The sequence below is a fragment of the Methylocucumis oryzae genome, from assembly GCF_000963695.1.
Taxonomy (GTDB): Bacteria; Pseudomonadota; Gammaproteobacteria; order Methylococcales; family Methylomonadaceae; genus Methylovulum; species Methylovulum oryzae.
This window is the reverse complement of sequence record NZ_LAJX01000004.1, coordinates 1-41,623: the sequence shown is the minus strand read 5'-3', so window position 1 is coordinate 41,623 and position 41,623 is coordinate 1. Positions and strand designations below refer to the sequence as shown.

Here is a 41,623-nt window from a genome sequence, read left to right as displayed (position 1 = left end):
TGTCACGGTCGACATTTTGACCGGTGTCTATGAAACAGGGAAGAAATGTGCCTCTGATTTTATCGAAAATAGTCGTATCGTGTTTGATGATTTTCTACCCCGTTGGAATTACCGTGCTTTACCTCAAGACAGGTGATTTCGGGAAGTTATTTTGGGCGGAATCCTAATTGATGCGGCTGACGCTATGTTATGTCCACGCTTGTTGTAAATTGACGATGCTACGGTCGTTTCTTTCAGCGCCTTACCATCGGCGCGGGAATATGCCACCATTTGCACAGCATTGGCCGCATCGCCCCGGAATATTGCCACATCACCCGGCGCTGTAATGATGTTTTCACCGCCAAGCAAAATTAACTTTGTGCCATGTTTTAGCGTTAACACCCCACTAAATCTTACGGTACGCTCAAAACCGTCGCTCAGCGTGATTAAATTGATTTGTGTCGTTCCGGTTATCTCGACAAAGTTACCGGTGGCTGTGTTTAAATTTACAGTTGAAGCGGATGCAACCGGGTCGCCATGCGCTTCATTTTGCGCACCGGTAAACGTGTTGCTGCCTAGTCCTGCATAGGCATACGGTAAATCATCCCAAGCGGTAATGCCGTCACCCACTTTCATCTTGTCGCCGTAATCCGGCACAATTTCGTAACCGACCTCACCCGGTTCTAATATTGGGTTAGCTGAGTGCCAATTTGCGGCGGTATCACGTCGCTGTAAAATCTGTGCGTCATAAGTTGCCATATTTACGCATGTCCTAAATCAAAAGTGTCATTAAAGTCACTATCCGCATCGCTTGGGCTAATCTCAACAACAGGTGGTGGCGGTGTTGCGTCATGCGCGTCTAAAATCATATTGTCAGGCGGTGACGCAGCGACAAAAGCAACTATCCGTGCGGGTAAAAGCGATAAGGCTAGTTTTTGTAAAACGGTTACATCCGGCGTATCTGATACCGGGATACGGATAAAAATACGGCTTGTTAAAAACGCATTAGAAGTGTCAGGGTTTTCAGTTGTGGTAAAAATATTGGCCGGGTAGCTAATCGCCGTGGCTTTAGGATGCCAATATTGCTCAATTGCGTAGTTGTTGCGGTATAACACGCGCAATATCGCTTCAAACAATTGAAAGCCGCGTCCTTGATAATGCCGACCTCGGAATAACTTATGGATTATCCGCGCTTGTTTATCGCTGATAATCTCATTAAGCATAGAAAAACCCATAGCATCAATAGAGCGTCTTACTAATGCGATTGAACCTAATTCGGGTACGCCTGAAACATTGGCGTCAAAATAATCATCTGCAAGATAAGTGGTAAACAGGTCGATAAAAAAGTTGGCGCAGTTGTTGTTCATAAGCGTTTGCTACGCTACTATTTTTAAGTGGCAATAACTCTGTTAGTTTTGCGTTGGTAAAGCCTTTAGCCGTTGCCATTAGCCACCCCATCCCGGCAAAGCAATATTGGTTTGCGTCACTGTAACGGCAATACTGCTAGCGGTCACATAGCGCCATAATTCGGGCCGGAATGCGCCGGTTAATTCAACTACATCGACTTTTAAATAAGCATTGCCAACACTTAGCTCCGGTACTTTTTCTATTAATAATGAATAGGCTAAGCGCTGTACAGGTTTACTGGCATGATTGCCAGCATCACGATTAAAAGCTTTAAGCAATTCTTGTTTTATTTTTGCGGCAACTGCTTCAACGACATGCGCCGTTGATATTTTTGCTGTAACCGTTATGGTTATTTCGCTAGTGACTGGGGTGTAAAACGTGACTTTGTAGCTATTATCGGCGGCTAGTAGGGTTTGTTTTATCGCTGTTTGCTTATCGGTTAACGAGGTAATAACCGTAGGCAATACCGGCGTTTCAATGTCTGGTTGTGCAAGTATGGTTTCGCTACCGTCATAACATGCCACAAATAACGTGTTAATGTTGTCTAAGCTGCCAGCGCCTCTCGCAACTTCCTCTATAGCTTCATTCCATACCGCTATAAAATCTAATTCAGGGTATTTCCTACGAATTAAAAACTCAAATTCACCCAGGAAAACCGCCGAATCATCATAAACTGAGGGGTACCGGCAATACTCACGTAATGTTGATAAACTCATTGGGTTTTGCCCAGGTACGAGCAATTCATTCATTTTTAACTCAACAAGGGCCCAATCAATCTCGGAGTCTTCCTCTATTGGGGGATAGTCGAATGAAAACGGGCTGTTAATCTTTGGATTAACTTTACCTACCGTGCGTTGTATCTCGATAGTAATGACATCGCCCGCGCTAATCGCCCGACCAACCACATTTTTTTGCGCCAAACCTGACATAAGCCTGCCCACGGTCGTCAAATTCAACCGTGAATATTTTTGCCCCAGGCAAAAACATTGATGAGTTTATTGGCGTACTGATAAGGCGTGTCAGAATCGGCTAAAAATACAGTGAGTTTGCTTATATAAGCATTATCGTTAGCTTCCGGTATCGCAACCGCGTAGAAGTCCTCGCTACGCGTAGCGGTTTCGACTATGGTTTCGGTGTAATACTGCTTGGCTTGAATCGTGCCGGTACCGGGAACATAAGCAGACGATACTAAGGTGCTTGCATCAATGGTTGCGGGTTCGGTCACAACATAACGATTGCCGTTTGAATCTAATAACGCCATGCCCGCTTGAATTTGTACCGGCACTAAGTTTTCATTGGTTACGGTTAATTGTACGGTAGCAGGTTTCGCTTCGTTGCTAATGCCGCGTATAGCCGCATCCGCTAAAACTGTCGCATCTCTGGATTTTACAAACGGCTCAGCCATCGCGACATCGATTTGCTGCGATAACATAGACAGCATCGTTGCCATAGCATCCGTGATTTGCTTGGTGCGCGGGTCGTCAACTTTCCACAATGGCGCTATATCTGGATAGTCGCCGATTGATTGACCTATTTTGTCGAGAAAGTCTTGTTTAGTTAGCATTGAGCTGGAATGTTTGGCCTGATATTTCTAGGATTAATTGCGTTTTATCTATATCGATTTCAATCATATAAACGTTAATCGCGTTCCTTGGTAAAACGCCAAGAACCGGCACGTCTTTAATCAATTTCTTGATAAAACTGTTCGCCTTTTCTGCATTATAGGGGTCTGGAATAAGCATATTGGCGTTGTTTCCAAAGTCAGACCCTAACCGGCTATTTGCTGGTGTCGCTAGCCAGTAATCAACCATTTCTGCTACGTCATCGGTGGTTATCACATGAATCCCTTGGGAGCGATGCCACCTGTTACAATGTGGGCAATATTTCTATCTGACACGTCTTGACCAACATCACCCGCATTAGTGATAACTGTTTGATTGGTTGAGCTATCATTAGAAGCTAGAGGAATAGTGACTGTCGGCGCTTCCGGTATTTTTGCAGGCATTAGTGGTGTTGGCGCATTAACTTTGGGGATTGCCGATACGCTGATAGTTTGTGGCGTGGTGTTCAGGATATTAGTGAGCGCTTGTTGTTGCGCTAAGGCGTTTTCTACGGTGGGCGCTAAGCGAGTGTTAGTGAGCGTTGTTTGTGCCGTGGATGTTGCATTATTAGCAACAGCACTATTAGTTACATTGGTTTTAGTAGGACTACTTGACCCTGTTGTCGTGGTGTTTTTCACCACTTGCACATAACGCGCATCCAACGCTTTTCTATTCGTTTCAACGTAATCGGAGGCGGTTCGGCTGTTTGAGCCAAAATTAAGATTCATTCCCTTTTGGGTGCTAGCCGATAACTCAGCTTTAGACTTGCCCTGCATAGCGCCTTTTATTACTTCAGGAGCAGCGCCAGCACCTAATTGATGCATCATGTAAATATTCTCAGCCGTTATCGGCAAGCCTTTGCTCTTTAATACCGCAATATTTTCTTGCGCTAACTTCATGCCGCCTTCGATGTTTTGGTCAACATCAAACCGGTTTTTTATTCCAACATGCGAAGCAGTTTGACCGGTAAATTGATAAATGCCCAATGCCCCAGTTGAGCTAATGGCGTTCGCATTGCCGCCACTTTCCATTGCGGCTATTTTTTGCATCATTACCGGGTCTAAATTGTGCTTTTTAGCTTGTGCCGCTATTTTATCCTGCACCTCTACCGGCATTCCGCTCTTTAAATTTGCTGAGGTATTTGCGCCTGTTGTCTTTAACTCGCGAATCCGTGCGGCCTCTTCATCGGTATAGCTGCCATATTTAGTTAAAGCATCACCACCTTTCACCCCATCGAATAAGGCTTTATGGCGATAACCTTTAGGCATGACTTTCTCAAGCGCAGAACCAGCGGTTGAAGCGGCTACGTTATAAGCGCGTTCTGCTGCTTGTTTTGCGCCATCAATCTTTTCGCTTATCGATGTTTTAACCGATTCTGTAACCGTCTTAGCAAGCGTTACACCCTTTTCAATAGTTTTCTTAGTTATTTCAACTGCTTTTTTTGCCTGAGTTTTAATGTCAATATTAAATTTGTCTTTAATAAACCCGGCAACGCCGTCGAACATAGTTTCAATAACCGATAATGCGTCAGTCCATTTTGTTTTTAACCAACTAAATAATTCATTAGCGCTATCAATAGCCGGTGTAAATGAGTCTTTCACCCAATCCCATGCCGCTTGGCCTGATTCAACAACACTATTCCAAGTATCCTTAATATGTTGTGTTGTTTCTGGAAAGCTCTGCGCAAAATAATCAACTGCTTGCGCGAACTTTTCTTTTATAAACCCGGCTGAATTACTGAAGAATTCGCGCCCTTGCTCGGTAAATAACCCCCATGCCAAGGTTGCCGCTGAAGCAACGGCGAGTCCTATAGGCGAAAAAACTAAGGTTAATACTGAGCCAATTGCCGATAACAACATTGGCGCTAATCCTGCCAATGTGGAAATAATAGCGCCGCTTATCGTGGTCAGTAACGCTAGCATCATCGGCGTTAACCCACCTAAGAAAGCACCTAAAAAACCGTTTGAGTCTGATGATTCGGCTTGGGCTGTACGCTCTGAAATTTCTTTTAACAGCTTATTGGTTGTTTTTTGAAATACTCCATCTTCGCGGCGAAAAAGTCTAAAATCGGCAAAAAAAACGTTTTAAACGCTTTAGATTGCCTTGTTTCCTCGCGCGCCGATATGCCAGTATTTTCAATAAGCGGTTCCGCTACGTTCTGTTCAGCAATAATGACATCGCGCGTTATTTGTGGCGGTGGACGGCTATCAGTAGTGCGATTAATTTCTTCATTACCGCGTTGACTATTAACCTGTGGGCTGTTTTCGCTATTATTTATCGATACATCAGCCGATTGCCGGTCACTCGTTGTTGATTCAGCGCTAGACCGTTGTTGGTCTACTCTGTTTTCGGCAATGGTTTCACTTGTCGAAGTTCTTTCATTGGCGCTAGTGCGGCTATTATCACGGGTATTTGATGCCCTCTCGCTAGTGCGTGATGTTCTACGTCGTCTATTTAGAGTATTGCTAGCGCTATCGCTATCGCCATTACCGCCTGCATTCGCTTGTGCTTGTTCGCTCGCGTTGGTCGGCTCTGCCCTACGTTGCGGTTGATTAGCCGTTGGTGCAACAGGTTCGCTTGTATTTTCGCTAGCGCGTCTACGCGGAATTAATCCACCAATTTTACCAGCGACATTCCATGCCGCCCCGATAGTGTTAAAAATAGGCGATGCTAATTCATTTATTTCATTAGCGGCTCTAATCATTGGGCCAACATCTTGTAAATCGACACCATCACTACTACGTCCTGAAACCGCATCGATTAGCTTACCGATTAATCCTCGCTCTTCTTGCCGTTCGCTAGGGCTTCTACTTCCAGCGGTAAACCGTCCTCTATTATCGCGGCCACGATTACCCGATTCATTCCCGGCTTCCGCTGTGTTATCGCTACGGATAAACCGTCCACGCGAATCACGTTGACGACCATCGCTTGCTGGCTGCCCATTATTTATTTGAGTATTGCTATTCTGGTTAGATGATTCTGCGCTAGACCGGCTGTCTAAGCGATTATCTGTCCTATTATTAATGGTTTGCTGTGCGCTATTTGCAATCTCGCTAGGCAACACAGTATTCGTTATATGATTGTCTGTGTTTTGTGATAATTGGTTGTTGGTTGAATTATTCGCTGCTTCCGCCATAGCTTCGGCGGTATTATCACTACGAATAAACCGGCCTTGTGCGTCACGTTGGCGATTAATAACTCGTTGCGATTCGTCGCCGTTATTTATTGTCTGCGCATTATCGGTATTTATGATTTCAGCAAGATTGGTATTACCCGATATAAACCGCCCTAATGCGTCACGATTAAAATTGCGATTAACTGTGTTGTTGCCGACAGGATTAGGTAACTCAATATTAACCGATACATCAATCGTTGGATTTAGCTCAGCATTAGCCTGAATTTGTGGTTGAACGCTAATACTTGTGTCATTTGTAGCCGGTTCTGGCGTGTTTTGCTCTTGGCTATTAGCAACAGGATTAGCGCTTGCGGTTGATACTATGCCGGAAACCAAATCTTTGATTTCAGCAAGCTGGTCACTAATCTGTTCAAGGTAATTAACCCCTTCTTCATTAATCGCTGTTCTATCAGCAATTAAGAACCCTTCGGAATCATGTTCTAGCATATTAAACGCTCATAAAGGTATCGAGCTGGGAAAAGCTCATGGTCAACTCTTCAAGGCCGTCTTCTCGACGGGATAAGCTGGTATCAATATTGGCCGGTCTAAACATGCCAATATCTTGATAACCGTTGTAATTGGTTTCTTGTGTGATATAGGCGTGTAACAACTTAAATGTGATAGCATAATCAGCCGGTACGCCTACCGTGCCATCTTTATGCACACAAGCGGCGGCATGAGCTTTAAACCATTCTTTGATAAACCCTGTTTTATCGTCAAACGTTGTAAGGTTAATTTCCGTAGCGTCAGCCGAATTGACACTATCGATTTGTGCGCCGCCGATGCGCCGTTTCTCGCCGGTAATGGCTTGCGCCGAATAATTGGCTTCCGTGCAATACATGTTAAAGCGCCTGGACACATCGCCGTATAACGCGCTAGACACTTCAATCAAGAATAGATTTTTATGAGCAAAGTCGATGGAATTTAATTCGCCAATGATTTGTTTGGCTTGTAGTGGCGTAATACCACCAAACATGGGCGTTGCAGTATTTAAGTACCGCGCTTGGGCAAGAATGCCCGATAAGCCGGGAATCAAATCATTGAATAAGCCAGAACCTAACAAGCGCAAGCCAGCACTGCTAAATTGCCCATTCAACAAATCATTGGCAATGCCAAGGCCAGAATCAATTGAATTAAGCGTGTTAGCATCTAAATAGCCTTGCGTCGCTCTTGATAGTTGATTAGACGCCATCATGCCTAGCGCAGAACTTAATTGTGAACCGCCTAATGCCTCTGCAACACCCCCGCTGACCGCATCTAGTCCAGCATCAATTAGGCTACGACTAGATAAAAAATTAACTCCACCTAAGCTGCTTTGCTCAGATAACAAGTTTTGTGAGATGTCGTTAAACAAACTCATTACATCATCCCGGCATCCGCCATTGGCGGCGGTGCAGCGTTAACGATTTTGGCATAAAGCTTGGCGTCTTCTTCATCTAACATAAAGTGCTTAGAGAGCAAGTTTTCCATAATTTCTTCTGTTGCTCCCATATCTTTGAAAACCTGCATAGCTTGACCCATAACCAATACCGCATTAGCTTTGTCATTGTTGGTTCTTTGTCGTTCAGATTCCAACGCCGATATTGAGCCATAGAAGTTTACTTGATAGGGGCGATTACTTTTATCAAAGACGATTCCATATCGTTTTAAGCAATGGATGTCGATAACATGATGACAAAATTCAGCAGCACCAATTCGTATGCCGCGCGAATTCTCGGCTGCTTGCGACGATGTCCTGGCAAGACCAGAGTCACCCATCCAACCACTTACTTGGTCTAAAAAACCAAGGTTGGATAAATCTGTGCCGAACGCTCCGGCTAATAACCGTGCATGGACAAGTACATCATCAATATTTAAGGTTTGTTGGGCCGTGTTGCCCTGCGACAGATTAACCAATTGCTTTTCTGCATGCATTGGCAAAATTGAGATAATAGACTCGGTAATAGGCTTGCCTGTTCGCACCGATTCGGCAACGACTTCTTTGACTTTTTTGAACATCGCGACAACGGATGCTCCGAACTTGTCTTGCTGCTCTTTTGTCATCCCTTCCATTTGCAGGCCGACAATTCGATGGTCAAGCGATACGTTCATCCTTTGGGCAACTAAGCCAAGCAAGGTATTATTTAGCTTGTTGTACGCATCTTCAGCCGGATAAAGCAAAGACCCACCCGCTAATGACGGCATAAGCGGCAATTGCTCTATATCGTCTTGCGCTATCGCTATTTTTAATGATTTTTCGATAATCCCGTATTGCGGAATAAGTTGAATACGTGGCATCTTCAGCCGTGCGACTTGCGATATATCTAAACGCTCAAAACTCTTTTCGCCAATAAAGACGGCATACCCCGCCGTTATTCCGCCACGCTCGAACGGTTGAACAAGAGAAGGATGCAAGGTTTCATCGACATTGATGTGTTTAACGCCTTTTGAATTAGCGTATATCCGTCCATACGCATCACCGTATTGCGCACCGGTATACGCTGCGGAATAGATAACTTCATTTAGAATTGGGCCAACAGCTTTGGCAATGTCTTCGACAAGTTTGGATAGCTTTTGGTCTTTTTGTATTTCCGGTTTCTTTTCAATGAAAACAATGTCACCGGTTGTGTCGTGTCCGCCTAGCGCGGTGGTGGTAAGTAGCTTAATACTGGATGAGCAAATCGAATCTTGCCCCATATTAAGCCAATCTTGGTAGATTTGCTGTCTAGTTCTGACACCGCCTTTAACATTGCCTATAAGCGAGGCAATTGTCGTGCTTGCGCCATAAGTATAAGCATCCGATAACGATATATCAGAGGCTGGCTTTATATTTTCTGCTTCCCAGCTTTTCTTAGTCGCAGTACCAAACAAACCAAGAAAACCGCCTCGCTGTGTGCTGGGTAAGTTAGGTGTTTTTGCCATAGTTCGCCAAGAATAAATTAATGGCGTTAGGGTATGCTATGGCAATAAATGGATTTGTAATGTTTTCCTAATTGTGGATGCTTGTATTTAGAGCGTTAGGCAATAAATAGCGCTTAAATCTCACGACAGCCCACGATATTTGCCCTTGGGTAACGCCAAGCTCTTTTGCAACATCGACTTGTCTTTTGCCTTCTACTATCACTTGAGCAACATAGTTAAGTTCTCTATCGGTAAGAAAAGGCAATTTTTTACCATGCGACCAACGCCATTCTTTTGTAGTGTCATTATTTAAATCTATAAGTTCGTCCAATGTCATACAAATATTATCCTAATAGCTAGTTCAATCAGACAATCCGCATGTTGGCGGCTTTACATAACCAATCACAAGTGTGCGGAGGATTGCCGCTTAACACGGCGTTATTAACCCACCGCAATACGCAATTCCATAAATTCATCATTCAAAACGTATTCTGTAATATTACCGTCATTATCTTCTAGCAACACCTTGTTGACCGGCAACTCCATGCTGCTAATTCGTTCTTCCTGGAATGACCACGCAGCAACACAGGTTAACTCTGGTGTACCTAAGTTCGTTTTTTCAACCAAGGTCGCATCAATAAAATCATCAACACCTGGAATATTGTGTTGAATCATCAATTTCTTCAATGACCACCAATAAGGGCCAAAATATCGGTATGTTTTTGGTGTTTTAGCTAAAATCTTTCCCACATTCGTTACAAATTTTTTAACGAACGCTTCAGCGCTATCGTTGACATCAAGCGCTTCATTTAGCGCATTTTCGAGGTCTTGCTGGTTATAAAGTCTCATTTAAAATCTCGCATATTGGATGGAATCACCCTCTTCAATTTCAAAGCCTGAATCAGCTTTGACTTTGCTGATATGGTAATCTTTAGCTTCCCACGATTTGCCTAGACTGGTTACAACAAACCCAGCTACCGTATCACCTATTTTTACTTTGCCTTCAGGCACAATTAATTTCTCTGGCTTAGCTTTTTGTTCTGCAAGTTCGGCGACGGAATTTTCACCGGTAATAGTCGATAAAACCTTATTTATATCTTTGTCGGCTGTAATAAACCACCACGCGCCCATTAGACCCGCACCAATGTCTGTGCCGAATTGTGCGCCAAAATAGGTTTTCAAATCTTCTTTAGCTTTAAAGAGTAAACCGTTTTTGCCGTTGCTATCTTGCAAAAACAGCATCGTAAACGCGCTACGATGACTACGCCCTGCATAAACAGATTGTGCGTTATACTTTGCTGTAATCCCTATGCTTTTCAATTTATCAGCAATCGCCACCGGAATTTCTTTGTAATTCGGGTCACTTTTTACTTGTTCCTCTTCATCTTTACGCCGTTTTTCGGCAATAATTTCTAAGGCTTTAGATTTTCTATCATTTAAAAACTCATTAACCCATTGCTTAATGCTTTCTCGATTATCACCATTAATCGTGCTCTCTATGCGCTCTATAAGACCTATACGGTCGCTATAACTAATTGTACTAGCAAGGTCAATTTCGCTTTTATCGTACTCAACCGCTATCTTGCTGAATGCTAAAGCTGCTTGGCTTAATACCTCTTCTTGCGGGGTTAAATTAGCATACTGCTTTAACGATTCTTCCCATCCACTGCTACCGTACAAAGGAATAATTAGGTCACGGATTACTTCGTTAGTATTTTTACCAACATAATACTGCTTAGCAATAGCGCGTTTAATGTCCTCACTATTGGCATCAGGGAAAACAAAATTATCATCAATAGGATTATTTGAATTGTAGTTTTTTACAACACTATAGTCACCGTCGATAGACGAAATATAGTGATAGCCATAATACAATTTAATTTGCTTACGATATTTTGTAAACGTATCAACACCCAATTCAATGATGTCTTTTATTGATAGGTTTTTTGCCAACATAACGGCAACCTCCCAATCTTCCTTGGTCATCGCCACCGGTTGCAATTGGTAATTATGCAAATCGGCTAAATAAATCCTGATGTCATAGGTTAAATTTCTAGCTCTGACAATAAAAAACTTTTCTTGAATATTTAGTTCAGTGACTAACGCCAGGTCATTGATTTTGTTATCAACATACTTAAGCGTTTTGAATTCAAAGATTGCACCCGCTTTAATTATTTGCCCTTCGCGCGATATTAATACCGCATCCGTGTTATCAATGACGGATGCATCAAAAGGCAATTCCCCGGATGCGGCTTTTGCTCGCAAAAATACTGATTTTTGCTTAATGGTCGCCGTAGTGTTTTCTTCGATTTCTTTGTATTTTGCGTCTAAGGTCTCTAGTTTACGCTTAGAGGCGGCCAATTTGTTTTTAAGGCTGATTAATTTAGCTTTTGCATCGTCTGAGCCATCATTGTTAAACCCGGTTAATTTTGCTTCTTGCGCAGATATGTCTGCGGTTAATTGCAAAGCTTCGGCGTTTTTTCCATCCTGACAGTAAGCTTAATTTTTTTCTAGCCTCAACAAGCTGATTAAGGTTTATCACCATCGCTTTATCGGCTTTATCTTTTTTCTTAGCATCGCGCTTGGCTTTTGCTTCGTCCATCCTAGCACGGGCTTCCTCCGGGTTATCGGATAATAAAACCATCACATCTTCAGCCGATAAATGCCCGTCGCCTTTATTTTCAACGCTAGATTCAGTGCCTCTTAAAATATCGTTAATCCAGTTGCCTTTTTGGTTAATTAAATTTAACCGGAATAAATCAAAAGAGCCTTTGCCGATGTAATGGTAAATTTTAACCGTGTCTACCGTATTGCCCTGACGAACCCCACGGCCATTGCGTTGCTGCATTGACGCCGGAACCCAAGGGAAAGTAAGGTGGTGAATCGCCGTTGTGCCTTTTTGTAGATTAACGCCTACTTCGGCTTTTTTATTCGCTATGACAATCTTTATTTTGCCCGCGTTATAAGCGTCAGATATGCGTTGTAGTTTTTCCCCAGCCGCATCGGTCGCATTAATAACGCCAATGTTTTCCATTGTAATAGGCAAAAAATGTACAAGAATTCTGGCTAATTTTTGATGCTGAGTTTTCTCTTCGATGAATATGATTTGCTTGCCACCCGCTTCTAATTCGATAGTCAGGTTTTTAATTAATTCGGCATATTTAGGCGTAATCGGGTGCGCGACTTCTTTTTCTGGTATCCCAACTTTTTTGCATGGCAGAAAGCATGTCGTCTTCGCCCGCATCGGTCATTACAACAATGATTTTGCCATCACTTTCAGTTATTGAGTATTCAAACGGAACAGTTACAACTACATCTTTTTTCAAGGTCACTATCATATTCCTTGCGTTGTACCGTTGTTGGCATCATTGCCATCGCCTTATCTAATGCATCTTTGTGCGCATCAGTAAACACAAACGTTATTTGTTTGTGGTACATATCCAGGTCAGTTGTCGTTCTGTCCATATCACGAATAATGGAAAACAACGGCCTTGCAGTTTCTCTTATCTTTGGGTCTGGTGACGACGCTTGTTTAGCCTCTTCGCGCAATATTTGATAAATATCTTGTTGTTCTTCAGATAGTTCAACTGTGGCATTAACCTCATCGGCATCGGGTAATGGCAATTTAACATCTTCGGCATTTTTAATAATCGAGTATTTATGGAATAGCGACCGCAACCCATCAAGGTTTTGAAAGCCAACCATCGCGTCAACCGTGCCAACGTCGCCGGATACTTTCATTTTTTCGATACTTTCAACTCGCCCGAATACGCGGATAAAGTCATCCGGCGTAAATACGCCAAACTTTTCAAACTCTTCTGCCGGAATTAATAACGATAGCATGTTATAGATTTCCAGCGGACTGTTAGTTACGGGGGTCGCAGATAACAATACTGGCCCACGTCCGCCGTTTTCTTTGCGGATATACGCCATTTTTAGCGACATATCGATAGCTCTTTGTGAAGGCGCAGGCGTAGGTAAATACGCGATTCGAGAAGATTCTTTACCTGGGCTGAAGCTATTTTTAAAATTGTGCGCTTCATCGACGATAACCGAATCAAAGCCCATATCTTCAAAATACGGGTAGGCGTCTTGCTTCGCCGTGCCTTCATCACTGTATTTTTGGCTCAACCGGTCTTTTTCTTTCGCACCTTCATAGGTAAGCTTGTCTTCCATTAGCTTTTTAGCATCCGACTGGCTTAGTAATTCTTTAGCCATCATTTCATCGGCATATTGCTGCTTAGTCGCTTGTTTAACCGGAATCTTGCCAAACTGCGGTTGTGTCATAACGACTAAAGACAAATTAGACTGCGGTATTCGATGCATTTTCTCCCAAATAGTCTCGCGGTCGTCTTTAACCAGCACGTCTTGATAAAGGTCTTGCCCGTTTTTATCCTGTTTTGGATTGCCTTTTTCGTCTAACACACGTTCTTGAACGATATTGCCATCTTTGTCACGTTTGGGCGACATACCTACAAAGAGCATATTTGATGTATCTTTGTAAAATAGCTTGTGTTCGTGATACCAGTTGGCAAGTACGGCATCGGGTACCGTGATACACGTGCGTTTCGCTCTGCCCATTTGTTCGTTGTAGGCTTGTAGCGCTAATGCTCCGTAGGATTTTCCAAGTCCGACGTCCCACCCAAGAATCCCTTTGCCTTCTCTGGATAATCTCCTAATCCCTTCATTTTGGTAACTGTGCGGAATAATTTTCCCGCTAACATTTTTTAACCCAAGGTCGCTATTGCTGAAATTAAATTCAACATACCCATTAAATGTTTCGTTATAACGATTGGTTAAGTCTTCACCATCGGAATGGGATTGCATAAACGCGTTAAACTGCTCTTCTAACGCTTTAATGCCGTCCTTATATTCAGCTACTTTAGTGCCGCCCGCGATTGGCTTTTCATTAAGGTAGTTAACGATTTGCGGAACGATTCCGCCTGATACCCCAACTGCCTTCCATTCTCCACGCTCTTCGCTATAGGTAATCGTGCGTTTATAGCCATTGGCTTGTAAAAACTCCAAGACATAGGCTTTATCAAACCATTTTTGCCGCATAGCAAACGTAATATCTTCAGTCGGTGTTTTACGTCGCTTTGCGTCAATTCGCTCTATTTGTCGCTTGTAAGCGGCAATAATGCGCAGGTCTTTTTCATCCAGCATGGCATCACGCATATCGCGCATCTTTTGATAAATATCACCGGAACAATATTGCTCAAGCGGCCAGATAAAGCCATCGGGCGACACCGCCATACCAGGTATTTCAACAATATCGCCTAAATCCTCTAAGCGCTTATCGCCATCGTACATTTCCAAAATTGTACTAAGCTCAACGGGGTCTTGATTCTTCTCGAATAAGTAAGCAATGATTGAGGTTACATCGGCGCTATTGTACTCATCGGCTTCTTGCTTAAGAATTCCTGACTCAAGCATTGGTGAGAAATTACCTTTTTCATCAATTGAATTGATGAACATGCCTAGTCGTTTTGACTCTTTACCGGCTAACACTAAACCGGAAATATCTTTAGGGCTGCCGTATTTCACAACCTCATGAAGAATAATCTCTTTAAGCTCATCCAGTTCGCCCTGGTCATTACTACCACTATTAAGATAGCCTTCGATTTTTGCGCCAATGATTGCGCCACGGAATGCCCGCCATTGATGCTCAGGCGGTTGTAAATCTGAAAACCGTAACGCGTCTTTAACATAACCCGGAACAATATTAGGATATGCGGCTAACGTTGACTCAACCTGCGCCCAATTGAGCGACAAAATCCCCGCATCGGTAGACATCAAGCCTTCCAATGCTTCAATCGAGTCAGAGCCATATTGAGCTAAATCAATAATCGTTTTCTGGGTGTCATAGGTCACTTTTTTCCATTGACCGGCTTTAAGTTCGTAATCAAGGCCATTGATTGTTTTAATATCACCTTCAGAATAATTTCTGGTTATCGGCTCAGCTTCATCCAATAATACCCAATCAATGCGCGAATCAAACTTAACCGCTAATGACCGCTTAAGCGCCTCATCGGTCATGTTTTCGCCAGCAATAACTTTATCTGAATCACGGAATTTAGTGGGGTCTTTTGGCACGAATTCACCTTTAATGAATTTCTTGCCTTCGCCTTGCCAGTATCGACCTTCGATGAATTCATCCCACACGACATTAGTAGCTTTAAGCGTATCAAAAGGTTAAATCGTCAACTCGACTTAAGAATTCTGCACCGTGCTTACGCATCACCAACACATCGACTACAACATCCGTGCCTTGCTTGCCGAACGTTTTAGACGGTAACTTATGCCCACCTAAGAATTCGGCTTTTTTGCTAATCGCAATACGGAATTTTTCCCATGCCTTGCCTTTAGCTTGAATGATATTAACCGGCACGATAAGACAAATTAAACCGCCTGGTTTAACTTTATCGATAACGCGTTGAACAAAATAACGTTCAATTAGCTTTTCATTTTTATATTCCGGGTCATCATGCGCCGATGCGCCACGGGCATTCCCGAAGGGTACGTTGCCTATAACAGCATCAAAACTATTATCATCGGCATTGACCGCTAATAGCTCAAACGATGAATTGCTTACTTTGTCATTAGGATTTAACACCTGTGCGACAGTCGCGCTTGTTTCGTCGATTTCCGTACCAGTAGCAATAACACCTTGAGGCTTAGTTGCCAAAAACACACCTGCACCACTACTGGGTTCAAGCACGTTGCCGTTTTCAAAACCATTTATTTTAAGCGCATCCCATACACCTTGGGCAACATGCGTAGGTGTGTAGTATTCATGCTGCGAATTAATTGTTAAGCCGCCTTTGCCTGAGTATTGTTTAAGCAGGTTAATTTCATCCGACGTTAATGTCGCTGGGTCTTTACCTGCGCGTATCAGGTCGGTAATTGATTTAACTTGGGCGTTGATTTTCTCGCGAGTTTTAACTCCGCTGGCTTGTAATCCGTAATCGCTATTATCAACCTGAGTTGATATAACTTGCTCTTCTAATGGCGTTAAAGCCTCTTTTGCATCTCCAACAACCCCAAGCTTAATTAGTGCATCGGCCTTAGCCTTTTGCGCCGCTCGCTTTTCTGAAAATGATGGATTACCGGCAAGAATTGCATTTTGTGCGGAAATTATTTTTTGTAATTCTCGTTTTTCTTTGAATGAGAGCATGGATGCGTTCCATAGAATAAGGCGATGATGCTTGTATTCTATGGGTTAGGCTAGAGTGGTTTGCGCGGTTTTCCTTTATGTAAAAAAATATTTTCATGTAACTATTGCGCATTAGTTACAACCTGCTATTATTATCACAAGTCAAACGCAATCTTGGGGTAGTTAATATGAAAAAGCATAGTTATGACGGCTATACCGTTATGTATGTCTTTGTTCAAAACAACAGATTGGTTATGGCTAGTTGTGGTCATAACCACAAAACGATTAGTGCATGTAAAAATTGTACTAATCGTATAGACAGTGTGCAGTCTTAGCCCTTCGTTTATAGGACATTACAGCAAAACGTTTTGGGTAATAATTTAAAGCGAGCGATTCCCGCTCAGATTAACCGGAGAACTAACATGAACACTTTAAACGAGTTTCTTAATGCAGAAAAAAATGGCGATTTTAGCGTCTTAATAAACACAGAAAAAGGCGCTTTTACAGTATCTGAGATATGGTCTATGTTGCTACACCAACATAGAAAAACTCATGATAGAAAAACAAAAATGCCAGCACCGACAATTGGCGCATTCAATAAAGCAATTAGAAAGCTTAAGAAAAAAGAGTTAATAATTGCCGAACATGAAAAAAGTATTGCTGAAATAGTTAAAAATAACTTTAGTGATTCAAAAGTTATTTATGTAAGTAATTATGACGATTCATCTGACGGCCCTAGTGTTTTCGATACGTCTTACGACGGCAGTCATAAAATAAAAGTTGCTGACTTTACTTATGTAAACGTTAATTACAAGACTTTTCAAAAGATAGATGATTATTATTTTTTCCCAGTGCTGGATGCTTGTGATTACTACTTGGTATTTGATAAAAAAGGCTTTGATTATCTGCTTTGGTCTAATCTTAATCATGAGCAGCGGACAGCCAAGCAATTTATTGAATACATAGGGGAATCAATTGAATCACTTGCTTTAAAAACAAGGTATCAACTATCCGATTTTTTTGAAAAAATACTTTTAGGTGATTATGGGACGGTCACTTTCACGAATATTAGTGAAGACAATAATCATGCTGAAGCCGCTATCGAAACAAAGAATGGGATGTTCGTTTGCAAAGCCTATTTTTCAGGATTTGAGCGTAAAGATGTCATGAAAAGGATATTAGCATCATGAGCGAATTAACACTATTAGCCGTCGGTCAGCCATACCCAATCGACGTAAAACAACACCAAGCTGAAGGCGCTAGCGCTGAATTCTTGGTATCTGGCAACATTCCTAAGAATTTTGTTGCCAGACATAGATAGCAAAGAACTCAACGCGCTTAAATCAGGGATGATGATTGGCGGTATGCTATACGAAAAAGGGGCGATGCTGTTGATGTTTCAATTTTATGGCAGCAACGGTAAACCGTTATTGTCATTCGATTGCCCGTTTGATGTGAGGTTAATCCCTAAAGATAAACTGCAATTACATTCAATCGATAACGCTGAGCAGCGTCTAGCTATCGAGATTCATGTTGTTGATGAAAATAACACCGTGCGTGTTTTGCGTTATGTAACCATGCCACCTGATATGACGCTAGCGTTTTTATCATCGGTACAAGAGCAGCTTGTTGAGCTTAATAACGGACAATCGGTAATGGCAAACTGGATGAAGCATCCTATCGACCAATTAATTAAACAGGGGAAAACATGGACAATGGGAAGATAAAAAACCACGCGAAGTTATTTTTTATGTTTACTGCATTTGGAGAGCCAAAATGATTATTGAAGAAGTAAAAAATGGGGTTGTAAAATTTAATAATGGATATAGATGCTTTTCGCTGGATAAAGAAAACCTTGAAATAAGGATTAAAAACCTTAAGATGCGAGGCATTCAAACAGAAATAGAGTTTAAAGCTCTGGCTGAAATTAACCGTCAAGAAAAAGAGGCTATTGCCAATGAATAGCCACCCATCTCCAGGCGCTGCATTAGCCGCGTTGCGCCAACGAGTCGAAAAAATTTGTCCTGAGTGTGGGGTAAAATTCATGGGATACGCCAATACAGGCGTAACCGGGTGCAAAATCCATGCTGGTCTTATCAGACAACGGAATAGACGAGCAAAACTAAAAGAAGGTTAAGCCGCCATTTTTTCAGCTTCAGACAATAGCCGTGTCAGCACATCTGCCGCCTCATTCAACTTGGCATCCAGCTCATCCATTAAACCGGCTTCTTCAATTTGTGCGGCAATGTCATCAAGGTGTTGGCCATACTTTTGAATGTCGGTTTCGGTCATCAATTCGTCTAATTCGCGCTCGAACTGGGATTTTTTATCGTCGTTTACCGCCATATCGGATTCTCCTTGCTCGTCATTGCTATCATTACCACTTATCTCGCTTAAGGTTTTTGGCGTCCAATACAAATCTAACTCTACATCTGACGATGTAATCTCAGGTATGCTGATATAACCAAGTTCGCCACCGTAACCTAAATCGGCTAACCCGAATGCTTGGCTCTGTGGTTTGACGCCTTCTTTTTTGTCATCGGGTGCGCCCTTATCCTTTTCGGTAATATACCAATCCATGCTACCTTTAAAATAATGCAAGTATGCAACTGCATTATCGCCTTGTCCGTCAGTCTCATAACTGCTTGGCATGGTTTTTATAACGTTGGCAATTTCGACTAATTTATCTTTGAAATGCTGGCCTTCTTCGCCTTTAAGAGCTGATTTAATAACGCTTAGTTGCGATTTGCCAATAAAGGTTTTTATTAATGGCATAACTCTAGCAACTTCTTCATCAGTTGCTTTACCGCTCGCAATATCGATTACGTTGCTAAGGTTTTGCTCGATTTTCTTTAGTCTTTCCTGTTTTTCATCATCGGTTTCCATTTTCATCCATGGGTAATCGACTAAAACATCAGCCGGAATATCTTTACCAGCATCAATCGCCTGTTTAACCATGCTCTTATGAAACTCTTTAAAATCTGAAACATTAGGCTCTTGGCCTAAAAAAGCAAAATGACCACTCATTATTTCTACCCATTTTGCTTGTGTCACTTGCCATGCTTCGCCACCACTGTTTTCAAACTCATCTAATGGTGAAATAGGTGTGGATTGTTCAGGTAATTGATTAGCTAAATGCGGCATTACCGGCTCGATATAACCTAAAATATCTTTAACAGTTTTATCAATATCGGTCACAGATGGTTCAGATGTAGCTAAAACATCAATGCCCGTAGCACCTCTATAAAACGTCACCATGCCATTAAGCTCAATGCGCACACGGGCGATAATTTCTCCGTCTTTACCGATTTGAGCGCACAATGTATTAGGCTCAACAGCCGCACTATCAAATAATGCACCGTTAAACGCGCTAGCGCTATAGTCGCCCCAAGTTATCTGCCCACCATAAGCAATCACTTCGTTGTTAACGATAAACGCGGATTTTGCGAACTCTAGCTTGTCGTCATCAATTAACGCTTGACGATAACCGGGTGAACTTGTGCTTTCGTCTTCTTCAAAACCTAGCTTTTCAATGACAAACTGTTGAAATTTAGCGTCTCTTTGCTTAAGGTAGACTTCCTGCTCATCTTCATCTAAATAAAATTTATCTTGGTCGCGTGGGTCTGGAACGGGCGCGCCAATTTCTTGCGGTAATGGAATAATTGATTCATCACTACTTGTTTCTTGAACATCATTTGACTCAGGCGTCTTTACCGTTCCAGAATTTGTAACAACGGCATCTATCTGTGCGGCAATTTCGGCAGGTGTAGAGGCTAGATTGTCACCTATTTCGGCTTGGTAATCTGCACCTTCTTTTACTTCAACCCAAAATCCAACAACATTAGCCCCAGCTCCAACATTTTTAAAATTGAAAATTGCTGAAAACCCATTTTTTGTTAAGTTATACGTTTTATCTCTGCCAGACATCCACCCCAAATTAAGAAGAGCTTTCCATACGGCAGGAATTCTTTGTTGAAATAAGGAATCTAAAACATCCTGATAACGCAACTCCATGTTTGCAACACCTTTAATTTGCTTGTAGCCTTCGGGGGTTATAGGGTCTAAATCGTTATCATTTGCTTGGGCAGACTGACCGCTATTTTCTGGGTATTCAGCTCAGGTAATCCTTCGCGTCTAGCGTTTAGCCTTTTAAGTCTAGTATCAAAATCAACAGATGTATTATTTACCGCATTCCACCGTGCAATCCGCTTATTAATCAAATCAATTTGATTGCTAAGCCTACCCTCTAAATCTTCATCGTTTTTCATAATGCCACGCGCTAGCAGGGCGTTGATTTCATCGATTTTCGGCAATAACCGACCCGGTACATCGGCGGCTTTAAATTCATCCGCCGTATGGCCTGAAAGGTCATCAAGCGCATATCGAATTGAGTCAATTAAATCCCGTGCCTGTGATTTTGTTGCTTTTCTAATTTTATTGGGTTTAGGTTCAACAGTAGTTGGTGGAGTGTCTGAAATAGTGCTTTTTACATTTTCAACATATTCCATTACTTTTTTAAACCATTTGAATCTTTCAAATTTATTCTGTGCGTTATTGTAGTCAACAACATAAGATTTTTGCAGCTCGACTAACAATGCTTCAACACCTCTATCTCTGTTGTTTAAGTCAAAAACATAATTTAATGCTTTAAAAGCGGCGGCACCATGACAAATGTAATCAATTGCTGTCGCTTCTTCATTCGCTTGTATAGTATGCATCTCTCCAAACGCCTTAACGAATGCTAAAACACCCTTTGAGCCAGTGGCTATTTCAGCAAATTCATTGACTTTACCACTAACATAGCCTTTTATTTTTTCAAAAAACTCGCTTTGCTTGTTATGGAATTGTTTAGTTATTTCTGATGATGGTTCAATAGTAGAATGTTGTGCAGGCGTTGCTTTAACAGCAGTTTTCAACTGCTCAAGCTCGATTTTTGCATCATTAATCTGCCCTTCCAGCGATGTTATTTCATCCAATAACGCCGATTTTTGCGCCGCACGTTCAGCGACTTTCTTATTTACGCGCTGAAACGCAGGGCTATTTTTTTCAGCTAGCCGCATTAACCGGGCGGCCACTTGTTTCACGTCCAGGTCTTTGCCTTTCTCCGGTGCAACTACAATGGTCACGTCTTTTTTATTTATTAGCCATTTCCAGCTAATCATTTCATCGCTGGGATTAAGTTTCTTAGGCGTGGTATCAGGATTATGGAAAAACGCTGAAATAGTCTGCCCATCCGACAATGAAAAAACCATTGCCACGTTGACGGTACCATTTTTAGTAAACGGTTCAGTAAGCGTGGCGTCAGTGGTTTTTAGTACGCTACTTGTCGCATCTAAAACTCGCGTCATGGCTTCCATTTTGCGTTGCATAAACTGATACGGTGTCACCATCGCATCTAAACCTAATACCTGGTCAGCATCTTCGTAAATATCTTGCTGGTTTGCGGCATCAAAGATTAAACCATTATCGCCTTGGCGAATGGCATACAGCAATTTATCAAGGTCTACGTCATAAGGGTTTGCTGAGCTATCCCAATACACCGCTTTTAAATTAATAATATTAGTGCCTGGCGATTGAATAGACATTGATAAATCTCCGGTTTTTAACCACGTTTTAAACTGTGTAATTGATAACGCAACGATGCTATGCAAGCCATTCCAGCCGCGTTCATAACTATGCTTATATGCGCTAATAGCTGCGTCTTCATCGACAAACGCAAGCATGACTTTATGTTCGTCGAATTTGCCGTTAACAAATTGATTGATGATATAAACTTGGTCGGCTTCAGGATATGGGCCGATAAAACAATCAACCGCATCGCCGTCAGCGCCCTTTGTGCCGCAAATGTAACCGTAATGCGCCGCTAATAATGAACGCCATTCTACGCCGTTGCTATCCATGCCTACGCGGTATGTTCCGAACGGGTTTTCTATCGCTATTTGCAAGCCATGCAACCAGAACTTACCTTTTTTATAGTTACCGGCTTTTAGTTGCCCGATAAAAGGTTGCTTTGTTGTATTGTTGTACGCAGTTGCTGATGATTGTGCGGCGGTTTCGATTTTTATGACTGGATTCATGGCTGCACCGATTGCGCTATCTCAAACACTCGATAAATCTGTTGTTCACTCAGTTCTAATGTTGAACCCATTATAAGAATGCGTTGATTGTTGCTCCAGAATTCGTCATGGTCTTTCCAAAGAATTTGCATGAATATATCGCCAGAATTAGCGACAGCTTGTTCTACAGACTCTAGTAAAGATACTGCAAGCTGAAGCTCTTGGCTGTATAAAACCAGAGCTATTTTAAACTCGGATTTTTTTACTTTGATTATTTCTTTCTCTATAACGTCCATGTCATCGCCAGTTCTAACAATAGCTCTTGCGCCTTGAAAAAAAACTTGTTTTGGGTCTGGAATATTAATAACTTCTGAGCTAAGTATGTCGTAAATCATAGAATGGCTTCCACAAAATCTAAACAAGCCCACGTCAAGCTTAAAGCAAGATTCACAGAAATTCTTATTGTGCAGCTTGATGACCCTGTGTTTTCTAACGATGTCCCTACCGTACCAGTGCCTAAGTTGCCACTGTTCATAAATGCGGTTTGCGCGTTTTCTCCATTGTCAGACAACTCCCAGTTTACCGCGCTCGCAGCTATATTGTTTGCAATGGTGTGAGTAAGTAATAGTGTCGAATTAAGATATAGCCTTGGGTTTTTTGTCGATACTGCACCGTTTTCATATCTAAACCTTGCTCTTATCTCGACTGTCCTATTGCTAAAAAAACCCGAAGGCAATGCTACATTAGCTATATCAAATACATACTCACCGCTTGAGTTTGATATATTGCCGGTTATTGATTGTTCTACCGGCCAATAGCAAGTGAATTGGGACGTGCTTACAAAAGTAAATTTATACCATCCTGATAATATCCCCCCCGTTCCTGTCAGATAGATAAGCCTACCATTTAAAGCTGAGGTTAGCCTGTGATTAGCTAATGTTACAGTTATTGTTGTTCCAGTTTGACTATATGTCGCACCAGTCAGACTAGCTACAATATATCCCTCGCTTTTTGACATCAGAGGAATGCTTCCTACTTGTAGCCAGGTAGCTCCATCGTAATACCATAAACTTCCAGTAGTTCCGATGTCGGTAAATCGGTAAATACCTGCGCCAAAAGCGGCTAAAGCCGCCCTATTTGCCCAAATATCACTGGGTGGGTTGACCCGCAGTTTACTTAATACATCAATCACATTATGCCCTGACTAAAACACGATAGGCATTAGATGATGGTGCGCTATCAAACACAATAGTAACGCTGTTAACACTAGTTCTCTGCACCTCGACAAGCACGGTGTCGTAGTTTCCGCTATTACGATAAACATCAACAGTTACATCACGACTATTTAAATTGTGCGTAACGGTATAGCTAGTCGCCGAACCGTCTCCAATTGTTTGATTAAACTTCTTACTCGCGAAAATAGATGATGCTAACTTTAATGGCGTTAGCATTCGCGCATCATCTGTTCCGGCATCGGTTTCAGATTGTGTAGCTATTTCAGCAATACCTGAACTGCTTTCTGATGCAGCCCCCGCCGATGTACCAAACACAGTCCAAGCCAAGGATGTCGTATCTAGTGTTGCGTTAACTACGGTCTGACGGTAAGTAGTTCCAGCATTAGTACCTTCTTCAATAGTTACGACAGCCTGTTCTAGCTCATCAGCCGTCGAACAATCTAAGCTACGCGTCATCGCGACGGACGCGCCATTCCAGATATATATGCCGTTTTGAGAGGCGGTTGTCTGTTCCGATACCAACACCCTATCATTTGACGATAGCGTTATGCCGTCAATCGTTGCACCTGGTGATGATAAATTGATATTGCCTTGCGTTTTAACCCGACAAGAATCTTTCCAAGCAAGGCCTTCAACAGCGCTATCAACATAGGCTTTAGTCGCCGCATCTTGTGCAGATGTAGGGTTAGGTAAATTAATTATCTTGCGGATATTACCAAAATCTAAAGTTCTTTGTACATCTACCGCCATTGTTATACCCTCTTAGTTATGAGCAGATAGCCAAACCAGCCATCGGCGTATCAAAATAAATAGTGACTTGATTAATGCTGATATGCTGTACTTCTGCAATAATTTGCATGCCACCTAGATTAGTTACTTGGACATTAGGCCGCCGCCCTAGATTGTGATTAACAACCCATATATCTGATGATGTAGATTGTGTGTATAAAAACTGCCCACCGGAAGAGCCGTTTAAAGATGATAACCATTCCTGCTCAGTGCCTAAAAACCCATTATCAACCGCAATTTCATAAGCGCTTTTACCGGTATCCCCAAGTCTTAAAACATGCTTTTTAATGGGAGGCGCACCATCAATCTCAAGTCTATGCTTCATAGCCGTGTAATCGCCTCTTCAACTTTAAAAACAATTGTTTCAGTTAGCGTTTTTTCGCCGTTTTCTAGTTCTAAAATGTCTAAGTAGAGGGTTCCAGGCGGCCAGGATGTTGTGTCATTAGCCGATAACTCATATTCACCACTAATAGCATCAATAACAGCTACATCTAATATCGCAACGCGTCTACCTCGCTTGTCTCGCACATGCGAGTGCAATGCGATATTAGATATATCTCGTGGAGTATCATCATCATTTAATGCAAAGCCGCTCGCTTTAAACGAGCGGCCTTGCTTAATTTCAAAGTCAAAAGACATTGATTTTTAAACACCCATTCTCAATGTCGGTTGTGCCGGAGGTTTATTTAATACATGGTCAATTGCGTAACCTGACATAAACAAAGCTCCCAATATCAAAGGGTCGCTAATATCGGTTTTGCCATCACTAACCATTTGCATGACAACCACACCACTCGCACCGATACTCGCTAATGTGTACTTAATCGCACCGAAGAAATACTCTATCGGTGAGCAATTGAGTTGATTCTTATACGAGCTAACAAAATACTGAAAAATCGCGCCTACACCGCAAATGCCTAACATAAAAATCACGTTCACAATCTTAATAGGAATCTTGCTTGCTGTTACGTTTAAATCAGGTTCGGCAGCCATCGCCAAAGGCACACACGCCATTAATACGATTGCCATCAATAGACCAAAAATTAACATTACTGTATTTCTCATTGCTTTCTCACTTGGTTAGTTAAAAACTACGTTGTTACGCCTTTCAATTGCGCTATTTCTTGCTGCAAATCCGTTAATACTTCTTTCAACCCATCGCGCTTAGCGGTCAAGACTTCCAGCATTTTTGGCGCGGGTGTTTTAATTCCTTTGGGTATTTCGATTTGTAGCGCGGCTAATTTCTTTTGCCACTTTACTCGGCTCGCGTCGAGTATATTAACAATCTCAATAACCGCTTTTTCGTGATTGTCCTGATGTTTAATCGGTGTCAGTTTTTTATTAATTAACACCTGAAAAACATCGCCGGACTGCTTAATTCGCAAGGTCACTGTTTGCGAATCAGCAAAAACAAGATTCATTTCCCGGTAGTTAATACCGGATGTGCGCTTAGCTTTTGCATCAACATCAACTTGCGCAATCGGGCAATGATGTTTTTCAAACGACTTGCTAATTGTTCGCGTCGCCTTGTCTTTATCACTGGCAAGGTCTTCGTAATTAAACAATAAATTGCTTGCGGGTATTGTGTTTGACATTATTTATCCTTAATCCATCCGTGTTTTTTCATTTCTTCAGGATTTAGTAATTCAATATCAATCCCACTAGGTAATGGAATAATTGTTATTGGAGATATATTTCTAGGTTGTATAGCAGCCCTAAATGAATCCATTAAAGTGTCAAATTGTTGCCTATTCAGCAGTGATGCATTTCTAAGCACAATCATATCGCCGGGTTTTAATTGTGGAATAATTTCAGCAATAATTTTTTCGTTTGTTTCCATTAGTTTGGTTCTCCTGTGTTGCCTGCCCCGGTATCCACGCCACTATGGGTATGCGTTGCACCGACATTCTTACCTTCATGCGTTAATTCGCCGCCGCTAATCGCGACATCGCCATGCAGCTCAATGGTTGCAGCATTGAGCTTTAACACGTTATCAGCCGTTAATTCGATATTGGCATGATGAAACCTGCGCCAATCAACCTCATTGCCCGCCGATGGATTACGATACCCGGTAATAATTGGGTAACGTTGGTCGCCGCCAATAAAGGCAACCCAAACGGTATCGCCGTCTAAGATTTCTATCTCGGTATTTTTTTTGTCACCGATTGGGTATTCAATTTCAGCTACTGGTAACTCATCGCCGCCATCGGTAATGCCTGGGATGCTTACGCGCACCTGTCTAGTCGGGCCGTCATAACCTTTAACCACAGCCGGATAACGCCCTGGATAACTAAACATTCTCTAAACTCCCTAGCCATAGCTTGGTGTATTGGTCAGCCATGCCGTTATCCCCCGTTTCAACCACATGCGCGGCGGTAATAACTACTAATGGAGATGCTCCATCCACCTCAATCACATCACCACCCGCTATATTCATATTTAACGTGACTTTCGACTTTTTCTTATGCACCAAGCAACGGGTCATGTTCTGAAGTTGTTGCGCGTTTTTATTCGGGATAAATAAACGCGCTCTGGCTTTTGAGATATTGCCGGATACCACGTTGCCATTTTTATCAAGCGAATAAAAACTAGGCACTTCGTGACGCTCTAAAAAGCCGCTCTTCACATCATCCGAGGCATTGTTGGGGATTTTCAACATCGCTTTTTGCCGGAATAAATCTGCATAGCGAAAAAACTGCATTTTGCCGTTTTTCCAACGCACTTCGCCGCCTTCTTCTTGCAATACTCTAGCAATTTCAAAGCTAGGCGTACTACCAACAAAACACGAAAAAGCCGGAATGGTTATGTCAGAGTCAAAGCCTTTAAACGTCGCTCCGGCTGCTTTATAAATCGCCATTAAGCTAGTTTTAGTCTTGATAATTGCGCGTTCTCGCTTAAATGCGATAGATGCACAGTTATCAAGAAAGGCGATTAAGCTAACGCCGCCAAAATTTCTATCGCCTTGTGACACACGATTTTCAACCGGATTAATTTTGATGATGCGAAACGTGTCACCGCTTACCGTTAACACCTTACCTTCAACAAGCTGCGCCGCTAAAGCGTCATCGGTTCTGATTTGGGCTTCAAACGTGACCGGAACAGGCACTAAACCTGTTCTAATCACAGCGGAAATAATCAAATCGCCGCGTATTTGTTCGCCTTTTTCAGTTGCAATAATCACTAAAATGTCTCTATGTCTCGGTAAAACGCTTTATGGGCTAATTCGTTTTCTGCTTGCATAATTTCTTGCATGACTTCACTGGTAGACCGGCCAAACACATCAACCCCCATCATCCTAGACGCTTCTAACTGAACAGCGGTTTCGCGGTCAACATAAAGCAAAAACAACGGTCTAATAAGCGCCCATTCCGAATAGCTTAGTTCTGTCGAACTATCGATAGTCGTAGGCTCACTGGTAATCGCCGCATATCCAGCATAAAACAGCGTGGCCGTGACCGCTTGAGCCATCACCGTGTCGCTGTCTAACAGTAGCGTATCCGGCTTTTCTTCCGTAACGTAACGCCCTACTAATTCCGTTAATGTCATTAGCGGTAGTTATCCGAATTACCTTGCTCAACTTCGCCGAAGTAATGGAAAAACAACGTGCCACTAAACGTTAAAACCTGTGTTCTGTTTTCAAAATCCCTATCAGGATTTTCCATCGTGAAAAAACAGTCATAAATCGGCTTGTACCGCAAATGAGCTTGCGGAATACCCTCATACACTTTTGCGTCAAACGTGCCGCCGTTTTGCAAAAGCTGAAGCAACATATCATCAACAGAACCAGCAACAACCTCTTGAAGCGTTACTGCACCTTGGTGGTTAAGCTTTGCTTGTCCTGATTGCCATCTTGATGTACCCATGATAGTCGGCACTTCAATTTCACCTACCGGCGTCACGGTAGGCCAAGGGAATTGCTTGGTTAGCAAATACATCCCTTCAAAACCTTCGATGACCATTGAGCCATCGCTTGAAATTACTTTGTCGCCAAGCGCTTTAATTTCACTATGGCGTTTTTTTAAATATTGCTGCTCTGAAACAGTCATTGCCTCTGTCCTGGTTAATTAACATCGGCAATTACTTTATGCAGTTAAAACGGTCGCTTTTTCGCGTTTTCCTAATGTGTTATGTACGATAGCTGTTACGATTAAATCTTGGGTATGATTTTACCAGCCCGTAAATCAGCCAAACTTAATCCCCCCGTATATTGGCAATGAGCCATCTCTTTAAATTTTTTCCAGCGCCCAGCCCATTCCAGACCAAGTGATTCAGCAATCTCACCACAAATTTGAAATGTCTTTAAATCATTCCATTGAGCTTTGCCATCACGAACTGGAACAAAATCAAACGCGCAACGAAAATTATGAAAGGATTGTCCAGCTTTAGCATTAGTTATTATTTTTCCCGGCTTAGTGCGTCCTTGCGCATAAAGCGCTGTTTGCGACTCAAAATCACGATAGGTGCTTGTTATAATCACATCTATTTTATTATTCCTACATAGCTCTATGAATTTTCTACATTTTATTTCAACGAAAGGGTGTAATTGTTCTAGTTCACGGCTATTAATCATGGTTATACCTCTGCGTTTTATTTACTGTCGTTTTTCCGTCGCCCAATACCTTCAATTTCGGTTTTCAACTCCTCTATCGTTTCGTTTAGACGCATAATTTGCGATGTTAATGTCGAGTTTTCAGCTCTAAGCTTTAAATTCTCGGTATGTATTTCATTAACCCGCTTAATCGCTTCTTGATATTGCTCATCCACACGCTTTATTTCGTCTCGTAACATAGTGATAACGTCCTTGTTCGCTTCCGTAGAGGCAATCTGTGTGTCAGCTATTTTTGATTGCAAAAACAGCTTTTTAAATCCGATAAAAATCACTGGAATAGCGGTTACTACCGAACCCACAATTAACCCAATACCGTCTTTGCTTTCTAAGTCCATAGTCATCGCCTCATCTTTGCAACCATTTTCATAAAATTACCCAAGGTCTGAATCACTCGGTTTATTCGGTCAACCTGGGCAATCTGTATTGTTATTTCGTTCTCTTTTTGCTTTTTCCAGTTCTTAAAAGCGTCACCGGTAAGAAACTGGTCTATTGCGCTAACCGGCAACGTGTACGCCTCTGGTAACGAACAGTTGGCATACAGCACTGCGTTATCAATCGCGCTATGCAGTTGATGCTGCCAGTCCTTTAATGCTTGCGGGGATGATTGCAGATACGCGAAATCGGGCAGGCGGCAAGGTAGAACCGACCTCCCTTGGCATAACAACAATGCCCTTATTGTTTAACCCAAGACTAAACAAGTGGTCGAGTTGTACCCAACCGCTATAAAAGGCGGTTCTGAGTTGTCGGAAAATGCTTTGTGGATAATTGAGAAAAACGTTCATCCGATGCAGTAATTGCTCATCGTATGCGCCTTCGTTTTGATAGGGATTTAATATAGGTTGGTCAACAATAGACAGCATCGCCGCCATGCAGCCTAGCTCCCAATATTGCAGTTCGGTAACAACGTGGTTATTCGGTAGCTTAACTTCACCTTGTAGGCGTTCAATCGCTTCCGCCATGCCACCGGTTAAATAGCTTATTTGCCAATGGTCATCGCCAATAATGCCTAAATCGAATACTTTAAGCTGGCGTTCACCATCCAATTCGACATCAAAGGCGGCGTTTAAATAATCGGAATAATGCCCATTTTGACTTAGTTCAAAATCGGGATGCGGCGAAAGCGCGGAAAGGTATTGGCACAAGAGTAAATTTTGTTCCGGTACCGTCAGCTCTTGTACCGAATTAACGCCGTCGAGAGTAACAACGTAGGAAAGGAATTCGCGTATTGACCGCCATGTAGACTCTGGCGGCAAACTTGATAAAGCAAGCGACTGACCGACTGTCAGCTCACTATAAGACGCTTTAAGCCTGCGCGTCCTGACTTCTTGAAATTGCGGGAGCATAATCTAGCCTGTTTAATGTACTGTTGGCTAGATTATGGTGGTTCGTGGGAATGGAGTTGTCGGGTTTTCCTAATTTATTTTAGGTTGAGACGCCGAATTACTGGCTTAGGGTTGCTTGCTAATATCCATACTTGCACCACACATCAGGATTCTCATTTAACCCTCTAGGCTGTTCAATAATACCCAGCATTTCGTTAAACTCTTCTTCATCAAGATAAAATCTTAAGACTTTTGCAAAAGCTTCTTTAAATTCATCATTCCGTTCTGCACAAGCTTTATACTTGTTCATTAAATCGGCAACAACTATTTCACAAATTTGGTCATGATTTATCTTTACCTGCATTGAGCAGACATCTTGAAATTCTCTAAATTTGTCTATCAATCCAACATCGTTTTTTATGCTCATAATTCACCTAAAACTAATTTGTATCGTCAAAATCAAATGGCATTGTTTCTCCGTATCTAGGCGCTTGCTTATCCAATCTAGCTATAAAATCTTGCCAATTATTTGAATCTCTCATTAACCAAATAACACCGCCAAGATGCTTAAGTAACTCTTGCCTGCCATATCCGGCTGTTAAATGTCGATGTAAATGAGTTTTCTTTTCTTCCTTTTTTGCTTCTTCTTTTAAAGCATCTAAAAACGCCTGGGGCAAGCCTTCTATAAACAATATCATTGGTTAAATGCCCAAAATAACTAGGTTTATAATTTGAATTTTTAGGCGGATAAGGTATGCCGCGTAATCTAAACATATTTTCATAAAACTCATGGTCAAATGTCTTAATCCAAGGCTGTAATTCCTTTGCTACAAATGCTTCGAGTATTTTTGCTAGAGCATCTTTTTCCCTATCTTTTTGATAGCCTGTTGCTTCATCAACTAAAGCGGATATTCCAACTCTAGCAAAACCTCTTATAAGGGTTTCGGCAATTAGATTTTGCTGCGAATCTATTTTGTTATTTTTTCTTGACGAATCCATTATTACCTCACAAATTTCAGGTAATAAGATTGCATCATAACCAAAAGCGCTTCTTCCTGCTTTTGGAAGAAATTCAATAGGCGAATTTATGCGCGCAAGTAAATCATTGTTTATAAAAGATATAACATCTTTTTTTGCAAGGAAACGAGGGGTTTTTTGCGCGCCATCACCAGCAACACTTCCCCCCCGCGATTTCCTGTGAATGCTTCTGATATTCCTCTTTGAGATAAAACTCTCTGCCCATTACTTAATACATAACAAGGTATCTTTATATCTAAAATTATTAAGATACCGTCATGAGTTGCTTTTGGCATTTCCTTTCTGCGCTTTTTAGCATCAACCATAGCTAATGACTTGGCTTTTCGCTCTTCAATAGTCATTTTATCCGCAAGAGCTTTTCCGCCTTTAGCCTTTCCTATTAAATCTTTATGTTCAGTCATAACAATCACCTAATCGCAAAATAAGCTATTATTTTACTGGAATTTTTTATTAATGCGAGTAAAAACATGCATAAAAGTAAAAATAAAGTTTAATATTGAAAATTAATCGATTTTAAGTAGATTACAACTATTAATTAATCTATTTCCGCAAGTCTGTACCGAGTAGGCCGTCCGTGGCCTTTATTGTTAGTGATTCAAGGTTTCAAAAAATGCGTGTTCTGACTGTTGGTAAATATCTTCATTTACTTTAACGATTAAGTCATGGCCTAATCGAATAGTTATTTTCTCACCACATGCACGGCGCAAGGCTTGTTTTAGCTTAGTCTTGCTAACGAGAACTTGGTCATCGCTTAAAACAACCCGTGGCATTAACTCGCCTTGAATCGCTTTTATTTTGGCGTCAACGATTTGCTGTATTTTTTCGTCTAAGGTGACTGGTTCGGCTTCTGGCTTAGGCAATAACGCAATCCGGTCATTAATCGCTTGCTCGAATTCGTTTTGTGTCATCGTGACCAAATCATCGACCGATAACCGGGCTAACAGCGATAAACATTCTAGCCGCGCACCTTCAGGAATGCGTTTGTAAGCCGGAATTTTGTCGCCTTTTTCTTTTTTAACACCGAAGTGCGTACCTAATGCACTCCACATTGAGATAACCGCCTTGGCTTGCTGGTCTTTGGGTAACAGCGCTGCACGGTCATCAATGAGCTTCTTAAGCTCGTCTTGCGTTTCAGCGGATAGACAACCAGGCAATGCGAGCTTGGTTTTTTGAGGGGTAGGCGCTCGGTTGGTGTGTCTTTTAAACCGTATGGGACGGGTGTGTTCTTAGTAAAATAAAATTCTTCCAGTTGGTCTTGTACTAGCCACGCATTATCGGTATCAAGTATTTTGGCGTGGCGTACGGTACCGCGTTCTGTCCAGAGGTAAAGCTTACGAACCATGTTTGAAATTTGTACTTCGATTTTATCTAAGTACAATTTTAGTTCTTTTAAATCAGTGCCTTTAATTATGAAATAATGAATTCCTTCAATAAAACGACTGGCGTTATTATTGAAATTTTGCTGAATTTGAATTTCCTTTGCGCCGTAAATATTAGCAAGAAGCTCAGTGGTAATAACAGGTTGGTTATTCCAAATGATAGCGGGAAGTGTTTCGGGGGATAGGGTTGCGGTATTCATGATAGTCTCCTTTGTGATTTAAGAAGACCGCCGCTTGATGTCGTGTTGGGCGGCAGCCTGACACAGGATACGACTACCGTCCAAAGGAAGACGGCCTCGCGTAAGCGAGCCTGTGCCAGACCACCAAAACGGTAGGCAAAAAAATAGCGCATGATGCGCTGGCATCCTTTGATAAAACGGGAGTCGTAAGCCCGACCTTCACAATGTGGTGAAGGCGGCATAAGGATACGCCTAATCAGATTAAAACGTCAATAATTTCAACAAAAATAAGAGTTTTATGAAAAGTCTTGATAATCAATTTTTCTTCTCAGTTGTGCAACTAGACGCCGATATAAACTTAGTTCTATTACCTTATCTTACAGACAATCATCAATTAATTCCTGATATTAATAAAAAAAGATGCTTATATATGGGCAATTTGGGATATTTATCCAAGCATGATGTTTATAGGCCACCGATATTATCAGGTCTTGTTTATGGTCAACCAAGCGTTGTTAACATTGCGAAACAATATTGCATGGATGGGCTAATTATTTTCAACAACAATCATCACGCTAATCAACTCCTTCTTGAGTTTTCTAAATACAACTCTGGCATAATTTCATACGCCAAAAAAGGTATTGATAAATATGATTTAGCAATCTGGACTAACCGATTGCATTATCTTTGTAATATTGAACCAATTTTTGAACGACGTAATTTAACAGAAAATGAATTACATACATTACTAATAGAAAAACAAGGATTTTCAGAGCAAAACTATCTTAGTGGCTATGTCATAAATTACATTAGAAAAAAAGAAGCTATTAAACGATTTAAAACTAAACCACAAAAAAGCGATATTTTTATTATTGAATTCATATACAAAGTTAGAAATAAAAACCATTATGAAAAACAAACATGGTATCGGCATAGAATCATCAAAAAAACCAAGAGTAATATTTTTGTTGAACTTTTCCCTTACTGTGGTTGCAGTTATTTAAAGCAAGGTTGGCAATCTCAAATTTCTTACGCTTTTATGGTTAAAAGAGATGATTTTGAGAAAAATGGATATGCAGCTTATAGTAATGGCTATATGCTTTATAGCAAAAGCGAATTTGAAAAAATAAAACATACTATTAAAGACGATGATGCGAAATTTAACGCAAAATTAGATGATGATATTTATGATGTTGTTGAAATTCCAATTAATAATATCCAATGGGCAATGGATATTTTAGGGATAACAAAATGGCCTGAAACTATTGAAGCGATTAAGAAAGCATTTGTTAAAGCCTCTTTAAAACATCATCCAGATAGAGGCGGAATTGCTGATATGTTTATAAAATCTAAGGCAGCAAGAGATGTATTATTGGATGCTCTATCTTAAATAAAGAATGGCGCAATAGCATCAGCATATTGCGCCGCATGGTCTACAAATAAAAATCAAACTGGTTCATTTCCGTAACGCCTAAAACCTTAATGATTATTTCCGCAGTATCAAAATTATCATCGATATTTAACAATAAATAGTGTGTATCTGGATTAAAAATTATCTGACCTTCAGCATAAAAATCACCTTTGCCAATATAGGTAAATTTATTATTCCCATCATAAGTATGGTTATTTGCGTCAATATTGTATAAGTCGATAATGTCATCGCCTCGATGAAAATCAGTTATAGTGTCATAACCTGTTTTAATTTCGGTAAAAGAAAAAAATATCGTCCCCGCCTCCACCAGTTAAAATATCATTGCCACGCCCGCCTCTTAAAAAATCATCTCCTTCTCCGGCAATAAGGCGGTCATTACCTTCATCTCCATGTAAAGAGTCTCTACTTTCACCGCCATATATTTTGTCATTACCTTTGCCGCCGTAAATCACATCACCGCCATCGCCATAAACATATTTTTTATTATCACCATAGATAATATCGTTACCACCATTACCATAAATAGTATCACCAGCTTCTAATCCATAGATGTAATCCTTAATATCTGTTCCGTTAATTTCATCGTTGCTTTTAGTGCCATATAGTGTAGCCATGTCTATTCTCTAGCTAGTTAAAAAACTAAAGTCTAGCACAAAAAAGTGGATTGTACGCGCGGGGCGGCTCGGCTTTTAGGTAGGGTGTTTTATACTAACGCTTGGCTTTGTAAATGTCACCTGCGTTTACATTTAGATTTTGGCTATCAGCTAGCAAACATTATTGAAAAAAATGTTGCGTTTTGCCAATGAAACCAATGCGCGGAAAGTCTTTGCAACCAATTGACCTTAGCGAAATGACATGCATCGTTTAGCCTAGAAAAACCGTCCGCTATCAATAGCTCATTACGGCATAAGCCATCAATTGCAAAATAGATAGCAGGCTCATCTTTCTCTATGACCAAACGCTTCTTTTGATACTCTAGCCATATTTCGCCAGACGGCGGGCCGGTAATAATATCTATCTCAAGGTCGGCAAATTTCTCGCGTAATTTAGAATGCATATCGGCTTTTTTTGAAAAGCCTATGACTAAATCCAACGCAGATAATATCGCAGCAATAACTCCAACACTAATCATCCAGTATGGTGTAATACCTTGCTTAACGGCGTCCATGATAACAACACCGGCCATTATCACTGAGAGGAAACTAACGACATTTTGAATAGCATAAAAAAAGCTTTTCCTACGGTCGTGATACCGAACAGAGCGCCGTATATCAAACAATAAGTTATAGTTTTCATCGGATAAATTAAGTTGCTCTTTAAGATTCATCTTGCTTACGTCCGTTATCGTCGCGGTTTCTATTTGGAATAGACGGCATGGTATTTTTAACTTCAATAGCTGTAGCAATACCTTTAGTAGCGTCTTCAGTATCTACTATTGTGGCAGAATCAAACCCAGGAACGCTTGATATTTCCCGGATATTAGGTTGTTTTTTATCTTTTACTTGTTCTGACATGTTGTAACCTTTTGTGTAACGTTTAAAATAGTGGCATAGCTCATTTAAAAAGTTTAGCACAAAGGTTAAATATTTCTAGCGCGGCAACTCGGCTAGTTATGTCAGTTAATACCGCGTATTAGCCCAATCGTCCTTATCCCACGCGGTTAACGAACCTAGCGTAACAGGCAATAACAACTCAACAAAATTGCCATTACTATCAATGGGTGAAGATAAGGGTATACCGATTTGCTCTATCACCATCGGTGCGTATTTCCGATTTTTATAGACAAAGGCAATAAGTTTAGGGGATTGTGACGGGAGTAGCGCTTCTATGGGATTAGCTTCGCCTTGGGCGGCTTTTATGAGGTTTGCAATTAAGCTATCGTTAGCTAAGCGTTGTGGAAATGCCCATGATAGTAATTGGTCTAGCGGGTCTTCGACTTCGCTCACTGGGTCTTGCCACGCGCGAAACAGCAAGGTTAGCTGTATTTTCACAGGTGGCATACCGCTAAAAATCTGTGTCGAATTAAGTTTGGTAATGCCCGTGCGGCCTTCAAATTGCTTTAAAAAGTCGCCGGATTGTTGTTGAGCGGATGTGACGGCATTGCCGCTTGTTTGCCCTGCATTACTACCCAACAGGCCACCAACGGCGCTACCGACTTTTGACGCACTTAAGGCATCGATAACCGGCTGAATAGCGCCGGACTGAAGCATAGCAAAGAGCATTGGGGCTTTGCTTTCCGGCGACATCGATTCAAACGCACTTTGCCAATTAAACGAGGCGTCTAAATTAGATTCGGTTAATGGCGCTTCGACAATCGGACTCGCCGGATTGCCGTCCTTGTCTTGCACCATATCGCCGTTTTTATCGCACTCAAAAAAACTGGCTATCAATGAGTATGATAGCCCGTCCCAACGTGAGGATAAAACCGGAGGTAATAACGTCGAATTAGCCGCCACTTAAGCCCATCGCTCTACTTAAGCGCATGGATTTCATGCGTCTAAGCCTTGCGGTTGCGCTAACGGGTTTTGCGTGTAATTTACGCACAGCGGCTTTTTGCTTAGCAGTTAACCTGGCAACGCCGCCGACACGCTTATTAATGCGTACTTTTTTTGCCTTTGCGAATCGCGAAAACCTTTTTTGAACATACCGCCTAGCTTTTTCAACATGCCGCCGACTGAATCAAGCATCATTGGCTCTTGTTCATTATCACCCCAAGCAAAACTATCAATATCGGCATCTACCGCCTCTTGACCGTCTGGCATGGCATTTAATAACAAGTCAAACACGCGCGTAGCGGCATTAGCATCACCATCATTTAACAAGGCGTTAGCGTCTTCCTCGCTAACACCTTTTTGACGTAAGGTAATCCCACGCGGCATTTAGAATCATGTCTAAAAATTTCGCTCTCGTTCTCATCGAGTTCACCATTTTTGTTAATGTCGAAAATACCCACGAATAACGCGAACAACCTATCAGCAAAGGTTTCGTTATCGTCTAAGTCATCGGTTTCTAACCAAGTATGGATAGCCGCTACCGTTTCCTCATTAAGCCGCGCGGTTTCAACATCTTCCATCGACGCGGCATCTAGCATCATGTCTTCTTTGTCGGCGCAGGATGAATCGAATACAACAGCCGGTTTGGATGCTGAATCCAAACCAATATTACCTAACATCGCCTGGTAAATCGGGTCTCTTAAGTCCATAACACCACCTTATTTAGTGTAGGTTTGAGTTACGAAACACTTGACGTGCTGTGCCTTGGTAACGCACCCAGTAATTCACGATAATAACTTCATAAGGGTTCTCTTCGGACGGATACACCTCAAACCTAAATGACTTCCCCAGCATTTCAGGGTCGGTCGATTTCTCTAACCAACCAGCAGCTTCCGCGCCTTCAAACAATGACTTTAAGTAGTCTTTGGTTTTAGTGACCGCATCGCGCATGGGATAACCAATCACTGCCCGACCAAAGCGCACCACTGCATCATCAATCGACGTTGACATATCCGTCGCAGCAATCAATTTGCGTAAACTCACATCGACATTAGCGCAGGTAATCGCATCACCAAAGATAAAGTTACCATCTTGGAAAATTACCGGGTTGATTTTTGCGCGGGCCAATCGGTCTAGGTTAATCCGGCTTAAATCGGTGTTTTGACGGATATTGCTACGCACTTTATTAAGCGGCCAATCTTTACCCACAATCGGATAATGCTTAGGTGCAAAGCCTCTAACATCTTTTTTCCGATTTCGCGCACAGGCAAACGCAATGTTTAACGTCGCTGAACCCATCTGCAACGAGCCGTTGTTTCTTGACGGGTCTTCACATAGTTGCGGTGACCAGAACGCATGAATCAAGTGATTTTCTAAGCGTTCGGATAGGTTTAATGAATCAACAAATGAGACGGCCTCAACAACAGTTTCGCCTTGAACGTCAAAACGTAAGTTCTTATTAGTTTCATAAGACACTTGTGCCAATTCTTTGATAATTGCCGTGGAGTCAGTATCAAGCGATGAAATATAGGCAAAATCTAGCGGCGTAGCTATAAGCTTGCGTCGTGCTGCAATGTAATCTGCTGCCTCAAATTCAGCCGTGCCTTCGGAAAAATACTTCATAACCTCTGAAGTAACCCATTTTTCTTCACCGGCTTTATCTTCATCATCTTCATAATAGCCGTACATAAACGATTCATTTTGCACGATAGCGTCTTGACCGACTGTTATTTCAATCGTATCGGTTTTTCTGCTAACAACATCAGGAAGGAACGTTGATGAATTAAAATCATCTCGACCATCATCGGATAAATCGCCAATAAACTCATAGCGATACCCTCTAGGCTTTAATGGGTCGATAATGCGTAAATGAATCCGGTCATTATCGGCTTTGTTGCCAGCGCTATCTAATTTCTCCTCGCAATGCATCGAGATAATCATCCCGTCGTTAAAGCACTCAAGGTCTTTAATGGCGAATAAATACGGCTCTTCTTCCTCGTCCGGCAAGTCATTCATCAGAATATATTGCGGATTCTTAGCTAGATTAGCCGTAACAATCGTATTTTCTAGTTTATAACCAGAACCACCGCTAACCACGGTAATGACATCAATATCACCATCGTCAATAGTACACGTCGCTGACGCACCAGAGCCTCTCTTGCCTTGAGCGTCTTTTTTACTTTTGATGCTAATTCTAGGCACTGACGGCAAATAATCGCCTACTGCATTAGGTGCGCTAATCGCAGTAATAACACCATCAATAACATCAGTAACCCTAGCGGTTGCGCCTGCGCCAGTGCCTCCCGTAATAGCTACTACAGTCGGGTTTGTAGCTGCGTTCCAAACATTATAATCGCGCCCACCTTTAGCTACAGTAATGGCTTTTATTTTGCCAGCTTTAGCGCCTGATGCGTACAACGTGACATAAACCTCGCCACCAGTTCCGCTACCGGTAAATGCAACCGATGGATGTGGATAGCCTGTGCCGCCATTTGTTATAGTCACTTTAGCGTTATTAAGACTGCCGTTTTTAACTCCGCTTAATGTTGCAGTAGCGCCTGAACCACCTGAACCACCAAAGGTAATGGTTGAATTACTTAAATAACCTGAACCGCCTTCAACATCGACACCAACAATAACGCCGTCTTTATCGACTGTTACATACACTTTTCCGAGAGCACCATCGCTAATTGTGACTGTCGGTAATGGATAAGCCGCCGTACCTTGGTTAATCACACTAATCGTATTGAGGATGCCATCACGAATCGTAGGAGTGAGCTTAATACTCGTTCCCGACTTCACCACGATGTATTTATTTTTGCTACCTTGAGGTACTAGCCGTTGTAAAACCGCAGCGGCTGCACCGTTTTTCAATCCTTCAAACGTTGCCAACCAATTTTTATAGGCATTGGTTTTTTGCCCAATTTCGCGCCTTGGCCGCATTTGCTGATAAAGTTTTTGTTATCAACTAAAAACGGTTTATCAATTCGACCGCGCGTTAACCGCAACATGCCCGCAAAAATCTGGTCACGAATATCGGTGGTAATTTCTGAGTTATCTTGTAAAGGATTTAGCTGCACGCCGGGTGCAGCGCCTAATTGCCTGGTAAATATATTTGCCATTGCTTACTTTCCTTTTCTTTTTTGAAATTTATCGCTACCGGCTGATTCGGGTTCTGTTGTTGCGATGCTTTCACCCCCGGCAATCGTTTCGGCTGCTGTGCTAGCATCGCTAGCAACAAGAGTTGATTCAGTGTTTTCTGTCGTTGGCACTTGACCGCCTTCGCCTTCGGATTTTTTATCGTCTTCCGATTCAGTAGACTTATTGTCGCCAGCTTCGTCTCCAAGCTTCTTATCGTCTTCTGGGTCGGCAGGCTTATTGTCACCGCCTTCGCCTTCAGGCTTCTTATCGTCTTCCGTCCCATCCGTTTTAGTGTCTTCAGGACTCCCGGCATTGAGATTTAAATCAATAATTTCGATAGCCTCTTCATAGTGATTTAATTTAGCTATGGCTTCGGCTTCAACACAGGCAGCTTGCAATACACCAAAACTTGGCACGGCAACATCTGCCGTGTTTTGGCCGGTTAATTCAGGTTTTAAAAACACACTGAGAGGGTTAAATCTAAACGGCCTTGGCATTTTATTCGCAATGCGTACCAGCATTGGATACTCAGCTTGCGCAAAGTAATCCGCTAATAAGTCATTGGCTTTCATGCCAGTTTTAGCCGGGTCGCCAATAATGACTGAGTTAGTTTTGTTATCCATTATTAGCACCTATTAGTTAATCAAGTTGCTAACATCTAACGCAGCACAACCGAGTGATGAAGGTCTATGTGGGTTAGGAACTAAAAAATTACGCTCATAACAAGCGTACCCGCCTTTTAAATCGGCGGCTAAGCCTAATGGCTTAATAATTCTTGCTACTGCATCACCAAAAACAATTGGCGAACGAGAAGCCTCATAAGCATCGCTTACAAATAGAATTTTTGAGTCTGAACCAGATTCAGTGGCATGGCGTGGTGTGTAATACACCTCGTAGACACCAAACAATTTACCTAACCTAAATACACCTGGGCGGTTAGATAAACCTGACGGCTCAAATATGCTGCGCGGTAATCCTTGAATAATGGCAGCCATTTTCTTCCCGACATACCAATATTTAATGCCTGACATGAGGGTATCAATTGCCATTTGTTGGCTTAACTCTCCAACAACTGTTTGCATGTCATTAAAAATTTGCGCGGCATTAAGCTGTGCAGAACGCGTAGGCCAATCAAAATCAAACGTGTCGCTATTTTGAACTGCTAATTGCTTGATATACCATAACGCTTTGTAATGTCTTTCGTTTTCTGCTTGATTGCTTATTGCAATCATTGATTGCGCAATAGGGTCAATGCCTAACTCATTGCTTAATTGAGTTTGTGAATCGATTGAGCTTTGAGCAAATCCACGCCACGGATTTGCTAAAATCGTGTATGTTTCAGCGTATGTGTCTATATTAGAAATAAGCGAACCATCGCGTTCAAAATCCATAACAGCTTCTACATGGACGTTATTTGTAGAGCCTAACACCGCACCACTTGATGTAATTGTTACAGTAAATGTGCCTGTGTCGTTATTAATCGTACCAGCTGAGGTGTACGTTAACCCGCCAATCGTAATAGCCCCGCTAATCACACCAGGGCTAGTTTCTTTAGCTGCTAACAAACCATTAATTAAGACAGTTGCGCGGCCTTTCATGAGCTTTAAATCACCTGCGGTTTGGTCGCAAGTTTCATCGTCGGTCATCACTTTAGTGATTTTACCGGTATATGGCACTGCTGAACCGGATACAATACCGCGCGTGGCTTTATGTGTTCTGACAGCGCTTAAATAAGCGCTTCCAGAATTAACGC

Annotated in this window: 53 protein-coding genes; 5 read left to right on the top strand and 48 right to left on the bottom strand. The window is 41.8% G+C overall.

All coding sequences use genetic code 11. The features are described from left to right. Positions 1–123: 123 nt before the first annotated feature. From VZ94_RS00615 to VZ94_RS00545, 15 genes are all read right to left on the bottom strand, one after another. Positions 124–738, bottom strand: a complete 615-nt coding sequence (locus VZ94_RS00615; RefSeq protein ID WP_045777733.1) for a hyaluronate lyase N-terminal domain-containing protein — start codon at positions 736–738, stop codon at positions 124–126. 2 nt (positions 739–740) lie between these two features. Continuing rightward, positions 741–1,346 carry a hypothetical protein gene (locus VZ94_RS00610; RefSeq protein ID WP_045777732.1) on the bottom strand — a complete coding sequence of 202 codons (606 nt, stop codon included), beginning with the start codon at positions 1,344–1,346 and terminating at the stop codon, positions 741–743. A 78-nt stretch (positions 1,347–1,424) separates the two neighbouring features. Beyond that, positions 1,425–2,315, bottom strand: coding sequence for a hypothetical protein (locus tag VZ94_RS00605; RefSeq protein WP_045777731.1), 891 nt, complete (start codon positions 2,313–2,315; stop codon positions 1,425–1,427). Between the two features lie 23 nt (positions 2,316–2,338). After that, positions 2,339–2,950 carry a hypothetical protein gene (locus VZ94_RS00600; protein WP_045777730.1) on the bottom strand — a complete coding sequence of 204 codons (612 nt, stop codon included), beginning with the start codon at positions 2,948–2,950 and terminating at the stop codon, positions 2,339–2,341. Beyond that, on the bottom strand, positions 2,940–3,224 hold the full coding sequence (locus VZ94_RS00595) for a hypothetical protein (protein ID WP_052700076.1): 285 nt from the start codon (positions 3,222–3,224) through the stop codon (positions 2,940–2,942). The genes VZ94_RS00600 and VZ94_RS00595 overlap by 11 nt, the downstream gene beginning before the upstream one ends. Beyond that, positions 3,221–4,912: a transglycosylase SLT domain-containing protein gene (locus VZ94_RS21915; protein ID WP_082081256.1), complete on the bottom strand. Its 1,692-nt coding sequence runs from the start codon at positions 4,910–4,912 to the stop codon at positions 3,221–3,223. Before VZ94_RS21915 ends, VZ94_RS00595 begins: the two co-directional genes overlap by 4 nt. A gap of 83 nt (positions 4,913–4,995) precedes the next feature. Next, positions 4,996–6,609 carry a hypothetical protein gene (locus tag VZ94_RS00585; RefSeq protein WP_045777728.1) on the bottom strand — a complete coding sequence of 538 codons (1,614 nt, stop codon included), beginning with the start codon at positions 6,607–6,609 and terminating at the stop codon, positions 4,996–4,998. Position 6,610: 1 nt separating this feature from the next. Continuing rightward, on the bottom strand, positions 6,611–7,522 hold the full coding sequence (locus tag VZ94_RS00580; RefSeq protein WP_045777727.1) for a hypothetical protein: 912 nt from the start codon (positions 7,520–7,522) through the stop codon (positions 6,611–6,613). Then, positions 7,522–9,063 carry a hypothetical protein gene (locus VZ94_RS00575; protein WP_045777726.1) on the bottom strand — a complete coding sequence of 514 codons (1,542 nt, stop codon included), beginning with the start codon at positions 9,061–9,063 and terminating at the stop codon, positions 7,522–7,524. Before VZ94_RS00575 ends, VZ94_RS00580 begins: the two co-directional genes overlap by 1 nt. Before the next feature lie 67 nt (positions 9,064–9,130). After that, a complete protein-coding gene (locus VZ94_RS00570) occupies positions 9,131–9,379 on the bottom strand; it encodes a TrfB-related DNA-binding protein (protein WP_045777725.1) in 249 nt (82 codons plus the stop codon). A gap of 104 nt (positions 9,380–9,483) precedes the next feature. Beyond that, the gene (locus VZ94_RS00565) at positions 9,484–9,891 is read right to left on the bottom strand and encodes a hypothetical protein (protein WP_045777724.1); all 408 of its coding nucleotides are present in this window, start codon (positions 9,889–9,891) and stop codon (positions 9,484–9,486) included. Continuing rightward, positions 9,892–11,508: a hypothetical protein gene (locus VZ94_RS00560; RefSeq protein WP_045777723.1), complete on the bottom strand. Its 1,617-nt coding sequence runs from the start codon at positions 11,506–11,508 to the stop codon at positions 9,892–9,894. It abuts the gene before it with no gap. Further along, positions 11,456–12,286, bottom strand: a complete 831-nt coding sequence (locus VZ94_RS00555; protein ID WP_045777722.1) for a helicase-related protein — start codon at positions 12,284–12,286, stop codon at positions 11,456–11,458. Before VZ94_RS00555 ends, VZ94_RS00560 begins: the two co-directional genes overlap by 53 nt. Before the next feature lie 47 nt (positions 12,287–12,333). Next, positions 12,334–15,207, bottom strand: a complete 2,874-nt coding sequence (locus VZ94_RS00550) for a helicase-like domain-containing protein (protein WP_045777721.1) — start codon at positions 15,205–15,207, stop codon at positions 12,334–12,336. A gap of 22 nt (positions 15,208–15,229) precedes the next feature. Beyond that, on the bottom strand, positions 15,230–16,219 hold the full coding sequence (locus VZ94_RS00545) for an Eco57I restriction-modification methylase domain-containing protein (RefSeq protein ID WP_045777720.1): 990 nt from the start codon (positions 16,217–16,219) through the stop codon (positions 15,230–15,232). 401 nt (positions 16,220–16,620) lie between these two features. On the opposite strand from VZ94_RS00545, the gene VZ94_RS00540 reads away from it, so the two are divergent. From VZ94_RS00540 to VZ94_RS00530, 4 genes are read left to right on the top strand one after another with little or no spacing between them, the layout of a single operon-like run. Then, entirely contained in the window at positions 16,621–17,388 is a 768-nt protein-coding gene (locus tag VZ94_RS00540; RefSeq protein ID WP_045777719.1) for a hypothetical protein, read from the top strand. After that, positions 17,385–17,519 carry a hypothetical protein gene (locus VZ94_RS30010; protein ID WP_275575088.1) on the top strand — a complete coding sequence of 45 codons (135 nt, stop codon included), beginning with the start codon at positions 17,385–17,387 and terminating at the stop codon, positions 17,517–17,519. Before VZ94_RS00540 ends, VZ94_RS30010 begins: the two co-directional genes overlap by 4 nt. After that, positions 17,500–17,925: a hypothetical protein gene (locus VZ94_RS00535; RefSeq protein WP_157844817.1), complete on the top strand. Its 426-nt coding sequence runs from the start codon at positions 17,500–17,502 to the stop codon at positions 17,923–17,925. Before VZ94_RS30010 ends, VZ94_RS00535 begins: the two co-directional genes overlap by 20 nt. 49 nt (positions 17,926–17,974) lie before the next feature. Then, positions 17,975–18,163 carry a hypothetical protein gene (locus VZ94_RS00530; protein WP_045777717.1) on the top strand — a complete coding sequence of 63 codons (189 nt, stop codon included), beginning with the start codon at positions 17,975–17,977 and terminating at the stop codon, positions 18,161–18,163. Positions 18,164–18,331: 168 nt separating this feature from the next. On the opposite strand, the gene VZ94_RS21910 is transcribed toward VZ94_RS00530, so the two are convergent. The 22 genes from VZ94_RS21910 to VZ94_RS21895 all read right to left on the bottom strand — a co-directional run bounded on the left by VZ94_RS21910 (position 18,332) and on the right by VZ94_RS21895 (position 32,826). Continuing rightward, positions 18,332–20,125 (bottom strand): hypothetical protein, encoded by a 1,794-nt coding sequence (locus tag VZ94_RS21910; RefSeq protein WP_131655428.1) that lies wholly within the window; start codon positions 20,123–20,125, stop codon positions 18,332–18,334. A 134-nt stretch (positions 20,126–20,259) separates the two neighbouring features. After that, positions 20,260–22,275 carry a pyrophosphatase-like OB fold-containing protein gene (locus tag VZ94_RS00515; protein WP_045777715.1) on the bottom strand — a complete coding sequence of 672 codons (2,016 nt, stop codon included), beginning with the start codon at positions 22,273–22,275 and terminating at the stop codon, positions 20,260–20,262. Then, positions 22,272–22,649 (bottom strand): hypothetical protein, encoded by a 378-nt coding sequence (locus VZ94_RS00510; RefSeq protein WP_045777714.1) that lies wholly within the window; start codon positions 22,647–22,649, stop codon positions 22,272–22,274. Before VZ94_RS00510 ends, VZ94_RS00515 begins: the two co-directional genes overlap by 4 nt. Further along, on the bottom strand, positions 22,646–23,446 hold the full coding sequence (locus tag VZ94_RS00505; RefSeq protein ID WP_045777713.1) for a hypothetical protein: 801 nt from the start codon (positions 23,444–23,446) through the stop codon (positions 22,646–22,648). Before VZ94_RS00505 ends, VZ94_RS00510 begins: the two co-directional genes overlap by 4 nt. Before the next feature lies 1 nt (position 23,447). Further along, positions 23,448–24,239 carry a hypothetical protein gene (locus VZ94_RS00500; protein ID WP_045777712.1) on the bottom strand — a complete coding sequence of 264 codons (792 nt, stop codon included), beginning with the start codon at positions 24,237–24,239 and terminating at the stop codon, positions 23,448–23,450. 16 nt (positions 24,240–24,255) lie between these two features. Next, complete coding sequence (locus VZ94_RS00495) at positions 24,256–24,603, bottom strand: hypothetical protein (RefSeq protein ID WP_045777711.1); 348 nt, start codon at positions 24,601–24,603, stop codon at positions 24,256–24,258. Further along, complete coding sequence (locus VZ94_RS00490; protein WP_045777710.1) at positions 24,600–24,917, bottom strand: hypothetical protein; 318 nt, start codon at positions 24,915–24,917, stop codon at positions 24,600–24,602. The genes VZ94_RS00495 and VZ94_RS00490 overlap by 4 nt, the downstream gene beginning before the upstream one ends. Before the next feature lie 6 nt (positions 24,918–24,923). Continuing rightward, positions 24,924–25,343, bottom strand: coding sequence for a hypothetical protein (locus tag VZ94_RS00485; RefSeq protein ID WP_131655427.1), 420 nt, complete (start codon positions 25,341–25,343; stop codon positions 24,924–24,926). A 26-nt stretch (positions 25,344–25,369) separates the two neighbouring features. Beyond that, positions 25,370–25,873, bottom strand: a complete 504-nt coding sequence (locus tag VZ94_RS00480) for a defense against restriction DarA-related protein (protein WP_045777708.1) — start codon at positions 25,871–25,873, stop codon at positions 25,370–25,372. Then, complete coding sequence (locus VZ94_RS00475; RefSeq protein ID WP_045777707.1) at positions 25,873–26,118, bottom strand: hypothetical protein; 246 nt, start codon at positions 26,116–26,118, stop codon at positions 25,873–25,875. The genes VZ94_RS00480 and VZ94_RS00475 overlap by 1 nt, the downstream gene beginning before the upstream one ends. After that, the gene (locus VZ94_RS00470) at positions 26,118–26,576 is read right to left on the bottom strand and encodes a hypothetical protein (protein WP_052700073.1); all 459 of its coding nucleotides are present in this window, start codon (positions 26,574–26,576) and stop codon (positions 26,118–26,120) included. Before VZ94_RS00470 ends, VZ94_RS00475 begins: the two co-directional genes overlap by 1 nt. Continuing rightward, on the bottom strand, positions 26,569–27,459 hold the full coding sequence (locus tag VZ94_RS00465) for a hypothetical protein (RefSeq protein ID WP_045777706.1): 891 nt from the start codon (positions 27,457–27,459) through the stop codon (positions 26,569–26,571). The genes VZ94_RS00470 and VZ94_RS00465 overlap by 8 nt, the downstream gene beginning before the upstream one ends. Next, positions 27,459–27,824 (bottom strand): hypothetical protein, encoded by a 366-nt coding sequence (locus VZ94_RS00460; RefSeq protein ID WP_045777705.1) that lies wholly within the window; start codon positions 27,822–27,824, stop codon positions 27,459–27,461. The genes VZ94_RS00465 and VZ94_RS00460 overlap by 1 nt, the downstream gene beginning before the upstream one ends. Then, a complete protein-coding gene (locus VZ94_RS00455) occupies positions 27,824–28,324 on the bottom strand; it encodes a hypothetical protein (RefSeq protein ID WP_045777704.1) in 501 nt (166 codons plus the stop codon). Before VZ94_RS00455 ends, VZ94_RS00460 begins: the two co-directional genes overlap by 1 nt. 101 nt (positions 28,325–28,425) lie before the next feature. Further along, entirely contained in the window at positions 28,426–28,848 is a 423-nt protein-coding gene (locus tag VZ94_RS00450; RefSeq protein WP_045777703.1) for a M15 family metallopeptidase, read from the bottom strand. A gap of 17 nt (positions 28,849–28,865) precedes the next feature. After that, positions 28,866–29,222: a coiled-coil domain-containing protein gene (locus VZ94_RS00445; protein ID WP_045777702.1), complete on the bottom strand. Its 357-nt coding sequence runs from the start codon at positions 29,220–29,222 to the stop codon at positions 28,866–28,868. A 225-nt stretch (positions 29,223–29,447) separates the two neighbouring features. Then, positions 29,448–30,230, bottom strand: a complete 783-nt coding sequence (locus tag VZ94_RS00440; protein WP_045777701.1) for a hypothetical protein — start codon at positions 30,228–30,230, stop codon at positions 29,448–29,450. A 118-nt stretch (positions 30,231–30,348) separates the two neighbouring features. Then, positions 30,349–30,636: a hypothetical protein gene (locus tag VZ94_RS00435; protein ID WP_045777700.1), complete on the bottom strand. Its 288-nt coding sequence runs from the start codon at positions 30,634–30,636 to the stop codon at positions 30,349–30,351. A 140-nt stretch (positions 30,637–30,776) separates the two neighbouring features. Then, a complete protein-coding gene (locus tag VZ94_RS24055; protein ID WP_082081254.1) occupies positions 30,777–31,208 on the bottom strand; it encodes a P63C domain-containing protein in 432 nt (143 codons plus the stop codon). A gap of 110 nt (positions 31,209–31,318) precedes the next feature. Continuing rightward, positions 31,319–31,648: a hypothetical protein gene (locus tag VZ94_RS21900; protein ID WP_052700071.1), complete on the bottom strand. Its 330-nt coding sequence runs from the start codon at positions 31,646–31,648 to the stop codon at positions 31,319–31,321. 186 nt (positions 31,649–31,834) lie between these two features. Continuing rightward, positions 31,835–32,296, bottom strand: a complete 462-nt coding sequence (locus tag VZ94_RS00425; protein WP_045777699.1) for a hypothetical protein — start codon at positions 32,294–32,296, stop codon at positions 31,835–31,837. Further along, entirely contained in the window at positions 32,281–32,826 is a 546-nt protein-coding gene (locus VZ94_RS21895; protein WP_052700070.1) for an ORF6N domain-containing protein, read from the bottom strand. The genes VZ94_RS00425 and VZ94_RS21895 overlap by 16 nt, the downstream gene beginning before the upstream one ends. Before the next feature lie 277 nt (positions 32,827–33,103). Between VZ94_RS21895 and VZ94_RS00415 the strand changes: the two genes are divergently transcribed. Continuing rightward, the gene (locus VZ94_RS00415; RefSeq protein ID WP_045777698.1) at positions 33,104–34,195 is read left to right on the top strand and encodes a J domain-containing protein; all 1,092 of its coding nucleotides are present in this window, start codon (positions 33,104–33,106) and stop codon (positions 34,193–34,195) included. A 43-nt stretch (positions 34,196–34,238) separates the two neighbouring features. Here VZ94_RS00415 and VZ94_RS00410 read toward each other — a convergent pair whose 3' ends face one another. From VZ94_RS00410 to VZ94_RS25675, 11 genes are all read right to left on the bottom strand, one after another. Next, complete coding sequence (locus VZ94_RS00410) at positions 34,239–34,544, bottom strand: M10 family metallopeptidase C-terminal domain-containing protein (protein ID WP_045777697.1); 306 nt, start codon at positions 34,542–34,544, stop codon at positions 34,239–34,241. Continuing rightward, complete coding sequence (locus VZ94_RS00405; RefSeq protein WP_052700069.1) at positions 34,504–34,851, bottom strand: calcium-binding protein; 348 nt, start codon at positions 34,849–34,851, stop codon at positions 34,504–34,506. Before VZ94_RS00405 ends, VZ94_RS00410 begins: the two co-directional genes overlap by 41 nt. Positions 34,852–34,997: 146 nt before the next feature. Further along, positions 34,998–35,564, bottom strand: coding sequence for a hypothetical protein (locus VZ94_RS00400; RefSeq protein WP_045777696.1), 567 nt, complete (start codon positions 35,562–35,564; stop codon positions 34,998–35,000). After that, the gene (locus VZ94_RS00395; RefSeq protein ID WP_131655426.1) at positions 35,554–35,751 is read right to left on the bottom strand and encodes a hypothetical protein; all 198 of its coding nucleotides are present in this window, start codon (positions 35,749–35,751) and stop codon (positions 35,554–35,556) included. Before VZ94_RS00395 ends, VZ94_RS00400 begins: the two co-directional genes overlap by 11 nt. A 105-nt stretch (positions 35,752–35,856) precedes the next feature. Further along, positions 35,857–36,627 carry a hypothetical protein gene (locus VZ94_RS00390; protein WP_204368978.1) on the bottom strand — a complete coding sequence of 257 codons (771 nt, stop codon included), beginning with the start codon at positions 36,625–36,627 and terminating at the stop codon, positions 35,857–35,859. A 174-nt stretch (positions 36,628–36,801) separates the two neighbouring features. Then, a complete protein-coding gene (locus VZ94_RS00385) occupies positions 36,802–37,059 on the bottom strand; it encodes a hypothetical protein (protein ID WP_045777693.1) in 258 nt (85 codons plus the stop codon). Continuing rightward, on the bottom strand, positions 37,053–37,439 hold the full coding sequence (locus VZ94_RS00380) for a hypothetical protein (RefSeq protein WP_045777692.1): 387 nt from the start codon (positions 37,437–37,439) through the stop codon (positions 37,053–37,055). The genes VZ94_RS00385 and VZ94_RS00380 overlap by 7 nt, the downstream gene beginning before the upstream one ends. Before the next feature lie 13 nt (positions 37,440–37,452). Further along, complete coding sequence (locus VZ94_RS00375; RefSeq protein ID WP_131655425.1) at positions 37,453–39,621, bottom strand: hypothetical protein; 2,169 nt, start codon at positions 39,619–39,621, stop codon at positions 37,453–37,455. Next, complete coding sequence (locus VZ94_RS00370) at positions 39,600–39,851, bottom strand: hypothetical protein (RefSeq protein WP_045777690.1); 252 nt, start codon at positions 39,849–39,851, stop codon at positions 39,600–39,602. The genes VZ94_RS00375 and VZ94_RS00370 overlap by 22 nt, the downstream gene beginning before the upstream one ends. Before the next feature lie 3 nt (positions 39,852–39,854). After that, positions 39,855–40,493 (bottom strand): ICP22 family protein, encoded by a 639-nt coding sequence (locus VZ94_RS00365; RefSeq protein ID WP_045777689.1) that lies wholly within the window; start codon positions 40,491–40,493, stop codon positions 39,855–39,857. A gap of 12 nt (positions 40,494–40,505) precedes the next feature. Next, the coding region (locus VZ94_RS25675) for a hypothetical protein (protein ID WP_045777688.1) at positions 40,506–41,623 on the bottom strand (1,118 nt) is incomplete at its 5' end.

Bases quoted from the DNA above. Each gene is read 5' to 3' on its own strand.
- VZ94_RS00615 (WP_045777733.1), bottom strand. From the start codon at position 738: ATGGCAACTTATGACGCACAGATTTTACAGCGACGTGATACCGCCGCA.
- VZ94_RS00610 (WP_045777732.1), bottom strand. From the start codon at position 1,346: ATGAACAACAACTGCGCCAACTTTTTTATCGACCTGTTTACCACTTAT.
- VZ94_RS00605 (WP_045777731.1), bottom strand. From the start codon at position 2,315: ATGTCAGGTTTGGCGCAAAAAAATGTGGTTGGTCGGGCGATTAGCGCG.
- VZ94_RS00600 (WP_045777730.1), bottom strand. From the start codon at position 2,950: ATGCTAACTAAACAAGACTTTCTCGACAAAATAGGTCAATCAATCGGC.
- VZ94_RS21915 (WP_082081256.1), bottom strand. From the start codon at position 4,912: ATGATGCTAGCGTTACTGACCACGATAAGCGGCGCTATTATTTCCACA.
- VZ94_RS00585 (WP_045777728.1), bottom strand. From the start codon at position 6,609: ATGCTAGAACATGATTCCGAAGGGTTCTTAATTGCTGATAGAACAGCG.
- VZ94_RS00580 (WP_045777727.1), bottom strand. From the start codon at position 7,522: ATGAGTTTGTTTAACGACATCTCACAAAACTTGTTATCTGAGCAAAGC.
- VZ94_RS00575 (WP_045777726.1), bottom strand. From the start codon at position 9,063: ATGGCAAAAACACCTAACTTACCCAGCACACAGCGAGGCGGTTTTCTT.
- VZ94_RS00570 (WP_045777725.1), bottom strand. From the start codon at position 9,379: ATGACATTGGACGAACTTATAGATTTAAATAATGACACTACAAAAGAA.
- VZ94_RS00565 (WP_045777724.1), bottom strand. From the start codon at position 9,891: ATGAGACTTTATAACCAGCAAGACCTCGAAAATGCGCTAAATGAAGCG.
- VZ94_RS00555 (WP_045777722.1), bottom strand. From the start codon at position 12,286: ATGCGGGCGAAGACGACATGCTTTCTGCCATGCAAAAAAGTTGGGATA.
- VZ94_RS00545 (WP_045777720.1), bottom strand. From the start codon at position 16,219: ATGCTCTCATTCAAAGAAAAACGAGAATTACAAAAAATAATTTCCGCA.
- VZ94_RS00540 (WP_045777719.1), top strand. From the start codon at position 16,621: ATGAACACTTTAAACGAGTTTCTTAATGCAGAAAAAAATGGCGATTTT.
- VZ94_RS30010 (WP_275575088.1), top strand. From the start codon at position 17,385: ATGAGCGAATTAACACTATTAGCCGTCGGTCAGCCATACCCAATCGAC.
- VZ94_RS00530 (WP_045777717.1), top strand. From the start codon at position 17,975: ATGATTATTGAAGAAGTAAAAAATGGGGTTGTAAAATTTAATAATGGA.
- VZ94_RS21910 (WP_131655428.1), bottom strand. From the start codon at position 20,125: ATGTCTGGCAGAGATAAAACGTATAACTTAACAAAAAATGGGTTTTCA.
- VZ94_RS00515 (WP_045777715.1), bottom strand. From the start codon at position 22,275: ATGAATCCAGTCATAAAAATCGAAACCGCCGCACAATCATCAGCAACT.
- VZ94_RS00510 (WP_045777714.1), bottom strand. From the start codon at position 22,649: ATGATTTACGACATACTTAGCTCAGAAGTTATTAATATTCCAGACCCA.
- VZ94_RS00500 (WP_045777712.1), bottom strand. From the start codon at position 24,239: ATGGCGGTAGATGTACAAAGAACTTTAGATTTTGGTAATATCCGCAAG.
- VZ94_RS00495 (WP_045777711.1), bottom strand. From the start codon at position 24,603: ATGAAGCATAGACTTGAGATTGATGGTGCGCCTCCCATTAAAAAGCAT.
- VZ94_RS00490 (WP_045777710.1), bottom strand. From the start codon at position 24,917: ATGTCTTTTGACTTTGAAATTAAGCAAGGCCGCTCGTTTAAAGCGAGC.
- VZ94_RS00485 (WP_131655427.1), bottom strand. From the start codon at position 25,343: ATGAGAAATACAGTAATGTTAATTTTTGGTCTATTGATGGCAATCGTA.
- VZ94_RS00480 (WP_045777708.1), bottom strand. From the start codon at position 25,873: ATGTCAAACACAATACCCGCAAGCAATTTATTGTTTAATTACGAAGAC.
- VZ94_RS00475 (WP_045777707.1), bottom strand. From the start codon at position 26,118: ATGGAAACAAACGAAAAAATTATTGCTGAAATTATTCCACAATTAAAA.
- VZ94_RS00470 (WP_052700073.1), bottom strand. From the start codon at position 26,576: ATGTTTAGTTATCCAGGGCGTTATCCGGCTGTGGTTAAAGGTTATGAC.
- VZ94_RS00460 (WP_045777705.1), bottom strand. From the start codon at position 27,824: ATGACATTAACGGAATTAGTAGGGCGTTACGTTACGGAAGAAAAGCCG.
- VZ94_RS00455 (WP_045777704.1), bottom strand. From the start codon at position 28,324: ATGACTGTTTCAGAGCAGCAATATTTAAAAAAACGCCATAGTGAAATT.
- VZ94_RS00450 (WP_045777703.1), bottom strand. From the start codon at position 28,848: ATGATTAATAGCCGTGAACTAGAACAATTACACCCTTTCGTTGAAATA.
- VZ94_RS00445 (WP_045777702.1), bottom strand. From the start codon at position 29,222: ATGGACTTAGAAAGCAAAGACGGTATTGGGTTAATTGTGGGTTCGGTA.
- VZ94_RS00440 (WP_045777701.1), bottom strand. From the start codon at position 30,230: ATGCTCCCGCAATTTCAAGAAGTCAGGACGCGCAGGCTTAAAGCGTCT.
- VZ94_RS00435 (WP_045777700.1), bottom strand. From the start codon at position 30,636: ATGAGCATAAAAAACGATGTTGGATTGATAGACAAATTTAGAGAATTT.
- VZ94_RS24055 (WP_082081254.1), bottom strand. From the start codon at position 31,208: ATGGATTCGTCAAGAAAAAATAACAAAATAGATTCGCAGCAAAATCTA.
- VZ94_RS21900 (WP_052700071.1), bottom strand. From the start codon at position 31,648: ATGACTGAACATAAAGATTTAATAGGAAAGGCTAAAGGCGGAAAAGCT.
- VZ94_RS00425 (WP_045777699.1), bottom strand. From the start codon at position 32,296: ATGTGGAGTGCATTAGGTACGCACTTCGGTGTTAAAAAAGAAAAAGGC.
- VZ94_RS21895 (WP_052700070.1), bottom strand. From the start codon at position 32,826: ATGAATACCGCAACCCTATCCCCCGAAACACTTCCCGCTATCATTTGG.
- VZ94_RS00415 (WP_045777698.1), top strand. From the start codon at position 33,104: ATGAAAAGTCTTGATAATCAATTTTTCTTCTCAGTTGTGCAACTAGAC.
- VZ94_RS00405 (WP_052700069.1), bottom strand. From the start codon at position 34,851: ATGGCTACACTATATGGCACTAAAAGCAACGATGAAATTAACGGAACA.
- VZ94_RS00400 (WP_045777696.1), bottom strand. From the start codon at position 35,564: ATGAATCTTAAAGAGCAACTTAATTTATCCGATGAAAACTATAACTTA.
- VZ94_RS00395 (WP_131655426.1), bottom strand. From the start codon at position 35,751: ATGTCAGAACAAGTAAAAGATAAAAAACAACCTAATATCCGGGAAATA.
- VZ94_RS00380 (WP_045777692.1), bottom strand. From the start codon at position 37,439: ATGGACTTAAGAGACCCGATTTACCAGGCGATGTTAGGTAATATTGGT.
- VZ94_RS00370 (WP_045777690.1), bottom strand. From the start codon at position 39,851: ATGGCAAATATATTTACCAGGCAATTAGGCGCTGCACCCGGCGTGCAG.
- VZ94_RS00365 (WP_045777689.1), bottom strand. From the start codon at position 40,493: ATGGATAACAAAACTAACTCAGTCATTATTGGCGACCCGGCTAAAACT.